Genomic DNA, 53,951 nt, shown 5'->3' with positions numbered 1-53,951 from the left:
TACGGGTCGGCGTCGAGGTCGAACAGCCGCCGCAGCCGCTGCACGGCGGTCGTGAGGTCGCGGGGGTCGGTGAGGTGCAGCCGGGCGTCGAGCCAGCCGCCCGGACGGGTGCCGGTGCCCGCCTTGGGCACCCGGGTGCGCTCGGCGACGGCGGCGATCCCGGTGCCGTAGGGCAGCCGCAGGGTGCGCCGGTAGGTGCGCTCGCCCGCGCCGCCGGTCACCTCCTCGACGCCCGGCACCGCCTCCCGGGCGAGCTGGTCGAAGACGGCGGCGGCCTGGTAGGGGCCCCGGTGGGCGAGCCGCAGCGGGATCCCCGCTCCCGGTGCGGCCCGGCGGGCGCCCCTGCCGCGCGGGGCGGCGGCCCGTACCTCGGTCGGGGTGGCGGCGTACACCTCCCGGACGGTGTCGTTGAACTGCCGCACGCTGGCGAACCCGGACGCGAACGCGATCTGCGTGACCGGCAGGTCCGTGGTCTGCAGCAGCACCCGCGCGGTGTGCGCCCGCTTGGCGCGGGCGAGCGCCACGGGCCCCGCGCCCAGCTCGGCGGTGAGCTGGCGCTGCACCTGCCTGGCGCTGTAGCCGAGCCGCGCGGCCAGCCCGGCCACGCCCTCGCGGTCCACGACGCCGTCGGCGATGAGCCGCATCGCCCGTCCGACGACGTCCGCCCGCACGTTCCACTCGGCGGATCCCGGCACGGCGTCCGGCCGGCACCGCCGGCAGGCACGGAACCCCGAGCGCTGCGCGGCGGCGGCCGTCGCGAAGAACCGCACGTTGCGCCGCCTGGGCGTCACCGCCGGGCAACTCGGCCGGCAGTAGATCCCGGTCGTCTCGACGGCGAAGAAGAACGCCCCGTCGAACCGCCCGTCCCTGCTCCGCACGGCCTCGTACCTGGTGTCGTCCGCATCCGTCACGGTTCCAGTGTCGGGCGCGCGCGGTGGGGCAGGCCAGCGGAAATCGGACATGGCGTTCACCGCGTCCGCCAGGTGCCCGGCGCCCCGATCAGCGCACCCACCGCCCCCCGCCGATGCCGGGGCACCCGGATCAGCGCACCCACCGCGCCCCGCACGCGCCAGGCACCGGATCAGCGCACCCACCGCGTCCGCCAGGTGCCCGGCGCCCCGATCAGCGCACCCACCGACCCCCGCCGATGCCGGGGCACCCGGATCAGCGCACCCACCGCCCCCGTTTCGCCTCCATCGCCGCCTTGCCCTCGGAGCCCCTGCGCTTCCACTCCCGGCGAAGCTCCGAGCGGACTCTGGCGTCGGTCTTGGCCACGATCCACTGGTTCTCGCGCACCAGCTTCCGGTAGCTCTCCAGCCGCCGCGCCGCCAGCTCCCCGCTCTCCACGGCGGAGAGCACCGCGCAGCCCGGCTCCCTCTCGTGGGCGCAGTCGTGGAAGCGGCAGCGCCCGGCCAGTTCCTCGATCTCGGTGAACACCTGCCCGACCCCGCTCTCGGCGTCGTACAGGCCGACCCCCCGCAGCCCGGGGGTGTCGATGAGGACGCCGCCGGCGGGCAGGGCGAGCAGGTTGCGGGTGGTCGTGGTGTGCCGCCCCTTGCCGTCGACGTCACGGGCGGCGCGCACGTCCATGACGTCCGCGCCGACGAGGGCGTTGGCCAGGGTGGACTTGCCCGCGCCCGACTGGCCGAGCAGCACGGAGGTGCCGGAGCCGACGAGCGCGACGAGGGCGTCCAGCCCGTCGCCGTGCAGGGCGCTGACGGTGAGCACGGGCACGCCGGGCGCGCTCGTCTCCACGTCCTGCACCAGGTGACCCAGGGTGACCGGGTCCGGCACCAGGTCGGCCTTGGTGAGGACGACGACCGGCTGGGCGCCGGACTCCCAGGCGAGGGCGAGGAACCGCTCCACGCGGCCGAGGTCGAGCTCGACGGCGAGGGACACGGCGACGACGGCGTGGTCGACGTTGGCGGCGAGGATCTGCCCCTCGGACCGCTTGGAGGAGGTGGAGCGCACGAAGGCGGTACGGCGCGGCAGATACGCGCGGACGTAGCGCGGGTTGCCGCCGGGTTCGACGGCGACCCAGTCGCCGGTGCACACGACCCGCATCGGGTCGTGCGGGGTGACGAAGGCGGTGTCGGCGCGGACGACCCCGTCGGCGGTGACGACGTCGCACTGCCCGCGGTCGACCCGGACGACCCGGCCGGGCAGCAGGCCCTGCTCGGCGTACGGAGCGAACTCCGCTTCCCACCCCTCGTCCCAGCCGTAGGGAGCCAGAGGGTGCGAAGCGGAAGAAGCCGGAAGAGAAGAGAGATTCAAGGGGAACCCTTCACAGGGCGGCCCCGGCCGCGCGCGCTCACAGGCGCGCAGAAGACAGGAGGATCAGCCGGAGGCCACGGAGGTGGAATGGACGAACGTCTGGTTGCGGGCAGCGCCCATCACAGAGACAGCCATCGGTCACACCTCCCGTTCCTCACATAGTCGCCAACGGCGATCACCGACCGCCGCGCGAAGCAGTCCTCACCCTAGAACAGCACGTACCCGAGTGCCATCGATTTTCCCCTCGGGCAGCGGTCGGGTCGGCGGCCTCCAGGACCAAGGCGACCTGCCGGACTCCCGCTCCTCAGCTCCCGTCCCCCCACACGGCGTGCAGATCCGCACACCGAACGGTGATCGACGCGTCGGTGAGAGAGGCAGTCGCCTCCATTGTCGCTGGTGATGTCCCCGGTCCCCTTCGGGTCGCTGCAGTCGCAGACGTGGATTTCCACGTTCCTTCCCTTTGTGTTGCCCAGTGGAGGCCAGCTACGTGTGCCGGACTCTCAGCTCAGGAGCGCCGAGGGTGTCGAGCGGGCCACGTAGGCCAGTCCGTCGTACTCCCGCATGAGCACCGTCGATGTCATGGAGAAGCGGTACGTCACGCGCGGCACACCGGCGCCGAAGGAGCGCATGAACTGGGGGTTCTCCAGCCACTGGGCAACGGCGGGCTCGGTCCGGCCGGCACGGAGGTCGATCAGGTGGTCGTCGGGGGTGGCCGAGCCCAGTTGAGCCTCGACGGAGCGCGGACCCGCCGCACTGATGGTGTGCTTCCTGGGCGGTCGTGTCGCGGAGTTTCCGGGGCGGGCCCGGAAGGCGCCTTCGCCGAACAGGAGGCCCAGGGCGTAGTACCGCTCACCGTAGTGATCTCTGAGGTGCCGTCCCATGGCGGGTATGTCCCGCGCGTAACGGTCGGTGCAGACATGGCCGTTGTGGGCCCAGACGGCCACCTTTCCGACGGTCCCCTCTTCCAGGGAGATCACCGCCTGGGCCATGTGGCGGTCCCGGGCGGCCAGAGCGCCCATCTCCTCGCCCTCGCCGCGCAGCGGCCGGGAGGCCACGTCGGCCGCGGCCACGACCAGGCGCGCATGCCCGAGTGCGCGATCGACCACCGCGTCCCCCAGGTGCGCGGCAAGCCGGGGACGCTCGTGCTGGAGGAATCGCTCCAGGTCCCTTGCCTCGGCGAGGAGTTGGGTGCGCTGGGTCACGAGGGATCCCGTCCTTGCCTCCGCCAGTGTGCCGAGCAGGCCATCGGTGATGTCCGCCCGTTCCGGTGCCGGCGTGCGCAGCACGGCGGCCAGCTCCCCGAGGGAGGGGCCGCAGCGCTGGGGGTCGATGCCCACGAAACGCACGGCCCGCTCCTGGGGAACCGTTCGGTTGTGGGCGCGCATCCACTCGACGACGTCGAGCATTTCGCGGGTCCGCCACGTCCAGAAGCCGAGGCCGGCCAGGGCCTCGGCGGCATCACCGGTTCTGTGCAGCACGTAGTCGTCGACCGCCTGGGCGGCCGAGGCGGAGGCCTCCATGGCCAGGGCGGTGTACCCCATCTCCTCGACGAGGAAGCGCAGTAACCGGTGTTTGAGCCGGAAGAACTCGGCGGTCCCGTGCGTCGCTTCCCCCATCCCCAACACACGTACGTCGCGCAGAACCTTGCGCAGTGGCTCCAGGTCACCGTGGCCCCGGTCCGATGCCTCGGCGTGCAGGCCTCGCAGCGGCAAGGCGTTTTCCTTCAGCCAGCGTCGGACTTCCTCGGTCATCGCCCTTTCCTTTTGCATCACCCTGGGCACGGTGCCCCAGCCGGTGCGATCACGCCTTTACGGACCGGACGCAGTCCGGCCGGACGTTTCGCCGGCGGGCTCGTCTGGCGAGGCGTTGTCCGCGCCGTGCCTCAGCCCGTCGTGCAGGGTGTTCCGTTGAGGGTGAAGGCGTACGGCGGGTCGTTCCTGCCCTGCCAGGTGCCGACGAAGCCGAAGGACAGGGTGCCGTGCGCGGTGACGGCCCTGTTGTAGTCGGCGGCGGTCGCGGTGACGCGGGAGCCGTTCTGGTGGGCGACGGCGTCCCACATCTGGTGGACGCGCTGGCCGTCGCGGAAGGACCAGGCGACCTGCCAGCCGGCGAGCGCGTGCTCGGTGGTGACCGTGACGGTGGCCTGGAAGCCGTCGGACCACTCGCCGTCCTGGTGGTAGGCGACCCGGCAGGTGGCCGCTTCCGTGGTGGCGGGGGCGGTGGTGGCGGGGGCCTTGTTGGGGCGAGGTCGGTGCGTGGCGGAGGAGGTGCCCTGGGGTTCGGGGTCGGGTGCCCTGCCGCCGGAGTCCTTCGTGCGGGTGCCGGTCACGGAGGGTGCGGCCGAGGGCGGCGCGGCGGGCGAGGTCGCCGGGGAGCGGCCGGCGGTGGTGTGCGTGACGCCGGGGTGGGCGGCGGCCCGTCGGGCGTCGCCGGCGGCAGCGGTGTCGTCGCCGCCGAACGGCATCATCGACGCGCCGAGGGCGAGCGCGGACAGCAGCACGGCGGCGCCGAGCAGCCCGCCGCGCAGGACCCGGCTGCGGCCGGGCTTCTCCTCAGGATCGCCGGGGTCGGGGGCGGCGGCGCCCGGGCGGCCCGCGCCTAGCCGGACCTCGGCGGCGCGGCGGCGCCGCTCCAGGTAGGCGAGTCCGCCCCAGCCGATCACCCCGCCGGCCAGGGCGGCGGGCAGTCCGCCGCCGTGCAGCCGCAGACAGGCGGCGGCCTCGGCGCACCGCTCGCAGGTCGCGAGGTGCCGGGAGAGGTCGTCCGGGGTGTCGGCGGAGGGCGAGCGGGTGACGGCGTCCAGCAGCCCGGCGTAGGAGCGGCACTGCGCGTCCATCGGCGTGTCGAGGTGGGCGCGGCGGCAGCGGTCCCGGAACAGGGTGCGGACCTGTTCGAGTTCCTCGCCCACGGCGGCCGGGTCGAGGCCGAGGCGGCGGGCGACCGTCGGCAGGGGCAGTGCCTCGACCTCGGCCAGCCACAGCAGCGAGGCGTCCGCCTCCTGCAGGTCCCTCAGCGCGCGCAGCGCCACCGGGCGCTCCAGCGGCGGGCCCGAGAAGCGGGCCGCCTTGCCGGAGTTGAGCCACAGCCTGAGGTCCGGGTCGAGCTTGTGCCCCTGCCCGCCGGCCTCCCAGGCGGCGGCGGTGGAGCGGACGGCGGTGAGCAGGGCCGGGATCGCGGGCAGCCGGGGGGTGCGCCGGCCAGCGCCGCGCACATGGGTGCTCGCGGCGGCACGCAGCTCGCGCATGCCGAGCGTGAACGCCTCGGTGGCCAGCTCATGGGCCGTCAGCGACCCGGAGGTGCACAGGTCGGCGTACGAGAGCACCGCGTCCCAGGCCTCCGAGAACAGCGCGGCCTCGGTGGCGTCCTGAGGGGTCGGCAGGTCGGGCATGGGACTCCTGCATCCACGAGCGAGGTCAACTCACCATAGGCACGGTGGAGTTGGCGGGAACCTCGCGGCAGGACACAGAGCCTTGCACGTCCTCGACACAACTGACAAGCGCCCTGTTCACATCCGGTTACGTACGGTGGTGACACGCATGTGCGCCGCGACTGGCCCGCAACTTCGGCCTCTGGTACGGATGCCGGAGCCGTTCGACTCACCGTCCCCGGGTGCGCCTCACACCTCCGCCGGTTCCTCCGCGGGCAGGCTGTCCATGAAGGAGCTGACGGAGAAGACCGCGCGGCCGGGTCCGGGCGGGCCGTAGCCGGGCGGGGAGGACAGCCCGAAGTCGTCCATCGTCCGGCGGTAGGCCTCCAGCAGCCTGATGTGGTACTCCAGCGGGGCGCCCTGCGGGTTGGCCTTGCCGAGCGGGGTCGTGGGCTCCGGGCACCAGGTGGTGAAGCGGGGCGTGATGCCGTGCGACATGAAGAAGCGCAGGCCCTCGGTGGTGGAGGCGATGGCCTCGTCCACGGTGGTGAAGCCGAACGGCTCGGCCATCTCCACGCCCGCGACGAAGTTCGGGATGACGTTGCGCGCGCCGAACACCTCGGCGGAGTCCAGGATCCGCCGGTGCCACTCGTCCCGGCCGACGTAGCGCTCCTTGCCGGGGCAGTACAGCTCGAACAGCCGGCGGTCCCACACCTCGAAGTTGGGGTGGTAGATCTGCACGCCGTAGTCCTTGAACCGCTGCACGTCCGCCTTGGGCAGCGCCTGCGCCACCACCTTGCCGATCCAGCGGCCCGGGAAGCGCTCCTCGATGGCCTTGGCGTAGTGGCCGTAGAAGTCGGCCTCGTCACGGCCCGCGACCGTCTTGGTGATGGCACCGCCGGTGAGGGTGTACGCGGTGGACGCCTTCTGGGTGTCGTACCGGTCGATGATCTCCAGGGCCTCGAGGACCTCCTCGACGTCCTTGACGCCGGTGTAGGGCCGCCCGGCCGCCTTGTGCTGTCGCCAGTTGTGGTTGATGTCGCAGTACTGGCACTCCTCCTTGGCGCCGAAGTACTGGCAGACCCGGAAGACGGTCAGGTAGATGAGGTAGCCCCACTGGATGGTGGGGGCGACCTCCATCACGGACTTCCCGTTGGACAGGGTGTGCCGGTAGTACTCGGGCATCGGCGGTACGCCGACGTCGGCGATGCGCCTGCCGTCGAGGTAGAGGCCGAGCAGGCCCTCGTCGTCGGCGGCGACGCGGTACGGCGAGGCCGGGTTCACCCGAACGGAGACGACCGTGCGGCGCAGGTCGTAGGGGCCGCCCGTGAGGATGATCTCCTCGGGCGGGCGCCGCAGGGCGGCCTCGCCCAGCTCGGGCAGGGTGCCGTGGTCGAAGGAGAAGATGAAGTACGACTTCGGCTTGACGTCGCCGTCCTCGTTGTCGCTGAGAGCGGATCGGTCGAAGGCGACGCCGCCCCTGAGCAGGTCCTCCTTGAAGACGGCCTCCCGCGGCACATGCGGGAACCGCTCCATCAGATCCTCGACCAGCACGGTGCGACTGCCCATCCGTATGTCTCCTCCCGGCTCAGGCGTTCGTCTCTCACCGTATGCCCCCGCCCGGCCGTCCACCGTGCCGGGTCCCCGCACGACGCGCGAGGCGGTCGGGTACGGCGATACCGGCGGGCCGGGCCGGGCACGGGCCCGCCCCGGACGCGGACCGGCGGCAGGGCCCCGCTCCAGGCCGGGGGCCACGCCGGGCCCATCGCCCTCCTCCCGGGCACCGGCGCGGCCGGTGACGGGCAGGCGGTCGCGCAACGGCTCGGACGTCAGCGCCGGGGACGCCGCCGACCGTCCCCGCACGGCCGTCGGCGTGACGGATGTCTCCGGCGCCGGGGTACCGGGCGACGCACTCCGCGGCGACGCGCGACGTGCCGTGTCAGGCCGTGTGCCCGAGCTCCGCCTCGTCGACGGCGTGCAGCAGGCCGGAGCCGGACGAGAGCCGCTCGGCCTCCTCGACCACGGTGCGGCCGAGGCGGGAGAGTTCGTTGCCCTGGGAGCCGGCGAGGTGCGGGGTGACGAAGGCGCCGGGCAGGTCGTAGAGGGGGGAGTCGGCGGGCAGCGGTTCGGGGTCGGTGACGTCCAGGACCGCGCCGAGGCGCCCGGTGCCTACCTCCCCGATCAGGGCCTCGTGGTCGACGAGGGCGCCGCGCGCGGTGTTGACGAGCACCGATCCGTCCGGCATCAGGGCGAGTTCGCGCGCGCCGATCAGGTGCTGTGTCTCGGGGGTGTGCGGGGCGTGCAGGGTGACGACGTCGCAGGTGCGCAGCAGCTCGTCCAGCGGCAGCAGGGTCACGCCGAGCCGGGCCGCCTCGGCCGCGTCGACGTACGGGTCGGTGAGGGCGACCGCCAGGTCGTGGGGGCGCAGCAGCTCGATCAGCCGACGGCCGACGCGGGAGGCGCCGACGACGCCCAACCGGCGGCCGTGGTTGCCGACGCCGGGGACGATGCCGCCGTGGGGAAAGGCGCGGCGGGCGCGCAGCCGGTCGCGGAGGGCGAAGACGTCCTTGCCGGTCAGCAGAATCATGGCCAGCGTGTACTCGGCGACGGGCAGCGCGTTGGCGGCGGCGGCCGAGGAGACGGCGATGCCCCGCCGCCAGACCTCGGGGGTGGTGAAGCCCTTGACGGAGCCGGCGGCGTGCAGCACGGCGCGCAGCTTCGGGGCCGCGTCCAGGGCGGCGGCGTCCAGGCGGGGGCAGCCCCAGCCGGTGATCAGGACCTCCGTGCGGGCCAGGGTCTCGCGCAGCCGCGGCTCGGTGAGGTCATGGGCCACGAGAGCGGGGTCGATGTCCACGCACGCCCGCAGCCGCGCGAGCAGCTCGGGCGGGAAGAGGTACGGCACGTTCCGGGCCGTCATGGCGAACAGCGCCTGGGGACGCTCGGGCAAGGCAGGGGCCTTCCGGCTCGGTGAGGCGACGGCAGCAAGCGGTCTCTACGGTAGGTGGCGGCGGATGAGAGGGTCAACGCATGACGCACACTGCGGAAGGGACGCACGGATGACAGGCACGGCCGGGACCGCTGGGGCGGTCACGAACTGGGCGAGAACCATCACCTACACGGCGAAGGAGTACCACCGCCCGGCGACGCTCGACGCGCTCAGGGCGCTGGTCGCGGGCAGCGCGCGGGTGCGCGTGCTGGGCAGCGGCCACTCCTTCAACCGGATCGCCGATCCGGGTGCGGACGGCGTGCTGCTGTCCACGGCGGCCCTGCCGCCGCTGATCGACGTCGACACGGCGGCCCGTACGGTACGGGTGTCCGGCGGGGTCCGGTACGCCGAGCTGGCCCGCGCGGTGCACGCGCACGGGCTCGCGCTGGCCAACATGGCCTCGCTGCCGCACATCTCGGTGGCCGGTTCGGTGGCGACCGGCACGCACGGTTCCGGGGTGGGCAACGGACCGCTGGCGTCCGCCGTGCGGGAGGTGGAGCTGCTCCTCGCGGACGGGTCGGCGGTGACGATCGCACGGGGTGACGCGCGCTTCGACGGCGCCGTGACCTCGCTCGGCGCGCTGGGCGTCGTCACCGCGCTCACCCTCGACCTGGAGCCGGCGTTCGAGGTCGCGCAGCATGTCTTCACCGAATTGCCGCTGGAAGGGCTGGACTTCGACGCGGTGGCGGCCGCCGGGTACAGCGTGAGCCTGTTCACCGACTGGCGGCGGCCGGGCTTCCGGCAGGTCTGGGTCAAGCGGCGCACCGACCGGCCCCTGGTGGACTTCCCGTGGGCGGCGCCCGCGACCGGGCCGCAGCACCCGGTGCCGGGGATGCCGGCGGCCAACTGCACCGAGCAGCTGGGCGTGCCGGGGCCGTGGCACGAGCGGCTGCCGCACTTCCGGGCGGAGTTCACGCCGAGCAGCGGGGAGGAGATCCAGTCGGAGTACCTGCTGCCGCGGCCGGCGGCCGTGGCGGCGCTGCGGGCGGTCGACGGTGTGCGGGAGACGGTCGCCGGCGTGCTGCAGACCTGCGAGGTGCGCACCATCGCCGCGGACGCGCAGTGGCTCAGCCCGGCGTACGCGCGGGACTCGGTGGCGCTGCACTTCACCTGGGTGCGGGACGGGGCGGCCGTGCTGCCGGTGGTGCGCCGGCTGGAGGAGGCCCTGGAGCCTTTCGATCCGCGCCCGCACTGGGGGAAGGCGTTCGCGGTCCCGTCGCCGGTCCTGCGCGAGCGGTACGAACGCCTCGCGGACTTCCGGACCCTGGTGAAGGCCCTGGATCCCGCCGGGAAGTTCACCAACCCGTTCGTCCGCGACCTCCTGGACGGCTGAGGCCGGGTGGGCTCGGCCGACTTCCTCCAACCCCTTTCCTAAGCCCTTGCCGAACACCGCCGGGAGCGCCTAGCCTGACGCCCGCACCGGTGCCGAGGTCGTCCGGGCCGTGAGGGGATGTGGAGGGGCAGCCGCGTGAAGCGCACATCGCGTGACATCCGCACCGGGAACCGCTACGAGGTGCTGCGCCAGATCATCGCCGAGTCGCCGACCTCCCGGCAGGAGCTCGCGACCGCCACCGGGCTGAGCCTGGCCACGGTCGCCACGCTCGTCGGCGAGCTGCTGGAGCTCGGCATGATCACCGAGGTCGGCTACGAGGACTCGGCCGGCGGCCGCCCGCGAGGGCTGGTCGCGGTCGACGCGTCGGGCGGCGCGCTGATCGGCGTGGACGTCGCGGAGACGTACGTCCACGCCGAGCTGTTCGACCTCGCGCTGAACGTGCTGGCCCGCGCCGACGAGGAGATGCACCCCGGCGAGGGCGGGCCCGAGCAGGTGGTCGGGCGGGTGGCCGCCGCCGTCGGCTCGGTGGTCGCGCAGGCCGGGGCCGGGGCGGCCCGGGTGCTCGGCGTCGGGGTGAGCGTGCCCGGCCAGATCGACCGGGACACCGGCGTCGCCGAGTACGCGGCCAACTGGGACTGGCACGACGTGCCGTTGCTCGATCTGCTCGCCGAACACGTTCCGTACCCGCTGTACCTGGACAATCCGCTGCGCGCCTGCACGGTCGCCGAGTTGTGGTTCGGGGCCGCGCGGGGACGCGGGGACGCGGTGGTGGTCAACCTCGGTACCGGCGTCGGCGCGGGTCTCGCGCTCGGCGGCGGGCTGCACCGGGGCGTGAGCAACAGCGCCGGCGAGTGGGGACACACCACGCTGGTCCTGGACGGCCGGCTGTGCCACTGCGGCAACCACGGCTGTGTGGAGACGTACGTCGGCGCTCCCGGCATCATGCAGAACCTGCGCGAACTGAGCCCGCGGTCCCCCCTGTTGCACCCCGGCGACCAGACGGCCACCGTCTCCGCGCTGGCCGCCGCGGCGGCGGGCGGCGATCCGGTCGCGCTCAAGGTCGTCCGGGAGACCGCCCGCTACCTCGGCGCCGGCATCTCGGACCTGGTCAACCTGCTCAACCCCGAGGTGGTCGTCCTCAGCAGCTGGGTCGCCTCCCGGCTGGGCGAGCCGCTGCTGGACGAGGTCCGCCGGGCCGTCGCCCGGCACGCCCTTCGCAGACCGCTGGCCGCCGTCGAGATCGTCCTGTCCCCGATCCCCACCGACCCGGTGTCCCTCGGCGCGGCCACCTTCGCGCTGGAGGGGGCGCTGCAGTCCGTCGGGCAGCGGGCGGCGAAGCGCGTCACCGCGGGGAGCCGCAGCGCACCGCCCTCATGACGACGGAAGGGATGCACGTGCCGCACCCCCGCGCCTCCCCCGGGCGAGCCGCGTTCCGCGCCTCGTCGCCGCCCCGCCCACGGCCACCGGTGACGCCGCACGGCGCCGGACGCTCGGCGCCGACGGACAGAGCGTGAACGAGGCGCCCGGACGCCGGCGGCCGGGTCACGGCCGTCGGCAGCTAGGCGATCCTCCCCCGCCGCGACGGCGGCCCGAACGAGTCCCGGACCCGGCAGTACCCCCTTCCCCGCTAGGAGACCGATGTCCGTCCCCACCCGCACCGCCACCGACTACGTCGAGGACGTCTCGCCGGGCTCCGGGGCGCTGCCGCCCCGCGCGTGGTACGCGTCCTCCGACGCCAGAACCCTTTCCCTCAACGGCAGCTGGCGGTTCCGGCTGTCGCCGACGGCCGACGCCGAGGACGACTCCTTCGCGCAGCCGGGATACGACGCCGACGGCTGGGCCGAGCTGGCGGTCCCCGGCCACTGGGTCCTCCAGGGGCACGGCTCCCCCGTCTACACCAACCACCTCTACCCGTTCCCGGTCGACCCGCCGCGGGTGCCCACCGAGAACCCGACCGGCGACCACCTGCGCGTCTTCGACCTGCCCGCACACTGGCCGGCCGACGGCGGCGCCGTGCTGCGCTTCGACGGAGTGGAGTCCTGTGCCCGGGTCTGGCTGAACGGCACGGACCTCGGCGAGTTCAAGGGCTCACGGCTGGCACACGAGTTCGCGGTCGGCCCGCTGCTGAAGGCCACGGGGAACGTGCTGGCGGTCCGGGTCCACCAGTGGTCGGCGGGCTCCTACCTGGAGGACCAGGACCAGTGGTGGCTGCCCGGCATCTTCCGGGACGTCACCCTGCTGCACCGCCCGGCCGGCGGCGTCCTGGACTTCTTCGTGCACGCCTCCTACGACCACGTCGCCGGCACCGGCACGCTGCGCGTCGACTCCGACGTGGACGGCCGGGTCACCGTGCCGGACCTGGGCATCGACGTCGCGACCGGCGAGGCGGTGACGGTGCCGGCCGAACCCTGGTCGGCGGAGGTGCCGCGGCTGTACGACGGCGTGCTGGCCACCGAGGGCGAGCGGGTGCCGCTGCGCATCGGCTTCCGCACGGTGGAGCTGTCGGACGGCCTCATCAAGGTCAACGGACGGCCCGTCCTCTTCAAGGGCGTCAACCGGCACGAGTGGCACCCGGAGCGGGGCCGCGCGCTGGACCTCGCCACCATGCGCGAGGACGTGCTGCTGATGAAGCGGCACAACGTCAACGCCGTCCGCACGTCCCACTACCCGCCGCACCCGGCCTTCCTCGACCTGTGCGACGAGTACGGCCTGTGGGTGATCGACGAGTGCGACCTGGAGACCCACGGCTTCGTCGAGCAGGGCTGGCGGGACAACCCCGTCGACGACGACCGCTGGACCCCGGCCCTGCTGGACCGGGCGGCCCGCATGGTCGAGCGCGACAAGAACCACCCGTCGGTGCTCCTGTGGTCCCTCGGCAACGAGGCCGGCACGGGCCGCGGCCTGACCGCCATGGCCGAGTGGATCCACGACCGCGACCCCTCGCGCCTCGTGCACTACGAGGGCGACATCACCTGCCGTGACACCGACGTCTACTCGCGGATGTACGCCGACCACGCCGAGGTCGAGCGGATCGGCCGCGGCCTGGACGGCGGCCCCGGCAGGCGGCGCCGGCTGCCCTTCATCCTGTGCGAGTACGCCCACGCCATGGGCAACGGCCCCGGCGGACTCGCCGACTACCAGCGGCTGTTCAAGTCGTACGACCGGCTCCAGGGCGCCTTCGTCTGGGAGTGGATCGACCACGGCATCGCCCACCCGGAGCTGGGCTACGCCTACGGCGGCGACTTCGGCGAGGAGCTGCACGACGGCAACTTCGTCTGCGACGGCCTGCTGTTCCCGGACCGGCGGCCCTCCCCCGGCCTGGTCGAGTTCAAGAAGGTGATCGAGCCGGTCGGGATCACCGGCGACGGCACGGACGGCACGGTCCGCGTGACCAACGCGTACGACATGGCGGACCTTTCGCCGCTCGCCTTCTCGTGGTCGTACCAGGTCGACGGCGAGACGGTCGGGTCCGGGCCGCTGTCGGTGCCCGCTCTGGCGCCCGGGGAGTCGGCCGACGTCAAGCTGCCCGAGCCGCCGCCCGGGGCACCGGCCGGCGAGGCCCACTGGACGGTCCGCGCGGCGCTCGCGGCCGACACCCGGTGGGCGCCGAAGGGCCACGTCGTGGCGTGGGGTCAGCTCCCGGCGTCCGAGCGCACCATCCCCCGGGTCCCGGCGACCGCCCGGCCGCTGACCGGGGCCGGGGACGGGGTGATCACGCTCGGCCCCGGCACCTTCGACGCGCGCACCGGCGCCCTCACGGCGGTCGGCGACATCGCCGTCACCGGTCTGCGCCTGGACGTGTGGCGGGCGACCACCGACAACGACGACGGCGCCCCCTGGCAGCCCGAGCTGCGCCACGGGCTGCTCTGGCGCGAACTGGGCCTGCACCGCGTGCGGCACCGCCTGGACGCGGTGGAGGCCGGCGAGGACGCGCTGACGGTCCGCACCCGGGTGGCGCCGGCCGCGCGGGAGGTGGGCCTGGCGGCGGTGTACCGCTGGACGTCCGACGGGGACCGGCTGCGGCTGACCGTGTCCGTGGCCCCGCAGGGCGAGTGGACGGTGCCGCTGCCCCGGCTCGGCATCCGGTTCGCTCTGTCCTCGGCCGACCGGGTCCGGTGGTTCGGCGGTGGTCCCGGCGAGGCGTACCCGGACACCAGGGCCGCCGCGATGGCCGGCCGCTGGGAGTCGACCGTGGACGAGCTGCAGACGCCGTACGTCCGCCCGCAGGAGAACGGCGCCCGCATCGACGTCCGGTGGGCCGAGCTGGGCGGCCTGCGCGTCGAGGGCGACCCGGAGTTCTTCCTGACCGCCCGCCGCTGGACGACCGAGCAGCTGGACGCCGCCGCGCACCGCAGCGACCTGGTGCCCGGCGACACCGTCTGGGTCAACCTCGACCACGGTCAGCACGGCATCGGCTCCCAGTCCTGCGGTCCCGGCCCGCTGCCGCAGTACCACCTGAAGGCCGAACCGGCCGAGTTCTCGTTCGTCTTCTCCGCGACCGAGGGGACGCGGGCCGTCTGACCGGCACGCTCCCGGCGGCTCCGCGACCTCGGCCGGCGTCGGTTCACCCGCCGGCCGGGGTCGCCTCGTGCGACCCGTCCGGTGTCCCTCCGGGCGAGCGGACCCGGTCCGCCGAACCCCGCCCCACTCGCCGGGCGGGCGGGACACCCGACGCGGTTCGGGCCGCCGACCGGGCGGGACGTTCGTGCGGTGTCCCGGCGGGCCCCTCGGCGCGCCGGATCACCCGGCGGAGTTCGCCGGCCCGCTCGCCGGGACGCCGCGCGCCAGTGTGCACACCTCGTCGTAGGAGGGTGTCGTGCCGACCGGGGTGCGCCCGCCGGCGATGTCGGCCACCGCGTCCAGCGCCGCGCCGAGCGCCCGCCGGTAGGGCAGCGAGCCGAGGCTGACCCGGGCCACACCGAGGTCGGCGAGCTGGGGGACGGTGGGCCCGGCGGTCGAGTACAGGATGTTCAGGGGGACTTCGAGACGCCGGACGAGGGCGGTGATCCGCTCCGGGTCGGTCAGCCCCGGCACGAACACGCCGTCGGCGCCCGCCTGCTGGTAGGCGTCGAGCCGCCGCAGGGTGTCCGTCTCGTCCCCGTCGCCCGACCAGTGGGTGTCGGTGCGGGCGTTGACGAACATTCCGGGTACGGCCGCCTTCACGGCGGCGATCTTCGCGGCGTGCCGCCCGGCCGGCCCGAGCCCGTCCTCCAGGTTGACCCCGACCGCCCCGGCCCGCCACAGCTCCCGCACCAGCTCGGCCACGTCCTGCGGGTCGTCGCTGAAGCCGCCCTCGGCGTCGACCGACAGGAAGTACGGCCCTGCGCCGAGAGAGGCGGCGAGGCGCTGGGTGTGCTCGCGGGTCACCCCCGCCCCGTCGGGCAGGCCGACGGCGGCGGCCACCGCGAGGCTCGACGTGGCGATCGCGGGGAAGCCGCGGGCGGCCAGGGCGGCGGCCGAGGCGTGGTCCCAGGCGTTGGGCAGCAACAGCGGCTCACCCGGACGGTGGTGGAGCCCGGCGAACGAGACCCCGTGGGGCTGTGCGGTCATACGCCCACGCTAGCCGCGGGACGTTTCGGCGCCCGCCGAAGCGTGCGCCGGTCCCGCACCGCCCGTCGCACGGTGCGGGGCCCTGGGCCCGCTCACACCCCCACGGCGACGTCTGCGCCGCGGCCGTCCAGCCGGACCCGGAACACGGGTCCCCCGCTCCAGCGGACCTCCAGCGCCCCCGGCCCGTCCCCCCGTACCGCCACCAGGTCCGCGAGCGGCGCCGGATCGGGCTCCCCGGTCAGCCGGGCCAGCGCGGCGAACAGCGTGGGGCCGGCGCCGGTCGTGCCGGTGAGCGCGTCGGACAGGCCGACGGCGGGCAGCAGTTCGGCCCGCTCGCCGCCCCTGCCCGCGGGCCAGCCGGTGACCCTGACCGGCGTGCCGGGGGCCGCGCCCGCCACCAGGTGGATGCGCACCTCCGCCGCGCCCCGGGCCAGCACCGCGCAGGTGACGGTGATCCCGTCGCGCACGGTGTGCCGGGACGCGGCCCAGCCCTCGCCCGTGCCGAGCGGCTCGATCCCGGTGCGAGCCGGATCGCCGCCCACGAAAACGCTGTTGTCGTACGAGGGTGCGGGCCCGGTGGCGGTGGAGTAGCCGAGCCGGGTGTAGTACGGGTCGTAGCGGACGTCCTCGCTGCCGTGGTTGTGCAGCCGGACCAGGCCGTCCGAACGGGTGGACTGCAGCAGCCAGTTGGGAGCCGGCAGGGGTCGCACCTCGTCGGCCCGCTCGACCGGGGCGGGCTCCTCCGGCGCGGTCCACACCTCGTGCTCGGGCGGCAGCAGCAGGCCGAGGAAGCCCTTGCTCGCCCAGTACGGGGAGGCGGGGCCCGAGTAGTCCTGCAGCACGGACTCGTCGGGGCCGAGCCAGCCGAGCGACAGCAGGCCCCGCTCGTCGAGCGCGCCGCCGTCGAGGAAGTACCGCAGGGCGCCGGAGGCCAGCCGGCGGGTCTCGCCCGGGGACAGCGGGGTGTGCCCGGTGAGCGCCCCGAGCCAGAGCGGGGCCGTGGTCGCGAAGCGGTAGGTCAGGGAACGGCCCTGGTGCACCGGGGCGCCGTCGCCGCCGAACAGGCGGGCGTAGCCGGCGAGGTGGCGGGACAGCCGCTCGCCGTACCGGGACAGCAGTTCCGCGTCGTCGGCCAGCCACGCGTGGAGCACCGGGTACAGGTGCATCGCCCAGCCGTTGTAGTAGTCGAACTTGCGGCCGTCGCCGTCGGTGTACCAGCCGTCGCCGGCGTACCAGCCCTCGATGCGCTCCAGCCCCCGGTCGATCGCCTTGCGGGCCGCTTCCTCCCGGTGACCGGTCTCCGCGAGGAAGCCGCCGACGGTGACCGGGAACAACTCCCAGTTGCACGGCCAGGGTTCGGCGGTGAGCGCGTCGGCCAGCCAGTCGGCCGTGCGCTCGCGCACGGAGTCGTCCAGGCGGTCCCACAGCAGCGGCCGGGTCAGCCGCAGGGCGAGGGCGACCGAGGCGGCCTCCACGAGGGGCTGACTGCGGTCCGCGACGCGCGGCCAGACACCGCCGGGGCCGGCCGCGAGGCCGTCGGCGTACCGGCCGAGCACGGTCTCGTCCCGGCGGAAGGCGGCCAGCAGGAGCGTGCGGGCGTACCCCTCCAGACCGTCCGAGAGGCGGCCGGAGCGGCTCTCGTGGTCACCGGGGAGGTGGTAGAGGGCGCGGTCCGGGGTGGCGCACGGCTCGACGGCGGCCAGCAGGGCGTCGGCCGTGGCCTCCCAGTGGGCGCGGGTGTAGCCGGTGTACGGGCTTCGGGCGCGGTCGTCGGCGGGCAGTCGCAGCACGGCGGTCGGTCCCCCTTCCTGGCGGGGCCTGGGACGCCCCGGCTTTGGTCGGGACGCCCCAGGAGTTCGTCCCTCCCCGTCGGCCCCCGGGGGACGGTATCGCGCCGGCACAAGCGCTTTCCAGAAGGGGGCGTCACATCGTCCGCAAACCGGCCGTGCAGACGCCGAAGCCGTTCCCCGTGCGTGCACGGGCGTTCCGGCGGGCCGCCGGTTCCCCCGCTCCACCAGCGTCGTGGCCTGAGCCCACGTCCCTTGGCGGGACGGCCGGTTCCCCGCCTCGACCAGGACCTGTCCGGCCGATCGTGCGAGCACTCGGCGTGCGGGTCGTTGCTGTGGAGGCGGGGCGACTTCAGTGCTGCCGCGTGAGAACGACTGCGGCCGTCTCTGCTTGATACGGCTGACCCTTCCGTGCCGGCGCCGGGTCCCCGGACATCCCCGGGGGCCCGGCGCCGCATCCGCCATCCTGCGGTGAGCTGCCATCAGCGCATACCGGGAGCGTCGAGTGCCGCGCGCCGGTCCGGGCCGATGACCGTGAGGCTACTTCTGCAGGAAGGATTCCAGCATGGCCGTCAGTTCCTGCGGCTTCTCCTCGGTCACGAAGTGTCCTGAATTCTTCAGCACGCGTCCGGTGACGTTCACGGCGTATTCACGCGCTTGGTCGGCGATCACATTGCCGAAGGAGTCCTGCCCGCCGATGGCGAGGACGGGCATCTTCAGTTTGCCCTGTGCCCGGAACTCGTTGTCCTGCTGAACGTTCGCGCGGATCTGACGGTAGATACTCATCCACGCCTTCGTGCGGCCGGGTTCCTTCAGGAAGTGGGCGTAGTAGTCATAGTCCGATGGCGTGAACGCCGACTTGTTGGCCGGTGCCATGTACTCAGCGATCAGAGCATGGACGAGGTCACGCTCGTGACCGGCGATGAGCTGTTCGGCGACAGGCAGCTGAAACATGCCCCAGTGCCACGGCGTGGGCTTCTTGGGGTCGGCGTTCAGAGCGGGGTAGGTGAAGTAGCTGTCGTCCGCGATGGGGGCTTCCATCACGGCCATGCGGCGTACCTCCGACGGCCACTGCGCCGCGTAGGCGTAGGCGACCCACACACCGACATCGTGGCCGACCACCTGGACGCCCTTGTTGAGTCCCAGCTGCTTCAGCATCTGGTGGACGTCCTTGGCCAGTTGTGCGGCCTGGTAGCCACTCTTGGTGACCTGCGAGTCGCCTGTGCCGCGCAGGTCGACGGCGATCACGGTGTGAGTCCTGGAGAGCGGGCCCATCTGGTGCCGCCACTCGGCCCACGTCTGAGGGAACCCGTGGATCAGCACGACAGGCGAGCCCTTGCCGCCCCGCACATAGTGCATGCGGAAGCCATCCACCTCCGCGTACTGGGACCGAAAACCAGCGGGTGGCCTTGCCTGCGGATAGCTCGACGGCGACGGCGCAGCCGTCGAGCCAGGCCGGTGACTTGCGCCCCATGCTCCGGAGCCCGAGGTGAAGGAGATCGCCAGGACAGCCATCAACGTCGCGATGAGCGCGATGATCCTTTTGGTCTTTCCGATTCCGATGGTCATTGGTGCACCTACTTGGAGTCGGTATCTCGTCATCCGTCATCAGACGTGTGAGATACGATTTCTCCCCCCTCGGTGCGGTACTGCACTTACCGAAGATTTCGTACCGCAGGTCTTCTGTTGTCCCCCGGAGTCACTGCCCGGCGGGTGCAACCGTCAGGAGGGGTGCGGCATCCAGCAGGACGGCCGCGGCGGCGCGCGCGGTCGTGGCCGCGGTGGGGTCACGGTCCATGCGTGCGGACTGTTCCGCGCCGTCGTACAGCTGGTGGAGTTGACGGGCCAGCGTGTCGGGGTCGGCGTACCCGGATGCGGTGGCCAGTTCGGTGAACAGGCCGCGCAGCCACGCGCGGTAGGTGTCGGCCACCTTGCGGACGGCGCTGTCCTCGGCCATTTCGGCGGAAGCCCGCGCAAAGGGGCAGCCATTGAACCGAGGGTCTGTGAGTACCTCGCCCAGCGCGTCGAAGACGCCGAGCAGCCGCTCGCGCGGAGTGCGGAAACGCCTCAGGGTGCGGGCGATGTGGTCCTTCCTGCGCTCGAAGCGGAGTTCGAGGTAGGCGCAGACAAGGCCTTCCTTGTTTTTGAAGGTGTTGTACAGCGACGCCTTGGCCACCCCGGCGTGTTCGATCACGCGGTCGATGCCGACGGTCTGCACGCCTTCACTGTAGAAGAGCTCATTGGCCGCCTCGAGCAGCCGCTCGCGTGTGGACGCCCTGCCTGGGATCTTGGTAGCCATGGCCATCTCCTTACGCGTAGACCGTCCTGTCTAACGTAACACGGAATCACCCCACAGTAGACAAATCTGTTCAAGATTTCGCCGAGGAGGGAAGGCACCCCTCTGAGGCCTGCGCCGCGGGCACCGCCTCCGCGATGGGGGCCTCCTGCTGGACCCCCGGTACCCGGTGCGAGCGACGACTGCTGCGCACGAGTCCCGCCAGGGCCGCGAGGGCCAGCACGATGACGGCGATGCCGTACTCCCGGGAGGTCTGCACCAGGCCCCCGCCGTGCACGACCAGCACGCCGGCGATCACGGCCGGAACACCCAGGCCGACGTAGCACACCACGTACAGGAGGGAGAGGATGCCGGCGCGTTCATGCGGCTTGACCTGCGGCACGACGAGCCTGATGCCGCCCTGGAACCCGCTGCCGAAACCGAGGCCGGCTATTGCGGCGCCCGCGAGGAACCCGGCCACGGACGAGGTGCCGCCGCTGCCCGAAGCGATGGACACCAAGGTGATCGCGACACCGGCGATCAGTGCGCCGACGCTGATCAGCATCACGGTCCGCGTTCCGGCGCCGCGCAGTGTCAACGCGGCCAGGCCGGCGAAGCCCGCGACGATGAACAGGGGCATGCTTCCCCACACCGCGGAGGAGGAGTGCACCAGGCTCCGTGTGATGGCCGGCCCCAGTGCCCCGTACAGGCCATTCAGCGCCCACGCCGCGAACATGACGGGCGCGGCGATCGCCACCGAGGCCCGCGCCGACCTGGGCAGCTTGAACTCGGGGACCATGCCGGCCAGCGCGCCCGGCTGGCGGCTCACCGTCTCCTTCAGGGCGAGAACGGCCAGCGCCTGCAGAACGAAGACACCGAGCAGCACCGCGTAGACGAGGCGGGTGGGGGCCGGCAGGTACTGCACGATCAAGCCGGAGGCAAGGGCGCCCGACATCGTTCCCAGCAAGGGCGTGAGGGAGTTCAGGAATCCGCCCTTGCGCACGTCGATGTCGAGCATCCCGGCACCGAGCGCACCCACCCCGGCACCCGTGCTCAGCCCCTGCAGGACGCGGGCAGTCATCAAAGCGCCCACATCGCCGGCCGTGATGAACACGATCATGGCCAGCGCCTGCACGATCAGGGCCGCCACGAGGACCGGGCGTCGTCCGACATGGTCGGAGACCTTCCCGAAGAAAAGGAGTGAGGAGAGCACGGCTATCGCGTACACGCCGAAGACGACCGTGATGGTGATGGGCGAGAAGCCCCAGTGCTGCTGGTAGATCGCGTAGACAAGGGTCGGTGCGCTGGAGGAGGCCAGAAGAGAAGTGGTGATGGAGGCCAGCACACCCAGCGAGGCTTTGGGCCCCAGACCCGGGACCCGGCGTCGTGGAGCCGCGTGGATGGGGGGCCGCTTGACCGGAACGTCCGGGGGGGTAGGGCGAGACATGCCCCCATAGTAGACAGACCTGTCTGTTGAGACCAACGGCGCAACCTCGCAAGTTGCGTCCACCGGACCCACCACACCCCGGCCGCCGCGTCCACCACCCGACCGAGACCACCATGGCGACGCCCGCGCCGCGGGCGAGACCGCTGCCGGGCGAGGTCGCGAGCGCGATGGCCGGGGCGACGCCCGCGCAGGAGCCGATGCACCGGAAGGCCTGCTGGGGCACCGGAGCCCATGGCTGCTCGCTGGGCCGGTACGGAATGAGACCCTCCCTCACCCCTCACGGAACGGGCACTAAGACCGATCTGTCTAGCGTGAGAGGGCCCGCTCACCCGACCAGGGAAAGTGATCCAAGATTCGCACATCCCGTTTCGAGCCGTCGCCAAATATGCAGCTCAGGCCGTGCGGACGGCCGTACAGACGCCTCACGGGCCCAAAAATTCACGTTGCCGCTGATTGCGTAGCGTGACATTACGAGTTCGACAAGTAGCGAGCGACGTCCTTCACCATTTCACACCTTGCCCCTGGAAGACAGATCTGTCTAACATGAGGAAGTCCGATTCGCCCTATTGAGGAAGTGACCTATGGGCCGCATCGTGCCGGATTCGACGCATGACGAGAAACAGCTTCAGGAGGGACTCGTGGGTTCCCGAACGTTCCGGAATACAAAGATCAGCAGGATCATCGCGCTCATCGCGGCGCTGGCAGCCGTCCTGACGGGCGCCACGATCGCAAGCACCACAGCATGGAGCCAGAGTCGGGAGCATGGCGCCGGGGCCGGGCACGCGACGTGGCGACAAGCGGAACCGCCCCCCGGTTTCCAGTCCAAGTACGCGGAAGTCAACGGGTTCCGCATGCATTATGTGCGAGGCGGCAAGGGTTCGCCGGTGGTGCTGATCCACGGTTTCCCTCAGACGTGGACCGAGTGGCGGCAGCAAATGGGCCCACTGTCGAAGAAGCACACCGTGATCGCCGTCGACCTGCGTGGCACGGGCAACTCGCAGGTCACCAAGAGCGGTTACTCGATGGCGCAACTGGCCGGGGACGTGCATCAACTGCTGAAGCAGCTGAAGCTGAACAACGGAGTCGAGGTCGTTGGTCATGACGTCGGTTCGTCGGTCAGCTACTTCTACGCGGTCCAGTGGCCGTCGGAGGTGCGCCGCATGGCCGTGATGGAAGCCCCTGTCCCGGACAAGAGCTTCTACAGCATCCCCGCTCTGGAAGCCGACCCGAACAAGCCCTCGGCGTGGCACTTCGGCCTGTTCCAGCTGCCTCTCGCCGAGCAGCTCATCGCCGGCCACGAGCGCGCCTTCGTCAAGGGAATAGTCGGCGAGTACCTGGGGCAGAACAAGTCCGCGTTCACACCGTCCGACTACGACTTCTACGCCCACTACCTGAAGCAGCCGGGGCGTACGACGGCCTGGATGAGCGTGTACCGCCAGTTCCGCGAAGACATCCGCCAGAACGCGAAGTTCGCGGCCAAAGGCAAGCTGAAGATGCCCATCCTGGCGATCGGCGGCTCGCAGTCGTTCGGTGAAGCCATTCCTGCCCAGTGGCGCAAGTACGCGGTGAACGTCGACGGCCGGGTCCTTGAGGGCTCGGGGCACTGGGTGACGGAGGAGAAGCCGCAGGAACTGACAGCCCTGCTGCAGTCCTTCCTGAACAAGTAGGCCGGGACACACCCGTCCCGGGCAGCCACAGGCTCCCACGAGACTCCGGCGGTGCCCAGCGGTGTCGCCGGAGTCGTGTTGTCGTGCGGAGCTGATGTCGGTAACTCAGCCGGAGAATCCCCTCCTTGAGGCTGTGCCCACAGGCAGGTCTCAGGGGTCTGATGGATCTCTCCGGAGTTGGCCTGAACAGGTCTGTCTCAAGGACAGGTGATAAACCATGGCGGCCAAGGTGTCTGCGCGTGAGCGACTGCTTGAAGCGGCTGACGATCGGCCGGACAGGTCCTAGCGTCGTGGTATGAGCAGCGCCACCTCCTTCCCCAGTTCACCCAGCTTCCCCACCCTGGCCGCGGCCCTCGCCGCCGGGACGGTCGTGCTCGACGGCGGCATGTCCAACCAGCTGGAGTCCGCGGGGCACGACCTGAGCGACGAGCTGTGGTCGGCGCGGCTGCTCGCCGAGCGGCCGGACGCGGTCATCGAGGCGCACCTCGCCTACTTCCTCGCGGGTGCGAGCGTGGCGATCACCGCCAGCTACCAGGCCACGTTCGAGGGCTTCGCACGGCGCGGCATCGGTCACGAGGAGGCCGCGCGGCTGCTCGCGCTGAGCGTCGAACTGGCCCGCGAGGGCGCCGGGCGGGCCGCCGCGGCGGGCGTCGGGCGCCCGCTGTGGGTGGCGGCTTCGGCGGGGCCGTACGGGGCGATGCTCGCGGACGGCTCCGAGTACCGGGGCCGGTACGGGCTGAGCGTGGCCGAGCTGGAGCGGTTCCACCGCCCGCGGCTCGAGGTGCTGGCCGCCGCCGCGCCGGACGTCCTCGCGCTGGAGACCGTCCCGGACACCGACGAGGCGACCGCGCTGCTCCGGGCAGTGCGCGGGCTCGGTGTCCCGGCCTGGCTGTCGTACACGGTCGACGGTCGGCGCACCCGCGCCGGTCAGCCGCTGGAGGAGGCCTTCGCCCTGGCCGCCGGCGTCGACGAGGTGATCGCGGTGGGCGTGAACTGCTGCTCCCCCCGCGACGTGGCACCGGCCGTGGAGATCGCCGCGCGGGTCACCGGCAAGCCGGTCGTGGTCTACCCCAACAGCGGAGAGGCCTGGAACGCCGAAACCCGCGCCTGGGACGGGCGCACCTCCTTCGACACCGGACAGGTCGAGGCGTGGCGCGCGAAGGGGGCCCGGCTGATCGGCGGCTGCTGCCGCGTGGGGCCGGAGACGATCGCCTCCATCGCGAGGACGCTGGACGCGGCCTGAGCCGTTCGCCGCGCTCCCTCACCGAACGGAACCAGGGTGCCGGGGCCGGGCAACGTCCCTCCAGGGAAGCACCGTCCATGACGCGGGGCACGCACCGACGGCCGCTCACTTCCGCGCTGTCCTGACGAGGCCGGACGCGGCGACCCCGCCCGGTCGGCCCAGGCCCTCACCCGGGGAGGCGGGGACACGCCCGGCCCCAGCCTCGGACTGGCGTGGCGCCATGGAGGGGCGTGCGGGCCCAGCCTTGCACCGGCATGCCGCCGGGGAAGGGCGTGCGCCTGCTGGTTCAAGAGGCGCGCATCACCGGCCGGTCCGCCGTACCCGCGCCCTGTCAGCGGCGCAGTGTGCCGACCGAGCGACGCAGGCGGCGCATGGCGGAGGCCAGTTCCGCGCCGGGGGCGCGGGGGACGGAGGCCGGGCGCGGTTGCGGCGGGGTGGGCGCGGCCGACCAGAGGGCGATCTCCGCGTCCCGGGGGCCGTATGCGGTGTACGGGGCACCGTCGCCGAAGATCCGTACGGGGTGCGTGGCGTCCCAGGCCGGCCAGCCGGGGTCGCCGGTCGTCGCGAACCGGACCCAGGCCGAGTGCATCGCGTCGCACAGCTCCTGCGGGGCGCCCACGCCGGCCAGCTTCTGCGACTCCGGGCTGTCGCCGCTGTCGAACACGAAGCCCAGCTCCAGGGCGTGGCATGCGCCGAGCCCGGGCAGGAGCGACGGCCAGGCGAACTCGTAGAGGTAGGAGTTGCCGGCGCGCGCGTCGGCGAGGCGGTGCAGCGGGATGCGCAGCAGGTGGTCGGTGACCATCTGGCCGACGATCTCGGCGGCGCCGGCGTCGGGGCGCAGGGCGCGGTAGCCGCGCGGTACCTCGTGACCGGTGTGGCAGCGGGCCATGGCCCCGGCGAGCGCGACGGCGCCGAGCCGGTCGACGCGCTCGACCAGTCCGCCGGGCACCAGCCAGAGCCGGTACTCGTCCCGGGTCCAGCCCATGAGCAGTTCCACGCCCGGGGCGGCCTCGCCGTCGATCAGGGCCTTGAGCGGGTCCCGGGGCACCAGGTCACCGTCCACGACGATGCCGAACGCGGGGCCGCCCAGCACCGGGCTGCTCAGCCGGCCGACCTCGGCCTGGGTGCGCAGCAGCTGGTCGCGGTCGACGTCGGCGAACGCCGTCGCGGTGGCCGGGATCTTCAGCCGGGCCGCCATGCGGCGCACCATGCGGCGCACCTTGTCCCGCTCCGAGACCTCCGGCGGGCCGCTCTGCAGCACCCCCCGCCGGACCAGGCCCCGGGTGTGGGGCGAGGCGAGCAGGGCGCCGGCGCTGATCGCGCCGGCCGACTGGCCGCACAGGGTGACGCGGTCCGGGTCGCCGCCGAAGGCCCCGATCGCCTCGTGCACCCAGCGGAGCGCGGCGAGCTGGTCGCGCAGGCCGGGGTTGGGCGGCGCGTCCGGGAACAGGCCGAACCCCTCGACGCCCAGCCGGTAGTTGACCGAGACGCAGACGACGCCGTCGCGGGCGAAGGAGCTGCCGTCGTACACGGGCACCGCCGAGGAGCCCCGGGTCAGCGCGCCGCCGTGCAGCCACACCAGGACCGGCAGCCGGGCCCCGGGGTCGGGCGAGGGCGTCCATACGTTGAGGTTGAGACAGTCGTCGCCGGGGATCTCCGGGTCGGACAGGTACTGGGCGAAGGCCTCGGAGTACGGCGGCTTCGGCGCGGTCGGCCCGAAGACGGCCGCGTCGCGCACCCCGTCCCAGGGCTCGGGCGGCTCGGGCGGGCGGAACCGCCGGGGGCCGAACGGCGGGGCGGCGTACGGGACGCCGCGGAACACCGCGATGCCGTGCTCGTACCGGCCGCGTACGGACCCGTGGGGCGTTGCGACCACGGGGCTCGTCCGGTCTGCCGTCATCCGCCCACCAGCCCTTCGCCGCGCACGTGCACTGTTCTCATCAGAGCACCACACCGCCCGGATGTATTCCGGTGCACAGACCCGGGAGTGGGCTGTTCGGTGTAACGGGGTGCCAGGGAAGGCATACCCAGCGTGCGGGACGCATCCCGCGCCGGGCTCTCCGGGACCGGCCGAGGGCCGACGGGCCGGGCCGACCGGGGGCCGACGGGCACTCCCGGACCGACCGGGACCGAGTCCGGGTCCGCCCGGACCGACCAAGGACCGACGGGCACTCCCGGACCGACCGGGACCGAGTCCGGGTCCGCCCGGGCCGATCGGGGGCCGCGTCCGCCCGGCCCCCACAGTCACCGGGGACCGGGCGCGGTGACGGCGGGGTGCCTCCCCCAAGGAGGCGTCCGGTCGTCGCCGCGCCGGGCCGTCTCAGTCCTGCGCGTGCCGGCCGGCGGCCCCGACGATGGCCTCGACCACGTCCACGGCGCTGCCGTCGTGGTCGCTGCCCGCGGTGCCGCTGCCGGTCTGCAGGTTGGCGGCGCGGTCCACCTCCAGCCAGGAGTCGGCGTGCGAGTTGTCGATCACGGTGACCAGGCCGCCGGACGCTGCCGCCGGGCCGGCACCCGCGCCGAGGACCGCCGCGGCGACCGCGGTCGCCCGTGCGAGCTGGGGTACGAGTCCCCCGCCGGTGCGGGTCATACGCCCGCGCCCTCGGGGACGAGCCGCTCGCGGGCGATGTTGCGCTCCAGCAGGCTGGTGGACGCCTTCACGCCGACCCCGCTCGCCGGGTCGACCTCCGGCAGCCGGCCGTCGGCGGCCTTCAGCCGGGCGAGCGCGGAGTCCATCGCCTCGTGGGCGGCGAACAGGCAGGGCGTGCTGTAGATCGCCACGTCGACGCCGAGCGCGGACAGCTCGCCGAGGGAGAGGCGGGGCGACCTGCCGCCGGCGATCTGGTTGAAGAGCAGCGGCTTGTCCTCGACGACCTTGCGGATCCGCTCGATCCACTCGACGCTGCGCACCCCGTCGACGAGCACCACGTCCGCGTCGGTCGCGGCCAGCCGCTCGGCCCGGTGCAGGATGTCGTGCTCGTCGGTGGCGTCCGTACGGGCGACGACCACCAGGTCCTTCCGGGTCTCGAGGATCTGGTGCAGCTTGTCGAGGTACTCCTCCAGCGGCAGCACCTGCTTGCCGTCGGCGTGTCCGCAGCGGCGGGGCCGCTTCTGGTCCTCCAGGATCACGCCGGAGGCGCCGATGCGCTCCAGCCCCTCGACGACGTGGCAGGCGACCTCGGGGTCGACGTACCCGTCGTCGATGTCGACCAGCAGGTGGTGGTGCGGGAACGCGCCCCGCAGCCGCTGGACGAAGGCCACCATGTCGGGCCAGGCGATGAATCCGATGTCCGGCAGCCCGTAGTACGAGGCCGCGAAACCGAAGCCGGAGACGAACATCCCGTCGTAGTGCTGGGCCGCGATCGACGCCGAGTACATGTCGTACACGCCGATCAGCGGTGTGGTCCCGGGCCCGGCGATGCGCTCACGCAGCTTCTTCCCGTAAGTCAAGGTCCGGCTCCTCCTGTGGGTGGGTGACGCGGGACGGGGGCCGCCGCGTCTCGACGCCCTTTGCCAAGACAAGAGCATTCATAGATATGTCCATGGCTGGGAACTTACGCGACCTTTACTCACCCGGACGGCGCAACCGGTTCACCGCAGAAACGTCACTCGACGAGCCGTCCCGCCCAGGCGAACCCGCCGTCCAGGTGGGCCAGGAACGCGGGGTCGCGGTAGGCGTCCGCGGCGTGGCCGAAGGCCGTGTAGAACACCCGTCCGCCCCCTGGTCCCTGTTCGCGGCACCAGGCCAGCGGGTGGTCCGCTCCCATCCCGCCGCCGTCGTACGACGCTTCGTCGGCGCGCAGCAGCACGCGCACCCGGCCGCGCGGGTTCTCGTCGAAGTCGTACCACTCGTCGGTCACGTCCCAGGCGGCGGGCAGGTGCCGGGTCGCCGGGTGGCCCGCGTCCTCGACGAGGGCCCGGCCCGGCTGGTGCGCGGGATGCCGCACGAACCGGGCGCCGAGGAGGGTCCCGAAGTACGGCCAGCCGTACTCGGTGCAGGCGGCCGCGTGCACCCCGGCGAAGCCGCCGCCGGCGTCGACGTACCGCGCGAGCCGGGACCGGCCGGCCGGGGTCAGCACGTCACCGCTGGTGGAGAGGAAGACGACGGCCGCGTAGCCGTCCAGCGGCCGTTCGAGTACCGCAGGGTCCTCGGTGTGCTCGACGGCGAACCGGCCGAGCCCGCGCACGGCGGCGACGGCGGCCGGCAGGGAGTCGTGGCGGTAGTCGGTGGTGCGGGTGTAGAGCAGCAGTCGCGCGGCCATGCGGAGACCCTATGCCGGGCGGCGCCCTTCCTTCCGCGACGTTCGTTCCTTTCCGCGACGTTCTCCCGGCCGGCGGCGGCCTTGAACTCCCGGGTGCGCACGAGGGACCGGCACAAGGTGTCCGATTCCTTCAAGACCGGCCCGGCGCGGCTGCCTACGGTGGCCGCATGACTGCACGATTCGCCCTGATCGGCGTGGTGGTCTCCGACATGGCCGCCTCGCTCGCCTTCTACCGTCGCCTCGGGCTCGTCTTCCCGGAGGGTGCCGAGTCGCAGCCGCACGTCGATGCGGAGCTGCCCGGTGGGGCGACCTTCGCCCTCGACACCGAGGACACCATCCGCTCCTTCCATCCCGCCTGGCGGCCACCGGCCGACGGGGGCCGGGTCTCGCTCGCCTTCCGGTGCGAGGCGCCGGCCGAGGTCGACGCGCTGTACGCGGGCCTGGTGGACGCCGGGTACCACGGGGAGCTGAAGCCGTGGGACGCGTTCTGGGGGCAGCGGTACGCCACCGTGCACGACCCCGACGGCAACGGCGTCGACCTGTTCGCCCCGCTACCCACCGCCGAGTAGCTCTCCGAGCGGCATGCCCGCCAGCTCCCGGACCTCCCGGGCGAGGTGCGGCTGGTCCGCGTACCCGGCGCGGACGGCCGTCTCGGCGTACGGCACGCCGGAGCGGGCCAGGGCCAGCGCCCGCTGCAGGCGCAGGATGCGCGCCAGGGTCTTGGGGCCGTAGCCGAACGCGGCCAGGCACCGGCGGTGCAAGGTGCGGGCGCCGACGCCGAGTTCGCTCGCCGTGACCGCGACCGGGCGGCCCTCGTCCAGGCGGGCCACCAGCCGGTGCAGCAGCGGGTCGGGGGGCGCGGTGTGCGCGGCGCGGTCCAGGGCGATGTCCTCCAGTGCCGTCGCCGGGTCCGGCGCGGCCTCGACGCGGCCGGACAGCCGCCGGACCCGGGCGGCGGGCCACAGGTCCGCCAAGTCCACGCGCCGGTCGCGCAGTTCGTGCGCCGGGACGCCGAGCAGGGCGGGCGCGGTGCCGGGGAAGAAGCGGACGCCCGCCCAGGAGCGGGCCGGGCCCTCGGGCACGTACGGGCGGGTGTCGGGGCCCGCGACCAGCAGCCGGCCCTCGCTCCACAGCAGGTCCATGCAGCCGTCCGGCAGCACGGGCCCGGCGGCGCCGACCGGGGTGTTCGTCCACACCACGGCGCCGGTCAGCCGGGATGCCCGCTCCGCGTACACGGGGGTCAGCGTACGCGGTGCTCCCGAGGCCGGGGAGGGCGTCGACCTCCAGGGGTGGAGCCGCGTGCGGTCGGCGTCCGGTCGGCAGGGCGTCGGCGACCCGTCCGCGTGGGTCGGTGGAGCGGTCGGCCGGGGTCGCGCGGTACACCCCGGACCCGGTGGCGCGCGCCCACGACGCTCATCGGCGCCGACGTGGAGCGCGGCGGGACCAGGGGCCGCCCGCGCGACGCCCTGCCGACCCTCCCCGCCGAGACGTGGCTGCGCCGCTCACCGACCCGCAGGCGCAAGGGGCAAAGACGTGACTCAGCCCGCTCACCGACCCACAGGTCCGAGGGGAAAAGACCTGGCCACATCACCGTCCACCCGCGTCTGCAGCCGCAGCTGCAGCGCCGCGCGGCCGCCCGCCCACCGACCCCCAGGTCCAAGGGGCAAAGACCTGGCTCCGCCCGCCCACCGACCCGCAGGCGCGGGTGGCGGAACCATGCTTGATCGCCGGGTCACCGGGACCGCCGTCACCTCTGCGGCGCCGTCACCCCTGCGGCGGCGGCGTGCCCCCGTCGCCGTGCTCGGGCAGGTGCGGTCCGCTCCCGTTGTCGCAGGGGCGGCCACCGCTCGCCCGGTCCTGCGGCTGCTGCCCCCTGCCCGTGTCCCGCGCCTGCTGTCCGCCCGCCTTGTGCGCGTGCTGCGGGTGTTTCACGTGCGAGCGCAGGCGGGCCGTCACGTCCTCGGGCGGCAGGAACCGGGACCAGCGCTCGGGGAACTCCGAGGGCATGTCGGGGTCGTCCGGGTCGCTCTCGCGGGCCGCCGCGGCCCGGGCGACGTACTCGGCGACCTGGGCCTCGCGCACCCGCTCGTTGGCCGCGCGCGCGGCGGCCGTGGCGGCGGCCGGCCAGACCCGGTCGATCGCGGCGTTGACCGCGGCCCCCACGAGCACGGCGAAGGCCGACACGCCGATCCACAGCAGCACGGCGACGGACGCGGCGAGGGAGCCGTAGATGGTGGCGCCCTCGACGGTGTGCACGAGGTAGATCCGCAGCAGGAAGCTGCCCAGCACCCACATGGCCAGGGCGACGAGGGCGCCGGGTACGTCCTCGATCCACGGGGAGCGGACCGGCACGGAGACGTGGTAGAGGGTCGTCAGGAAGACGATGGACAGGACCATCACGACCGGCCAGTACAGGACCTGCACGACCGTCTCCGACCACGGCACCACCCGCACGACCGCGTCCGGCCCGGCCACCATCAGCGGCAGCGCCACCGAGCCGATCAGCAGGGCCACGATGAACAGCAGGAAGGACATCACCCGCGTCTTGACGATGCCCCGGACGCCGTCGAGGCCGTACATGACGGTGATCGTGTCGATGAACACGTTCACCGCGCGCGAGCCCGACCACAGGGCGAACACGAAGCCGATGGAGATGACGTCGGGCCGGCCGCCCTTCATCACGTCGTGCAGGATCGGCTCGGTGATCTCCTTCACGCCCTTGTCGGACAGCACGGTCCGGGAGGCCTCGAGGATGTTGGTCTCCAGGCTCGTGATGGTGTGGGCGCCGGTCCAGGTGTCGACGTAGGCGAGCAGCCCGATGAGGCACAGCAGCAGCGGGGGCACGGACAGCAGCGTGAAGAACGCCGCCTCGGCCGCGAGGCCCAGGATGCGGTACTCCATGCACGAATTGACGGTGTCCTTGAGCAACAGCCAGGCGGTCCTGCGCTTGGAGACGTTCCGGTAGAGGGCTCGGGCCCGGTGGAGCCGGCCGGCCGGCCGCTCGGGGGTTTCACTTCCTGGCTGCACGACCCAAAGGTATCCGCAGCGGCCGAGGACGCTCACCTCGCGGTGGGCAGGGCGGCCTCTTCGGCTCAGGTGAGCGGGACCGGGGCCGGGCCCGGTGACGTCGTGCCACTCCGGAGGCCATCACCGCCGCCGTCCCGGGTAGGTTCGCAGTCATGGCAGGCACCTCCACCCACACCGTGACGAACCAGCCGCCCCCGCTGGTCGGCTACGACGTCTTCACCGCCGACCGCGCCCTGGTGGAGGCGGTCGAGCGGCACACCCCCGCCGACGTGCTGGACGAGGTGCGCAGCGAGCTGTCCGCGCTCGGCCGGACCTCGGGTTCGGCTCAGGTGCAGGAGTGGGGTGTGCAGGCGAACGAGCATCCGCCCCGGCTGCGCACCCACGACCGGTACGGCCACCGCGTCGACGAGGTCGAGTTCCACCCGGCCTGGCACCGGCTGCTCGGCAAGGGCGTCTCGGCCGGGCTGACCGGGGCCTGGACGCGCCCGGCCGGGCATGTGCGCCGGGCCGCCGGGTTCCTCGTGTGGACCCAGGTCGAGGCGGGCAACTGCTGCCCGCTGTCCATGACCCACGCGGCCGTGCCCGCGCTGCGCACCGACCCGGCGCTCGCCGCCGTGTGGGAGCCGCGGCTCACCTCCACGGTCTACGACCGGGACCTGCGGCCCGCCGGCCGCAAGGCCGGAGCACTCTTCGGCATGGGCATGACCGAGAAGCAGGGCGGCAGCGACGTACGGGCGAACACCACCGCCGCCCGTCCGCTGGCGGAGGACGGCACCTACGCCCTGACCGGGCACAAGTGGTTCTGCTCGGCGCCGATGTCCGACGCGTTCCTGGTGCTGGCCCAGGCCCCCGGCGGCCTGACCTGCTTCCTGGTGCCGCGGGTGCTCGACGACGGCAGCCGCAACGTCTTCCGGATCCAGCGGCTGAAGGACAAACTGGGCAACCGCTCCAACGCCTCCGCCGAGGTCGAGTTCGACGGCACCTGGGCGCGCCGGGTGGGGGAGGAGGGGCGCGGGGTGCGCACCATCATCGGGATGGTCGCAGCGACCCGGCTGGACTGCGCGCTCGGCTCGGCGGGCCTGATGCGGCAGGCGGTGGCGCAGGCGATCCACCACTGCACCCACCGCGAGGCGTTCGGCGGCAGGCTGATCGACAAGCCGCTGATGCGCAACGTCCTCGCCGACCTCGCACTGGAGTCGGAGGCCGCGACCGCGCTCGCGCTGCGGCTGGCGGCGGCCCACGACGACGGGAGCGAGCAGGAGCTCGCCTTCCTGCGGCTGGCCGTGCCCGCCGCCAAGTACTGGATCACCAAGCGGTGCGCACCGGTGGCGGTCGAGGCCGCCGAGTGCCTGGGCGGCAACGGCTACGTCGAGGAGTCCGGCCTGCCCCGGCTGGTGCGCGAGTCGCCCCTGAACTCCGTCTGGGAGGGCGCCGGCAACGTCCAGGCGCTCGACGTGCTGCGCGCGCTGCAACGGGAGCCGGGTGCGCTCGACGCCTGCCTCACCGAGATCGGCCGGGCCCACGGCGCCGACCACCGGCTCGACCGCGCGGTCAAGGGCCTCTTCACCGAACTCGCCGACCTGGAGGGCATGGAGGGCCGCGCCCGTCGCCTGGTCGAACGCCTCGCCCTGGCCCTCCAGGGCTCCCTGCTGGTCCGCCACGCCCCGGCGGAGGTCGCCGACGCCTTCTGCGCCTCCCGCCTGGGCGGCGACCACGGCTCTTCCTTCGGCACCTTGCCGGCGGGCCTGGACCTGACCTACGTGGTGAACCGGGCGAGTCCGGCTTCCTGACAGGCGTGCGCGGACCCGCGCAGGGGCGCGGGGCCGGCGAACCCCAGTAGGGGTGGTGCTGCGCCGACACGGCACCACCCCCACCTCATGGGCCCCTTGAAGCCCCGGACGCGTAACGCGTCGCCGTCAAGTCTCAGCCGTCCGCCGGTGGTTCACCAGGGTTGCAGAGGGTTGCAACTTGTTGGCGCATGTGCGCGGAGTGTGTGCCTCCGGCCTGCCCGTACCGGCAGTATGAGGGGCACAGCCGGACCGGAATCCGCCGCCCGGACGGCTTGACAAGCATGTTCGATGCCCTTCTCCGGGAGGAACCCAGTGGGGAACCCGCCGATGAACGTGGCGCGACTGGCCGCCGTGGATGCGGCGCAGGCGGCGCGGGTGCTGAGCGAGGTACGCGAGGCCACGCTGTCCGGTCAACGTGCGCGGATCGCGCCGCGGCCGGTGATCGAGCAGTCCTGGGGGCGGATGCTGCGCAGCGGCGTCGACCCCGACCGGGACTTCAGGTCCGGGCTGCTGGCCTCCGAGGAAGTGCTGCGCCGGCGCGAGGAGTCGCCGCTCCGGCACGTCCTGCCGGTGCTGCGCGAAGGTCTGCTTTCGGTCGCGGACGTCGCCCAGCACATCATGGTCGTCGCGGACGCCGACGGGCGCGTGCTGTGGCGCGAGGGGTCCCCTTCCGTGCTGCGCAAGGCGGACGGCCTCGGATTTGAACTCGGCGCCGACTGGCGGGAAGACGTCGTCGGCACCAACGGGGTGGGCACCCCGGCGGTCGTACGACGGCCGGTGCAGGTGTTCGCAGGCGAGCACTTCGTGCGCTCGCACACCTCCTGGACGTGCACCGGCGCCCCGATCACCGACCCCAGAGACGGCAGACTGATCGGCGTCGTCGACGTCAGCGGCCCGCTGGAGACCATGCACCCGGCGACCCTCGCCTGGGTGGACGCGGTGGCCAAGCTCGCCGAGGCGCGGCTGCGGGAGCTGCATGTGACCGCGCTCGAGCGCCTGCGCACGGTGGCGGCGCCGGTGCTGGCCCGGCTGGACGGGCGGGCGCTGGTGGTGGACGAGGACGGCTGGGCGGCGGCCGTGACCGGGATGCCGTACCTGCGCCGGGTCACGCTGCCCAAGTCGCTCGCGCCGGGCCGCCGGTGGCTGCCCGCGCTCGGTTCGTGCGCGGTGGAGCCGCTGGCCGGGGGCTGGCTGCTGCGGGCGGACGACGAACCGCCCCCCGCCTGCGCCACCCGCCTGGTGCTGGACCTCGCGCGGCCCGGCCGCTGCAAGGTGACGGTGTCGGCCTCGGCCGGCTCCTGGTCGCGAGAACTCAGCAACCGGCACGCCGAGTTGCTGTTCCTGCTGGCCGAACAGCCCGGCGGGCGCGGGGCGGCGGACCTGGCCGAGGACCTGTTCGGCGACCCCTCACGCACGGTGACGGTACGGGCCGAGATGTCGCGCATCCGGCGCTACCTGGGCGGACTTCTGGAGCACCGGCCGTATCGCATCTCCCAGGCCGCGGAGGTCGAGGTACTGCTGCCCGGCGACCCACGTGACCTGCTGCCCCGGTCGACGGCGCCGGCGGTGGAGCGCAGGCGGGCCGCCATGGCCGGCGCGCGGCCCACGCCGGGCACGCCGGCTCCCTGAGCGTGTCTTCCGCGTATTTGCGGGGTCTTGGCCCTGCGCGGATCGTAACTGCCGTAGCATCCCCTACGGGCCTTCCCAGCTGCTCCTCGGATCAACGTACGGATCAGCAGGCGCAGTTGGCAGGCCCGCGGGAGGAGAGATGAAGCATCGCGGCAGACACCGCAGGCGCAGGCGGGGCGCGGCGCTGCGGGGCGTCCTGACCGGGACCGCGCTGGCGCTCACCGCGGCCGCCACGCTGATCAGCGCTTCCCAGGCCCAGGTCACCGAGAACCCCGGTGCGCTCAAGCCGCTCACCTCCCCCGCGGACACCGCCCGGCTCCGGCTCCAGGAGCGGCTGGTCCCCGCTCGCACCCTGAACCGGCTCGCCGCCTCGATGGGCCGCCCGGTCGGCGTGGACGCCGTGCTGCGGAGCGCCGACCACGGCATGCGCGAGTCCGCCGGCTGCTCCTCCGCGGACCGGGCGACCCTGCCCGTCGCCCCGGCGGCCACCCGCGCCTACTGCTGGGACCGGGCCGACACGGCCGGCACCGGCTGGCGGCCGGCCTCGGTGACCACCTCCGGGGACGCCGACGACGACGGCGTCTGGGGCAGCCATCGCGTCGTCCTCTCCGGCTGGACCCACAGCACCACCGTCGGCCGCCCCGCCGAACGGGGTCTCGCCCGGGTCGCGTTCGTGAACGCCGACGACCCCGCCCGGCTCGCCTACCGCTGGGTTCTGCTGGTCGTCCCGGTGCAGGGCGGCCGGAACTACCGGGGCCTGACCGCCCAGGTCTCCGGAATGGTCTGGTACGAGAACAAGCTGCTGGTCACCACCTCGGCCGGCAGCGCCGACGCGCTGTACGTCTACGACCTCGACCGCATCCAGCGCACCACGGTCGACGGTCCCGGGATCGGCCGGGTGCGCGGCGGCTGGTCCGCCGACGGCTACCAGTACGTGATGCCGACGGTCGGCTCCTACCGCTTCACCGCCGGCCGCTGCGCCTCCGCCGGGCCGCCCTGTCCCGGCGCGCTCGCCCTGGACCGGGGCACGGTGCCCGACAGCCTGGTCGCCGCGGAGTGGACCGCGCCCGACGGCGCGCGCAACGCGCGGCTGTGGCGGTACAGGTTCAGCACGGACCCGGCGCGCGAGGGTCTGCTCGCCACGGACGCCGCGGGGCGGGTGGACGCGACCGAGGCGTACCGGAGCCGGACGGCCGGGATCCGGGGCGTGCTGTCGTACCGGCGCCCCGGGGCGGACGGCACGTCCTGGTATGTGGGACACCTGCCCGGCTCGCGGGACGGACACGGCGGGCTGTGGCGGCAGGACACCGACGGCGCGGACGGGACCCGGTGCGGCGCCGACGCCTCCCACCGCTGCTGGGCCGAGTCCGCGAGCTCGCTGTCGTACTGGCAGGAGACCGGCGAGGTCTGGTCGCTGTCGGACCGCATGCTCTTCGCACTGCCGCTCGCCGAACTCGACCGCTCGATGGGGTGACCGGGCCGGCCGGCGGCAGGCGAACCGCCCGGCGACCGCACCCCCCTGCGACCGGACCGACCGGCGAACCACCCGGCAACCGCACCCCCGTACGACCGGGCCCACCGCCGAACCGGAGGACGTGCGCCTCGCCACGGGGTGACCCGTTCGATCGACAGACCGGGGGGCGGGATGGTTCCCTGGCCCGCATGAGCAGCGTGCCTGTCACCACGTGGTCCCTGGAGCAGACCTCCCCGGCCGACCTCCTGCCCGCCGCGGCGCCGGAGGGTGACGTGCGGATCGTCCGCGCCGAGGTGCCGTCCCCCGAGTTCAGCCGTTTCCTGTACGCCTCGGTCGGCGGCGACATCCGCTGGACCGACCGGCTCGGCTGGACGTACGCGCGGTGGCAGGAGCACCTGGACCGGCCGGGCGTGGAGACGTGGGTGGCCTACGACCGGGGCACCCCGGCCGGCTACGTGGAGCTGGACCCGCAGGACGAGGGCGTGGTCGAGATCGCCTACTTCGGCCTGATCCCCGCCTTCCGGGGCCGCCGCATCGGCGGGCACCTGCTGGCCTACGGCACGGCCCGCGCCTGGGACCTGGCCGAGCGGTGGCCGGGGCGGACGCCGACGAAGCGGGTGTGGCTGCACACGTGCAGCAAGGACGGCGAGTACGCCATGGCCAACTACCAGCGGCGCGGCTTCACGCTGTTCGACACCAAGGTGGAGCTGGAGCCGGAGCTGGCGACGCCGGGGCCGTGGCCCGGCGCGTACCCCGCCTGACCTGGTGGGACAAGCCTTCGCGCACGGTATGTGAGCGACGACACGCCTGTCTCTGATAACGAGACAAGCATGTCCGCATGACGGACGAAGCTGGACTCTGTCCAGATCGCCATGACACGCTTCCGTCATGCCTGGAACTGGAATTGCCTTGGTGAGTCGGCGGCACGTCGACCTCGGCCGCATGTCCAGCGCCATCTGTCCGGCGAGCTGACCGCTCCAGCACCGCCGCGAACCCTCTTTCCCGATCCTCCTTGCGCAACGACGCGCACGCCTGCCCGCGTGCGCGCGTCTGTGCAGGTCAGAGCTGACTCCCCTCGGTCCCGAAGGACGTAGAACCATGGCCGCCACCCCGCAGAACCCTGCCGCCTCAGCGCCCCGCCGCAAGGTGAGCCGTCACCGCGGTGAGGGTCAGTGGGCCGTAGGCCACTTCACCCCGCTCAACGGCAACGAGCAGGTCAAGAAGGACGACGACGGTCTCAATGTGCGGACACGCATTGAGACGATCTACTCCAAGCGCGGCTTCGACTCGATCGACCCGAGCGACCTGCGCGGCCGGATGCGCTGGTGGGGCCTGTACACCCAGCGCAAGCCCGGGATCGACGGCGGCAAGACCGCCGTGCTGGAGCCGGAGGAGCTGGACGACCGCTACTTCATGATGCGGGTGCGCATCGACGGCGGCGCGCTGACAACCGGGCAGCTGCGGGTCATCGGCGAGATCTCCCAGGAGTTCGCGCGCGGCACCGCGGACATCACCGACCGGCAGAACGTCCAGTACCACTGGATCCGGATCGAGGACGTGCCCGAGATCTGGGAGCGACTGGAGGCCGTGGGCCTGTCCACGGTCACCGCCTGCGGTGACACCCCGCGCGTGATGATCGGCTCCCCGGTGGCGGGCATCGCCGAGGACGAGATCATCGACCCCACCCCGGCGCTGGAGGAGATGAAGCGCCGCGTCCTGAACAACAAGGCGTACTCGAACCTCCCCCGCAAGTTCAAGACGGCCATCTCGGGCTCGCCGCTGCTGGACGTGGTGCACGAGATCAACGACGTCGCGTTCGTCGGCGTACGGCACCCCGAGCACGGCCCGGGCTTCGACCTCTGGGTCGGCGGCGGCCTGTCCACCAACCCGAAGCTGGGCGTGCGGCTCGGCGCGTGGGTACCGCTGGAGGAGGTCGCCGACGTCTACGAGGGCGTCGTCTCCATCTTCCGCGACTACGGCTACCGGCGGCTGCGCAACCGCGCCCGCCTGAAGTTCCTGGTCGCCGACTGGGGCCCGGAGAAGTTCCGTCAGGTGCTGGAGGACGAGTACCTGGGAGGGCGCAGGCTGATCGACGGGCCCGCCCCCGAGCAGCCGGTCCAGCAGTGGCGCGACCACATCGGTGTGCACCGGCAGCGGGACGGCCGGTTCTACGTCGGCTTCGCCCCCCGCGTCGGCCGCGTCGACGGCGCCACGCTGACGAAGATCGCCGATCTGGCGGAGGCGCACGGCTCGGGCCGGGTCCGCACCACCGTCGAGCAGAAGATGATCATCCTCGACGTCGCGCAGGACAAGGTGGACTCGCTGGTCGAGGGTCTGGAGGCGCTGGACCTCACCGCCCGGCCGTCCTCCTTCCGGCGCGGCACCATGGCCTGCACCGGCATCGAGTTCTGCAAGCTCGCGATCGTCGAGACCAAGCAGCGCGGTTCCCAGCTGATCGACGAACTCGAGCGCCGGCTGCCGGAGTTCGACGAACCGATCACCATCAACCTCAACGGCTGCCCGAACGCCTGCGCCCGCATCCAGGTCGCGGACATCGGTCTCAAGGGCCAGCTGGTCCTGAACGACCGGGGCGAGCAGGTCGAGGGCTACCAGGTGCACCTGGGCGGCGCGCTCGGCCTGGAGCCGGCCTTCGGCCGCAAGGTGCGGGGCCTGAAGGTCACGGCGGAGGAACTGCCCGACTACATCGAGCGGCTCCTCACGCGCTTCCAGGCCGAACGCGAGGACGGCGAGCGGTTCGCCACCTGGGCGTCCCGCGCCTCCGAGGAGGCGCTGTCGTGAGCGAGCGCGCCGCGCCCTTCTACTGCCCCTACTGCGGCGACGAGGACCTGCGTCCGAACGAGCAGGGTCACGGCGCCTGGGAATGCGCGGCGTGCAACCGCGCCTTCCAGCTGAAGTTCCTCGGACTGCTCGCCCGGGGCCTTCAGCGAGCCGACAACGGAGGGGAAGACGGAATATGACGACGACTCAGCAAGACCGTACGGCCGAGGAGTTGAAGGCACTCGCCGAGCAGGCGGGCCGTGACCTGGAGGACGCCCCGGCGCTGGAGATCCTCCAGTGGGCGGTGGACACCTTCGGCGCGTCGTTCTGCGTCACCTCCTCCATGGAGGACGCCGTGGTCGCCCATCTCGCCTCGCGCGTGCTGAAGGGCGTGGACGTCGTCTTCCTCGACACCGGCTACCACTTCCCGGAGACCATCGGCACCCGCGACGCCGTCGAGGCCGTGATGGACGTCAACGTCATCACCCTCACGCCGAAGCAGACGGTCGCCGAGCAGGACGCCGAGTACGGCACAAGGCTGCACGACCGCGACCCGGACCTGTGCTGCGCGCTGCGCAAGGTCGAGCCGCTCGAAGAGGGCCTGAAGAACTACCAGGCGTGGGCGACCGGCCTGCGCCGCGACGAGTCCCCGACCCGGGCGAACACCCCGGTCGTCGGCTGGGACGAGAAGCGGCAGAAGGTCAAGGTCTCCCCGATCGCCCGCTGGACCCAGGACGACGTGGACGCCTACGTCGCCGAGCACGGAGTGCTCACCAACCCGCTGCTGACGGACGGCTACGCCTCCATCGGCTGCGCCCCCTGCACCCGCAGGGTCCTGGAGGGCGAGGACGCGCGCGCCGGCCGCTGGGCGGGCCGCGCAAAAACCGAGTGCGGGCTGCACGGATGAGCGCGCACACAGCGACTCACACCTCGTCCACAGCTGACGTTGCCACTGCTGGGACGGACACGACCACGGCGATCCAGGAGAACCACGTGACCACCGGAGCCACCGTCTGGCTCACGGGTCTGCCGAGTGCCGGCAAGACCACCATCGCGCACGAGCTGGCCGGCCGGCTGCGCGCCGAGGGCCACCGCGTCGAGGTGCTCGACGGCGACGAGATCCGCGAGTTCATCTCGGCGGGCCTCGGCTTCTCCCGCGAGGACCGGCACACCAACGTGCAGCGCATCGGCTTCGTCGCCGAACTGCTGGCGCGCAACGGCGTCAAGGCGCTGGTCCCGGTGATCGCGCCCTACGCGGACAGCCGGGAGGCGGTGCGCGGGCGGCACGAGGAGAACGGCACGCCGTACCTGGAGATCCATGTGGCGACCCCGGTGGAGGTGTGCAGCGTGCGCGACGTGAAGGGGCTGTACGCCAAGCAGGCCGCGGGCGAGCTGCGCGGGCTCACCGGGGTCGACGACCCGTACGAGGAGCCCAAGGCGCCGGACCTGCGGATCGAGTCGCAGCACCAGACGGTGCAGGAGTCCGCGGCGTCGGTGTACGCCCTGCTGAGCGAGAAGGGACTGGCATGACCACGGTCGCCAAGGTCGAGGAGGGCACGGACAGCCCGTACGCGCTCTCGCACCTGGACGCGCTGGAGTCCGAGGCGGTGCACATCTTCCGCGAGGTGGCGGGCGAGTTCGAGAACCCGGTGATCCTGTTCTCCGGCGGCAAGGACTCGATCGTCATGCTGCACCTGGCGCTGAAGGCGTTCGCCCCGGCGCCGGTGCCGTTCTCGCTGCTGCACGTCGACACCGGGCACAACTTCCCGGAGGTGCTGGAGTACCGCGACCGCACGGTCGCCCGGCACGGGCTGCGGCTGCACGTGGCCTCGGTGCAGGACTACATCGACCGCGGTGTGCTGAAGGAGCGTCCCGACGGCACCCGCAACCCGCTGCAGACCCTCCCGCTGACCGAGAAGATCCAGAGCGAGAGGTTCGACGCCGTGTTCGGCGGCGGCCGCCGGGACGAGGAGAAGGCCCGAGCCAAGGAGCGGGTGTTCTCCCTGCGCGACGAGTTCTCCCAGTGGGATCCGCGCCGCCAGCGGCCCGAGCTGTGGAACCTGTACAACGGCCGGCACGCCCCCGGTGAGCACGTCCGGGTCTTCCCGCTGTCCAACTGGACCGAGCTGGACGTCTGGCAGTACATCGCCCGCGAGGGCATCGAGCTGCCCCAGATCTACTTCGCGCACGAGCGCGAGGTGTTCAAGCGGTCCGGCATGTGGCTGACCGCCGGCGAATGGGGCGGCCCGAAGGACGGCGAGAGCGTCGAGAAGCGCCTGGTGCGCTACCGGACCGTCGGCGACATGTCCTGCACGGGCGCCGTCGACTCCGACGCCACCACGCTGGACGCCGTGATCGCCGAGATCGCCGCCTCCCGGCTCACCGAGCGGGGCGCGACCCGCGCCGACGACAAGCTCTCCGAGGCCGCGATGGAAGACCGCAAGCGCGAGGGGTACTTCTAAGGATGAGCACGACCACGACCGAGGCGCTCTCGGCCACCACCCTGCTGCGGTTCGCCACCGCCGGCTCCGTCGACGACGGCAAGTCCACGCTCGTCGGGCGGCTGCTGCACGACTCCAAGTCGGTCCTCGCCGACCAGCTGGAGGCCGTGGAGCGCGCCTCCGCGAGCCGCGGCCAGGACGGCCCGGACCTCGCCCTGCTCACCGACGGCCTGCGCGCCGAGCGCGAGCAGGGCATCACCATCGACGTCGCCTACCGCTACTTCGCGACCCCGCGGCGCCGGTTCATCCTGGCCGACACGCCGGGACACGTGCAGTACACGCGGAACATGGTCACCGGCGCCTCCACCGCCGAGCTGACCGTGATCCTCGTCGACGCCCGCAACGGCGTGGTCGAGCAGACCCGCCGGCACGCCGCGATCGCCGCCCTGCTCCGGGTCCCGCACGTCGTCCTCGCCGTCAACAAGATGGACCTCGTCGCGTACCGGGAGCCCGTGTTCGCCGCGATCGCCGAGGAGTTCACGGCCTACGCGACCGAGCTGGGCGTCCCCGAGGTCACCGCGATCCCGATCTCGGCGCTCGCCGGGGACAACGTGGTGGAACCGTCCGCGAACATGGACTGGTACGGCGGCCCGACCGTGCTCGAGCACCTGGAGACCGTGCCGGTCAGCCACGACCTGGCGCACTGCCACGCCCGGCTGCCCGTGCAGTACGTGATCCGGCCGCAGACCGCCGACCACCCCGACTACCGGGGCTACGCGGGCCAGATCGCGGCCGGCACCTTCCGGGTCGGCGACGACGTCACCGTCCTGCCGTCCGGCCTGAGGACGAGGATCTCCGGGATCGACCTGCTCGGCACGCCGGTCGACACGGCCTGGACGACGCAGTCGGTGACGGTGCTGCTCGAGGACGACATCGACGTCTCGCGCGGCGACCTGATCGTGCCGACGAAGGACGCGCCGGCCACCACCCAGGACGTGGAGGCGACCGTCTGCCACGTCGCCGACCAGCCGCTGACCGTCGGCCACCGGGTGCTGCTCAAGCACGGCACCCGCACGGTGAAGGCGATCGTGAAGGACATCCCGTCCCGGCTCACGCTGGACGACCTGTCGCTGCACCCGCACCCGGGTCAGCTCGTCGCCAACGACATCGGCCGGGTGAAGATCCGTACCGCCGAGCCGCTGCCCCTCGACTCCTACGCCGATTCGCGGCGCACGGGCTCGTTCATCCTGATCGACCCGAGCGACGGCACCACGCTCACCGCGGGCATGGTCGGCGAGTCGTTCGCCTCCCCCGACCCGGTCAAGGACCAGGCCGACCAGGACGGCTGGGACTTCTGACATGAACTCCACGGATTTCTTCTCGACGTTCGCGAAGGAGGGCGGCCGTGTCGGCAGCGGCGCCCTCGGCAGCGGGCAGGGCGGAGTGGCGCGATGTGCGCGCTGACGTACGCGCACCGCATGCGCGCCCTCACCCCCCACCGCAGTGAACGAAGACCTGCCGACCCCCCGGCCACGACCTGAGAGACCGTGACCGCCGGGCCAACGAGAGGAAACCCTCCCGTGCCTGCCAACCGATCGACGTACCTGCGCCGCGGCATGGCCGCGCTCGCCGCCCTTCCCCTCCTCACGCTCGCCGCCTGCGGTTACGGCTCCGAGTCCAAGAACGACGACACCACCAAGGTCGCCGCCGGCGCCAGGAAGATCGACGGACTCGACTCCGTGAAGATCGGCTACTTCGGCAACCTGACCCACGCCACCGCGCTGGTCGGCCGTGAGCAGGGCCTCTTCCAGAAGGAGCTGGGCGCCACCAAGGCGGACTACGCGACCTTCAACGCGGGTCCCTCCGAGATCGAGGCGCTGAACTCGGGCTCCATCGACATCGGCTGGATCGGCCCGTCCCCGGCGATCAACGGCTACACCAAGTCCGACGGCAAGAGCCTGAGGATCATCGGCGGTTCGGCGTCCGGCGGGGTGAAGCTGGTCGTGAACCCGAAGAAGATCACGTCCCTGAAGGACGTCGAGGGCAAGAAGATCGCCACCCCTCAGCTCGGCAACACCCAGGACGTGGCGTTCCTCAACTGGGCCGCGCAGCAGGGCTGGAAGGTCGACGCGCAGAGCGGCAAGGGTGACGTCACGGTCGTCCGCAGCGACAACAAGGTGACCCCGGACGCGTTCAGGGCCGGGTCGGTCGACGGCGCCTGGGTGCCGGAGCCGACCGCGTCCAAGCTGGTCGCCGAGGGCGGCAAGGTGCTGCTGGACGAGTCGGCGCTGTGGCCGGACAAGAAGTTCGTGATCACCAACATCATCGTGCGCCAGGCCTTCCTCGAGGAGCACCCGAAGGCCGTCGAGGCCGTGCTGAGGGCCTCGGTCGAGGCCAACAAGTGGATCAACGCCAACCCGGACCGGGCCAAGGCTGCCGCGAACAAGCAGCTGGGCATCGACTCCGGCAAGGAGCTGCCCGCCGACGTCCTCGACCCGGCCTGGAAGTCCATCCAGTTCACCGACGACCCGCTGGCCTCCACCCTCGGCACCGAGGCGGCGCACGCGGTCAAGGCCGGCCTGCTGGACAAGCCGGACCTGAAGGGGATCTACGACCTGACGATCCTCAACAAGGTCCTCGAGGCCGCGGGCGAGAGCCCGGTCGACGCCGCCGGTCTCGGCACCAGCTGACACCCGTCCGGAAGAGTTCCCAGGAGGTGACGACCATGGCCACGACCCTCGCCAAGGCCGCTGAGTCGGTCGACTACGCCGCACGGCTCGAGCACGTCTCGAAGTCCTTCGCGGGACCGGGCGGGCAGCAGCTCGTCCTGGACGACATCAGCCTCGATGTCGCGCCCGGCGAGTTCGTCACCCTCCTGGGGGCCTCGGGCTGCGGCAAGTCCACGCTGCTGAACCTGGTGGCGGGCCTGGACCGGCCCACCGCCGGATCCATCACCACGGACGGCCGCCCCGCGCTGATGTTCCAGGAGCACGCGCTGTTCCCGTGGCTGACCGCGGGCAAGAACATCGAACTCGCCCTGAAGCTCAGGGGGGTCGCCAAGTCCGAGCGGCGCGGCAGGGCCGAGGAGCTGCTCGCGCTCGTGAGGCTGAAGGGCGCGTACGGCAAGCGGGTGCACGAGCTGTCGGGCGGCATGCGCCAGCGCGTGGCGCTGGCCCGCGCGCTGGCGCAGGAGAGCAACCTGCTGCTGATGGACGAGCCGTTCGCGGCCCTGGACGCCATCACCCGGGACGTGCTGCACGACGAGCTGACCCGGATCTGGTCGGAGACCGGGCTGTCCGTGCTGTTCGTGACGCACAACGTGCGGGAGGCGGTGCGCCTCGCACAGCGCGTCGTCCTGCTGTCCTCCCGTCCGGGCCGGGTGGCCCGCGAGTGGAGCGTCGGCATTCCGCAGCCGCGCCGCATCGAGGACGCCCCCGTGGCGGAACTGTCCCTCGAGATCACCGAAGTCCTGCGTGGGGAGATCCGCCGCCATGGCCAGCACTGAGACGACGACCGCCCCCGAGACGGGGAGCGTGGAGGCGGGCCTCGACGCGCTGGAGACCGCGCAGTCGGGCCGTACGCCGTTCCGCCGGACCCTCGTCGACAAGATAGTGCCGCCGATCACGGCGATCGCGGTGGTGCTGGTGGTCTGGCAGGGCCTGATCACCCTCAAGATCGTCGACGACCCGACCAGGCTGCCCACGCCGGGCGCGGTCTGGCGCGCCTTTCGCGAGGACTGGCTGCAGGGCAATCTGCTCGGCTACATCTGGACCAGTGTCTCGCGCGGTCTGCTCGGCTTCTGCTTCGCGCTGCTGATCGGCACCCCGCTGGGCCTGCTGGTGGCGCGGGTGAAGTTCGTGCGCGCGGCCATCGGCCCGATCCTGTCGGGCCTGCAGTCGCTGCCGTCGGTGGCCTGGGTGCCGCCGGCCGTGATCTGGCTGGGCCTGAACAACTCGATGATGTACGCGGTGATCCTGCTCGGCGCCGTGCCGTCCATCGCCAACGGCCTAATGTCCGGCGTGGACCAGGTGCCGCCGCTGTTCCTGCGCGCGGGCCGCACGCTGGGCGCGACCGGGGTGAAGGGCACCTGGCACGTCACTCTGCCGGCGGCGCTGCCCGGCTATGTGGCCGGCATGAAGCAGGGCTGGGCCTTCTCCTGGCGCTCCCTGATGGCCGCGGAGATCATCGCGAACTTCCCCGACCTGGGCACGGGCCTCGGCCAGCTGCTGGAGAACGCCCGCACGGCCAGCGACATGGCCATGGTGTTCGAGGCCATCCTGCTGATCCTGTTCGTCGGCATCGCCATCGACCTGCTGATCTTCAGCCCGCTGGAGCGGTGGGTGCTGCGCAGCCGCGGCCTGCTGGTGAAGGGCTGACATGAGTACGCCGGTTCTCCTCGTCATCGCCCACGGCAGCCGCGACCCGCGGCACGCCGCGACCGTGCACGCCCTCGTGGAGCGGGTGCGGTCGCAGCGGCCGGGGCTGCGCGTGGAGACCGGCTTCCTGGACTTCAACGTGCCCTCGGTGCAGGGCGTGCTGGAGTCCCTCGCGGCGCAGGGGGTGCGGGACGTGGTGGCCCTGCCGCTGCTGCTGACCCGGGCCTTCCACGCCAAGGCGGACATCCCGGCGGTGCTGCGGGAGGCGCCGACGCGGCTGCGGATCCGGCAGGCGGAGGTGCTCGGCCCGTCGCCGCTGCTGCTGTCGGCGCTGGAACGGCGCCTGTACGAGGCGGGGCTGGCGCCCGCCGACAAGTCCTCGACCGGGGTCGTGCTGGCCTCGGCGGGGTCCTCCGACCCGGAGGCGATCGCAGTGATCGCCGACATCGCGCGGGAGTGGTGGCACACCGGTTGGTGCGCCGTGCGGCCTGCGTTCGCCTCCGCATCCCTGCCCCGTACGGAGGACGCCGTACGGGAGTTGCGCGCCCTCGGCTGCGAGCGGGTCGCCGTCGCGCCGTACGTCCTGGCCCCCGGCTTTCTGCCGGACCGCATCGCGCGCGGCGCGGCCGGCGCCGATGTCCTGGCGGATGTGCTGGGACCGGCGCCGGAGGTGGCACGGCTGCTGCTGCGGCGCTACGACGCGGCACGCCGGCCTTCGCTGCAGGCGCTCGGCGCCTGAGCACCGCCGGGCCCGGGCCGGCCGGGCGCCGGGGTCACAGGCCGAGGGCGTGGGTGAGATGCCGGGTGAAGGTGAGGCTGCCGGTGCCGGCCGACGCGGTGATGGCGATGTTCTCGAGGGCGGAGCGGATGCGGCCGCGGTTGGGCGGCAGGCCGTCCTCGGCGGACTGGGCCAGCTCACCCTGGATGATCTCGCCCTGGCCGACGAGGCCGGGGTACTCCGTGTGCAGCGACTCGGTGAGCCGGTCGGCGACGCTCATGAGGGTCGCGAGGTCCGGCGTGCCGTGGGTCATGTCGAGATGGCCTCCGAAGGGGCCGTTGACGTTTCCGAAGTCGTAGCTGCTCATGTCCTGTCCTCGCTCGTGGTCGGGAGGGTGCGTTACCGATGGTGCGGGCGGCCGCCGCCGCCGTGGACGTGGCATCCGGGCCCTGCGGCGGCTGACACGCCGAGAAGGCCGAAAATCGCCACTCGTTCGGGTGATCGGTGTCCGTTGACCGGCTCCCGGACCCGGAAGCGGAGCGGCACGAACGCGCTCTCGCTTCACCCTAGGGACAACTCGCCGTGTTTGTCGCGTTGTTCGGCGAGCGGGACCCTCTGAGGACGGGGACGTGATAAAAGGCCGACGTGGTCCGGCGCTCCCCTGTGACGTCGGACCACGTCGGCACTCCGTTCTGCGCCGATCGCGGCCCGCGTGTCACTGGCGTGGGGAAGCGGGCGCCGGCGAGCGGCGGTTATCGGCCAGCCGCCTCCGGTTCAGTCGAAGCGGAGGGAGCCGGTTCGGGTGCGCTTGAGCTCGAAGAAGTCGGGCTGGCGGGCCAGCACCCGGAAACTGTCGAAGAGTTCGGCCGCCTCGGCGCCGCGGGGAATGGCGCGCAGCACGGGTCCGAACCACACCGTGCCGTCGACGTGGATGGTCGGTGTGCCCACGTATCCGCCCGAGTCGGGCTCGGCGCCGGCCGCGTGGCTGCGGCGCACGGCGTCGTCGTACGACGGGTCGTGCGCGGCGGCCGACAGCCCGGCGGGCAGCCCGAGTTCGGCCAGCGACTCGGTCACCACCAGGTCGAAGTCCTTGATCCCGCGCTCGTGGATCCGGGTCCCGAAGGCGGTGTACAGCTCGCGCAGCACCTGTTCGCCGTGACCCTCGGCGGCGGCCACCGCGACCCGCACCGGGCCGATCGAGCGGTCCACCAAATCCCGGTACCAGTCCGGGAGTTCGTTGCCGATGTTGTGCAGGTACAGGCTCATCGCGCGGAATCGCAGGTCGAGCGGGCGCAGGCGCTCGACCTCCAGCAGCCAGCGGGAGGTGATCCAGGCGAAGGGGCAGGCCGGGTCGAAGAAGAAGTCGACGCGGGTCGGCTCGGACTCGGTGGTGGCGATGGCCGTGGCGGTGTCGGATTCGCTGGTTGTCATGCTAGGAACGCTAGTCCGCCAATGGCACAGTGTCCCGGACCATTCCTCGCTTGTTTTCCTGGTCCATTTGCCGGCGGGCGGACGCTCGCCCAGTGCCCGGAAGTTGCGACCGGATCTTTGTCGCCCGCACTCCTGGAGGGCGTCGTCGATCGGTGCCGTGCGGGAGGCGGCCCAGGTGAAGGATGCCGGTGAGCGGGGCGCCGAAGGAGCGGACCACGCCGGGCTCCAGGAAGGTGGAGGGCAGCCAGACGCAGACGGCGTACACCTGCCGGAAGCGGCGCAGCGCGAGCCGGCCGCCCTCGACGCCGTTCTGCAGGCAGACGAGCGGCAGCCGTTCGGCCGCCGTGCCCCCGCCGGCCACCGGCACGTCGGCCCAGGCCTCCAGGGCGGCCACGGTGTTCTGGGTCTTCACCGCGAGCACGAGGACATCGTCGGACCGCAGCTCGCCGAGCGGGCCCGGCCCCTCCAGGGCCGGCAGCCGGTGCAGCGACTCCCCCTCGGGGACGCGCAGTCGCAGCCCGTGCTCGCCGAGTGCCGCCAGGTGGCGGCCGCGCGCGACGAGGACGACCTCGCGTCCGGCCTGGGCCAGCCGCCCGCCGACGGCGCCGCCGACCGCTCCGGCTCCGGCTCCGGCTCCGGCTCCGGCTCCGGCTCCGATCACGATGTGGCGCATGCGGCCGAGCCTCGTACACGCGTGTGCCGTCACGGCGCCGGGGCGGTCAGCTCGACCAGCTTCAGCACGGTGTGCCAGTTCCGGCTGGTGGCGATCAGGTCCCTGAGGATCCGGCGCCGGGACAGGGCCTCGGCGAGCTTGGAGCGGCCGAGCCCGTCGGGGACGTACAGGTACAGACAGCGGTCGCCGAGGCGGAACTCCTCGGGGAGGTGGGCGGCCGCGTCGATGTCCGCGTAGCGGTCCGCGGCGACGGGTGCGGAGAAGTAGGTGACGTGCAGCTGCCTCGCCTCGAGGTCGGCGGCCGGGAAGGGACAGGCCCCGGCCACCGCGGCGAGATAGGCGTGGTCGCGCACGATCACGTCCACCGGGAAACCGAAGCGCTCCTCGACGGCCCGGCTCAACTCCCCGGCCAGCGTGTCCTCGTCACCGTGATCGGTGGTGAACACGGCCTGCCCGCTCTGCAGATAGGTACGTACGCCGGTGTGGCCCAAACCGGTCAGAAGCGCGCGCAGGTCGGCCATGGGGAGCTTACGGCCGCCGACGTTGATCCCGCGCAACAGCGCCGCGTAGGTCGTCATCCGGCCACCATAGAGCGGCCGTCGTGCCCCGTGGGGGCGGGCACGACGGCCGCACCCGCACACCGGGCGGGCTGCGCGAAACTCTGGCGGATGAGCGGGGGCCGGATCAACCTCTACACGCAGCTGTGACTTGTTCAACAAGGTTTCGTAATCACAAAGCGGATCGCCGACGGCGGAACGGACATCCCGCCGGGCTCCGCCCGCACCCCGAGGCCCGCCCCCGAGAAGTGCCGATAGGTGTAAGGGGCCGCCGTCCTCCCCAGTGCGGAGACAGGGCTCGGCCACTTCACCGGGCAGCACGAGGAGACGGACGGGTCCGGCCCCTACCGTCGAAGCGGAGGTGCCGAGGACGTGACGGCAGGGGGCCGTCACCGCACACGAGGAGGGGAAGACCCGCGATGGGGAACAGGGATGTGCGGGTGCGGGGGCTGGCGGCCCGCGCCGGCGGCTGGAGCGCCCGGCACCGCTGGGCGGCCGTCGGCATATGGGTGCTGTTCGTCGTGCTGGCGATGGGGCTCGGCTCGGCCGCGGGCCGCGTCGACGTGGACGAGGGCGACCAGCTCAAGGGCGAGACCCATACGGCCGCGCAGATCATCGACGACGCGGGGATCAAGGAGCCGGCCGCCGAGACCGTCCTGATCCAGTCGCGGGACGGTGCGGTGCGGGCGACCAGCGGCGAGTTCCGCGCCGCCGTCGCCGACGTCGTCAAGGCGGTCGGGGCGACCGGCCGGGTCACCGGCGTGACCTCGCCGTACGACACGCACACCATCTCCCGCGACGGCCGCAGCGCGCTGGTGCAGTTCGACCTGCGCGGGGACGCCAAGACGGCCGCCGACCGGGTGGAGCCGGTGCTGGACGCCGTCGCCGGGGTGCAGAAGGAGCACGGTGGGCTGCGGATCGAGGAGATCGGCGCGGCCAGCATGCAGAAGCAGTACAAGGACGCCTTCGGCGACGACTTCAAGCAGGCCGAGTACTCGGCCGTGCCGGTGGCCCTCGGCATCCTGCTGATCGCGTTCGGCGCGCTGGTGGCCGCGCTGCTGCCGGTGGGCCTGGCGATCACCGCGATCATGGCGACGATGGGTCTGATGGGCATCGTCAGCCATCTGCAGCCGATGAGCGACACCGCCAACTCCGTGATGCTGCTGGTCGGTATGGCCGTAGGGGTCGACTACTGCCTGTTCTACCTGCGCCGCGAACGCGAGGAACGGGCCGCGGGCCGCGACGCGGGCACCGCGCTGAGGATCGCCGCGGCCACCAGCGGCCGGGCGGTCATCGTCTCCGGTGTCACGGTGTGCGTGGCGATGGCGGGCATGCTCTTCACCGGCCTCGCCGAGTTCGAGGCGATGGGCCTGGCCTCGCTCATGGTCGTGGCGGTCGCCATGGTCGGGTCGGTCACCGTGCTGCCCGCGCTGCTCTCGCTGCTCGGCGAGCGGGTGGAGAAGGGGCGGATCCCGTTCCTGCGCCGTCGGCGCCGGACCACCCGGGCCGCGGACGAGGGGAGCCGGTTCTGGACGGCCGTGCTGCGGGGCGTGCTGGCCCGGCCGCTGGTCTCCGTCGTCGTGGCGGTCGGCGCGCTGCTGGCGATCGCCGCGCCCGCGCTCGGCATGAAGACGCAGCAGCTCACCCTGGACCAGGAGTTCGGGAACTCGCTGCCCATCGTGCAGACGTACCAGCGCGTCAACGAGGCCTTCCCGGGCGGCAGCGAGCCGGCCCAGGTCGTCGTCAGGGCCAGGGACATCAACGCGCCCGAGGTGCGGCAGGCACTCGCCGACTTCAAGCAGCGGGCGATCGCCTCGGGCGCCTCGCGCGGCCCGGTCGACATCAGGCTGCACGACGCGCAGAACGTGGCCGTGGTCTCCGTGCCGCTGGTCGGCGGCTCCGACATGGACCAGGCCGTCAAGAGCCTGGACAAGCTGCGGGACGAGGTGCGGCCCGCCACGCTCGGCCGGGTGTCCGGCGTGCAGGCGCCGATCACCGGTCAGGTGGCCGGCAACCACGACTTCAACGACCAGTTGCTCGGCTCCGTCGTGCCGGTCTTCGCGTTCGTGGTCGTCTTCGCCTTCCTGCTGATGCTGCTGTCCTTCCGCTCGCTCACCGTCGCGATCACGTCGATCCTGCTCAACCTGCTGTCGGTGGGCGCCGCCTACGGCATCCTCGTGGCCGTCTTCCAGCATGGCTGGGGCGCCTCGCTGGTGGGCGCGGAGGGTGTCGGCGCGATCGTGACCTGGCTGCCCCTGTTCCTGTTCGTGATCCTGTTCGGGCTGTCCATGGACTACCACGTGTTCGTGGTCTCCCGGATCCGCGAGGCCCGGATGCGCGGCCGCGACACGAAGGACGCGATCCGGCACGGCGTGGTCACCACGGCCGGGGTCGTCACCAGTGCCGCGGTCATCATGGTCGCCGTGTTCGCGATCTTCGGCACGCTGTCCATGCAGTCCATGAAGCAGATGGGCGTGGGCCTGGCCGCCGCGGTGCTCATCGACGCCACGGTCATCCGCGGGGTGCTGCTGCCGGCGGTGATGGCACTCCTCGGCGAGCGCAACTGGTACCTGCCGAAGTGGCTCCACCGGCTGCCCGACCTCACCCACGACGAGTCCCCCGAGCCGGTCCCGGCCCCGGCCCGCGGCGAGGACGAACCCCTGCCCGTCTGACCCCGCCCCGCCGCTCACCACAGGACCCGTTGCCCTCCCGGGGCGACGGGTCCTGTGCGTGCCCCTGTCCGCTGCCGTGCCCCTGTCCGCTGCCGTGCCCGCGTCGCGCCGCTGTGTCTGCGCGTCCCCCGCCGCGCCCGCGTGTCGCCGCCGTGCTCGCGTCGCGCCGCCGTGCCCGCGTTGCGCCAACGAGCCGTCCACGGGTCGTCGACGGCCCGCTCACCGCCTCCCACCTGTGCGAATGGGAGACTGGCCGGAGACGGCGGACGCCGGGCGCGGGACGACGGCAGCTTGGAGGATCGACGATGGACGAGGCGCGGGCGCGGGACGTACTGGTCGCGGCGCAGGTGGTGCCGGGCCCGGCACGGGACGCGGAGTTGCTCGCCCTCGGGGAGAACGCGGTGTTCGCCGCCGGCGACCTGGTGGTCAAGGTGGGGCGGGACGCCGAACTGCTGGAGCGGGCCCGGCGCGAGCTGGACATCGCCGGGTGGCTCGCGCGGGCCGGTGTGCCGGCGGTGCGGGCGGCCGAGCCGACGCCGCGCCTGGTGGAGGGACACCCGGTGACGGTGTGGCACCGGCTGTCCGCGCCGGTGCGGGCAGCCGAGCCGCGGGACCTCGCCGGGCTGCTGCGCATCGTGCACGCACTGCCCGCTCCCCCCTTCGCGTTGCCGCCGCGCGACCTGCTGGGCGGTGTGGAGCGCTGGCTGCGCCTGGCGGGCGACGCGATCGACCCGGCGGACGCGGGCTATCTCCGCGAGCGCCGGGACGGCTTCGCGGCGGCCGCGGCCGCGCTGACGCCCCGCCTGACCCCGGGTCCGATCCACGGTGACGCGCTGCCCCGCAACGTCCACGTCGGACCCGACGGACCGGTCCTGGTCGACCTGGAGACCTTCTCCGCCGACCTGCGCGAGCACGACCTGGTGGTCATGGCCCTCTCCCGCGACCGGTACGGGCTGCCGGCCGAGGCGTACGACGCCTTCACCGGGGCCTACGGCTGGGACGTGCGGGAGTGGGAGGGGTGCTCGGTGCTGCGGGGCGCCCGGGAGACCGCGAGCTGCGCGTGGGTGGCCCAGCACGCGCCGAGCAACCCCAGGGCGCTGGCGGAGTTCCGCCGCCGGGTGGCGTCACTGCGGGACGGGGACGAGACCGTGCGCTGGTACCCCTTCTGAGCCGGTGTCCCTGAGCCACTGCCCCGAGCGGGTGGTGGCCCTGAACCGCTGCCGCTGGGCCGGTCCCTCAGAGCCGGTACCGCCCCGCTCAGACCGCCTCGGCCGCCAACTCCCGCAGCGGCCACGTCCCGTCCACCACCGCCGTCGCGTCGCCCTTGCGGCGCAGGAACGCCTGGAAGTCCGCCGCCCACTGCGCGTACCACTCGATCTGCCTGCGGTGCAGTTCCGCCGGGCTCAGACCGGCGATCTTGGGGTGGCGGTCGGCTATCGCGGTGGCGAGGCGCGCGGCCGCGAGGGCGTCCGCCGAGGCGTTGTGCGCCGCGGCGAGGACGACGCCGTACTCGGCGCACACCGCCTCCAGGTTCCGCTTGCCACGGCGGTAGCGGTCCACCCAGCGGTCGATGGTGTAGGGATCGACGACCGGGGCCGGGGCGAGGCCGCCGAGGCGGTCGGCGAGGGACGGCAGGCCGTGCCGCCGCAGTTCGGCGGAGAGCAGGGTGAGGTCGAAGGCCGCGTTGTAGGCGACGACCGGGACGCCCGTTCTCCAGTAGGACACCAGCACCTCCGCGATGGCGTCGGCCACCTGGTCGGCCGGCCTGCCCTCGGCCGCCGCGCGCGCGTTGCTGATGCCGTGCACCGCGACCGCGTCGGCCGGGATCTCCACACCCGGATCGGCCAGCCACTCCCTGTGGCCCATGGGCTCACCGGCCCTGACCTCGATCACGGCGCCGGTGACAATGCGCGCCTCGCGCGGATCGGTTCCGGTCGTCTCCAGGTCGAAGCCGATCAGCAGCTCCCGGTGCCAGCCCATCGGCGGCCCCCCTTCTCGGTGGTGCTTTCCCCCAGTGGTGTCCACCCTCGCATGCGCCACTGACAATCAGAGGGCCGCGTTCCGCTTGCCGCCTCGGACAGTTCAGGACACCGGGCGCGAATCCGCCCACGCGGTCTCGAATTCCTCGCGATATGTCGGGAAGAGGCCCGATTCGCCCACGTCGTCCGACTTGACCAGCCGACTGCCGTTGCGC

At 72.7% G+C, this 53,951-nt stretch carries 45 protein-coding genes and 2 pseudogenes (1 of these 47 running past the window's edge); 23 read left to right on the top strand and 24 right to left on the bottom strand.

Going from position 1 to position 53,951, the window contains the following annotated elements; translation table 11 throughout:
- The 6 genes from ACLU3S_RS04255 to ACLU3S_RS04230 all read right to left on the bottom strand — a co-directional run.
- A partial coding sequence (locus ACLU3S_RS04255; protein ID WP_413950357.1) for a bifunctional transcriptional activator/DNA repair enzyme AdaA occupies positions 1–962 on the bottom strand: 962 nt, incomplete at its 3' end.
- Positions 963–1,164: 202 nt separating this feature from the next.
- Entirely contained in the window at positions 1,165–2,274 is a 1,110-nt protein-coding gene (rsgA, locus tag ACLU3S_RS04250) for a ribosome small subunit-dependent GTPase A (RefSeq protein ID WP_413950356.1), read from the bottom strand.
- Positions 2,275–2,774: 500 nt separating this feature from the next.
- Positions 2,775–4,025, bottom strand: coding sequence for an erythromycin esterase family protein (locus tag ACLU3S_RS04245; protein WP_413950355.1), 1,251 nt, complete (start codon positions 4,023–4,025; stop codon positions 2,775–2,777).
- 131 nt (positions 4,026–4,156) lie between these two features.
- Positions 4,157–5,662 carry a cellulose binding domain-containing protein gene (locus tag ACLU3S_RS04240; protein WP_413950354.1) on the bottom strand — a complete coding sequence of 502 codons (1,506 nt, stop codon included), beginning with the start codon at positions 5,660–5,662 and terminating at the stop codon, positions 4,157–4,159.
- 228 nt (positions 5,663–5,890) lie between these two features.
- Entirely contained in the window at positions 5,891–7,210 is a 1,320-nt protein-coding gene (locus tag ACLU3S_RS04235) for a radical SAM protein (RefSeq protein WP_413950353.1), read from the bottom strand.
- Between the two features lie 370 nt (positions 7,211–7,580).
- A complete protein-coding gene (locus tag ACLU3S_RS04230; protein ID WP_413950352.1) occupies positions 7,581–8,588 on the bottom strand; it encodes a hydroxyacid dehydrogenase in 1,008 nt (335 codons plus the stop codon).
- A gap of 109 nt (positions 8,589–8,697) precedes the next feature.
- On the opposite strand from ACLU3S_RS04230, the gene ACLU3S_RS04225 reads away from it, so the two are divergent.
- From ACLU3S_RS04225 to ACLU3S_RS04215, 3 genes are all read left to right on the top strand, one after another.
- Complete coding sequence (locus tag ACLU3S_RS04225) at positions 8,698–9,960, top strand: FAD-binding protein (RefSeq protein WP_413950351.1); 1,263 nt, start codon at positions 8,698–8,700, stop codon at positions 9,958–9,960.
- A gap of 135 nt (positions 9,961–10,095) precedes the next feature.
- Positions 10,096–11,337, top strand: coding sequence for an ROK family transcriptional regulator (locus ACLU3S_RS04220; protein ID WP_413950350.1), 1,242 nt, complete (start codon positions 10,096–10,098; stop codon positions 11,335–11,337).
- Between the two features lie 261 nt (positions 11,338–11,598).
- Positions 11,599–14,481: a glycoside hydrolase family 2 TIM barrel-domain containing protein gene (locus ACLU3S_RS04215; RefSeq protein ID WP_413950349.1), complete on the top strand. Its 2,883-nt coding sequence runs from the start codon at positions 11,599–11,601 to the stop codon at positions 14,479–14,481.
- Positions 14,482–14,700: 219 nt separating this feature from the next.
- Here the strand turns inward: ACLU3S_RS04215 and ACLU3S_RS04210 are convergent, their stop codons facing one another.
- The 6 genes and pseudogenes from ACLU3S_RS04210 to ACLU3S_RS04185 all read right to left on the bottom strand — a co-directional run.
- Positions 14,701–15,510, bottom strand: a complete 810-nt coding sequence (locus ACLU3S_RS04210; protein ID WP_413950348.1) for an isocitrate lyase/PEP mutase family protein — start codon at positions 15,508–15,510, stop codon at positions 14,701–14,703.
- Positions 15,511–15,602: 92 nt separating this feature from the next.
- Positions 15,603–17,297: a DUF2264 domain-containing protein gene (locus ACLU3S_RS04205; protein WP_413950359.1), complete on the bottom strand. Its 1,695-nt coding sequence runs from the start codon at positions 17,295–17,297 to the stop codon at positions 15,603–15,605.
- A gap of 540 nt (positions 17,298–17,837) precedes the next feature.
- Positions 17,838–18,866 (bottom strand): alpha/beta fold hydrolase, encoded by a 1,029-nt coding sequence (locus tag ACLU3S_RS04200; RefSeq protein ID WP_413950347.1) that lies wholly within the window; start codon positions 18,864–18,866, stop codon positions 17,838–17,840.
- 130 nt (positions 18,867–18,996) lie between these two features.
- Positions 18,997–19,596 carry a TetR/AcrR family transcriptional regulator gene (locus tag ACLU3S_RS04195; protein ID WP_413950346.1) on the bottom strand — a complete coding sequence of 200 codons (600 nt, stop codon included), beginning with the start codon at positions 19,594–19,596 and terminating at the stop codon, positions 18,997–18,999.
- Positions 19,597–19,666: 70 nt separating this feature from the next.
- A complete protein-coding gene (locus ACLU3S_RS04190) occupies positions 19,667–21,019 on the bottom strand; it encodes an MFS transporter (protein WP_413950345.1) in 1,353 nt (450 codons plus the stop codon).
- A 97-nt stretch (positions 21,020–21,116) separates the two neighbouring features.
- Positions 21,117–21,276 (bottom strand): annotated as a pseudogene (locus ACLU3S_RS04185) (MFS transporter); the annotation flags it as partial.
- A gap of 324 nt (positions 21,277–21,600) precedes the next feature.
- Between ACLU3S_RS04185 and ACLU3S_RS04180 the strand changes: the two are divergent.
- Positions 21,601–22,686, top strand: coding sequence for an alpha/beta fold hydrolase (locus tag ACLU3S_RS04180; protein ID WP_413950344.1), 1,086 nt, complete (start codon positions 21,601–21,603; stop codon positions 22,684–22,686).
- 295 nt (positions 22,687–22,981) lie between these two features.
- Positions 22,982–23,929: a homocysteine S-methyltransferase gene (gene mmuM / locus ACLU3S_RS04175; RefSeq protein WP_413950343.1), complete on the top strand. Its 948-nt coding sequence runs from the start codon at positions 22,982–22,984 to the stop codon at positions 23,927–23,929.
- Positions 23,930–24,260: 331 nt separating this feature from the next.
- On the opposite strand, the gene ACLU3S_RS04170 is transcribed toward mmuM, so the two are convergent.
- The 4 genes from ACLU3S_RS04170 to ACLU3S_RS04155 form a co-directional block, all read right to left on the bottom strand.
- Positions 24,261–25,829: a carboxylesterase/lipase family protein gene (locus ACLU3S_RS04170; protein ID WP_413950342.1), complete on the bottom strand. Its 1,569-nt coding sequence runs from the start codon at positions 25,827–25,829 to the stop codon at positions 24,261–24,263.
- 420 nt (positions 25,830–26,249) lie between these two features.
- On the bottom strand, positions 26,250–26,519 hold the full coding sequence (locus ACLU3S_RS04165) for a hypothetical protein (RefSeq protein ID WP_413950341.1): 270 nt from the start codon (positions 26,517–26,519) through the stop codon (positions 26,250–26,252).
- Positions 26,516–27,379 (bottom strand): isocitrate lyase/PEP mutase family protein, encoded by an 864-nt coding sequence (locus ACLU3S_RS04160; protein WP_413950340.1) that lies wholly within the window; start codon positions 27,377–27,379, stop codon positions 26,516–26,518. Before ACLU3S_RS04160 ends, ACLU3S_RS04165 begins: the two co-directional genes overlap by 4 nt.
- Before the next feature lie 155 nt (positions 27,380–27,534).
- Positions 27,535–28,191 (bottom strand): ThuA domain-containing protein, encoded by a 657-nt coding sequence (locus tag ACLU3S_RS04155; protein ID WP_413950339.1) that lies wholly within the window; start codon positions 28,189–28,191, stop codon positions 27,535–27,537.
- Between the two features lie 167 nt (positions 28,192–28,358).
- On the opposite strand from ACLU3S_RS04155, the gene ACLU3S_RS04150 reads away from it, so the two are divergent.
- Positions 28,359–28,760, top strand: coding sequence for a VOC family protein (locus ACLU3S_RS04150; protein ID WP_413950338.1), 402 nt, complete (start codon positions 28,359–28,361; stop codon positions 28,758–28,760).
- On the opposite strand, the gene ACLU3S_RS04145 is transcribed toward ACLU3S_RS04150, so the two are convergent.
- Both ACLU3S_RS04145 and ACLU3S_RS04140 read right to left on the bottom strand, forming a co-directional pair.
- Positions 28,743–29,426, bottom strand: a complete 684-nt coding sequence (locus ACLU3S_RS04145) for a helix-turn-helix domain-containing protein (protein ID WP_413950337.1) — start codon at positions 29,424–29,426, stop codon at positions 28,743–28,745. The genes ACLU3S_RS04150 and ACLU3S_RS04145 overlap by 18 nt on opposite strands.
- A gap of 529 nt (positions 29,427–29,955) precedes the next feature.
- On the bottom strand, positions 29,956–31,218 hold the full coding sequence (locus tag ACLU3S_RS04140) for a YihY/virulence factor BrkB family protein (protein ID WP_413950336.1): 1,263 nt from the start codon (positions 31,216–31,218) through the stop codon (positions 29,956–29,958).
- A 152-nt stretch (positions 31,219–31,370) separates the two neighbouring features.
- On the opposite strand from ACLU3S_RS04140, the gene ACLU3S_RS04135 reads away from it, so the two are divergent.
- The 15 genes from ACLU3S_RS04135 (at position 31,371) to ACLU3S_RS04065 (ending at position 46,445) form a co-directional block, all read left to right on the top strand.
- Positions 31,371–33,008 (top strand): acyl-CoA dehydrogenase family protein, encoded by a 1,638-nt coding sequence (locus tag ACLU3S_RS04135; RefSeq protein ID WP_413950335.1) that lies wholly within the window; start codon positions 31,371–31,373, stop codon positions 33,006–33,008.
- A 327-nt stretch (positions 33,009–33,335) separates the two neighbouring features.
- A complete protein-coding gene (locus ACLU3S_RS04130; protein ID WP_413950334.1) occupies positions 33,336–34,637 on the top strand; it encodes a GAF domain-containing protein in 1,302 nt (433 codons plus the stop codon).
- A gap of 139 nt (positions 34,638–34,776) precedes the next feature.
- Positions 34,777–36,111 carry a hypothetical protein gene (locus ACLU3S_RS04125; protein WP_413950333.1) on the top strand — a complete coding sequence of 445 codons (1,335 nt, stop codon included), beginning with the start codon at positions 34,777–34,779 and terminating at the stop codon, positions 36,109–36,111.
- Between the two features lie 188 nt (positions 36,112–36,299).
- The gene (locus tag ACLU3S_RS04120) at positions 36,300–36,872 is read left to right on the top strand and encodes a GNAT family N-acetyltransferase (protein WP_413950332.1); all 573 of its coding nucleotides are present in this window, start codon (positions 36,300–36,302) and stop codon (positions 36,870–36,872) included.
- 127 nt (positions 36,873–36,999) lie between these two features.
- On the top strand, positions 37,000–37,083 hold the full coding sequence (locus tag ACLU3S_RS04115; RefSeq protein WP_310739661.1) for a putative leader peptide: 84 nt from the start codon (positions 37,000–37,002) through the stop codon (positions 37,081–37,083).
- 126 nt (positions 37,084–37,209) lie between these two features.
- Positions 37,210–38,910, top strand: a complete 1,701-nt coding sequence (locus ACLU3S_RS04110; protein WP_413950331.1) for a nitrite/sulfite reductase — start codon at positions 37,210–37,212, stop codon at positions 38,908–38,910.
- Complete coding sequence (locus tag ACLU3S_RS04105; protein WP_413950330.1) at positions 38,907–39,089, top strand: hypothetical protein; 183 nt, start codon at positions 38,907–38,909, stop codon at positions 39,087–39,089. Before ACLU3S_RS04110 ends, ACLU3S_RS04105 begins: the two co-directional genes overlap by 4 nt.
- Complete coding sequence (locus ACLU3S_RS04100) at positions 39,086–39,796, top strand: phosphoadenylyl-sulfate reductase (protein ID WP_413950329.1); 711 nt, start codon at positions 39,086–39,088, stop codon at positions 39,794–39,796. Before ACLU3S_RS04105 ends, ACLU3S_RS04100 begins: the two co-directional genes overlap by 4 nt.
- An 86-nt stretch (positions 39,797–39,882) precedes the next feature.
- The gene (cysC, locus tag ACLU3S_RS04095) at positions 39,883–40,419 is read left to right on the top strand and encodes an adenylyl-sulfate kinase (RefSeq protein ID WP_413950328.1); all 537 of its coding nucleotides are present in this window, start codon (positions 39,883–39,885) and stop codon (positions 40,417–40,419) included.
- On the top strand, positions 40,416–41,351 hold the full coding sequence (gene cysD, locus ACLU3S_RS04090) for a sulfate adenylyltransferase subunit CysD (RefSeq protein WP_413950327.1): 936 nt from the start codon (positions 40,416–40,418) through the stop codon (positions 41,349–41,351). The genes cysC and cysD overlap by 4 nt, the downstream gene beginning before the upstream one ends.
- 2 nt (positions 41,352–41,353) lie before the next feature.
- Entirely contained in the window at positions 41,354–42,688 is a 1,335-nt protein-coding gene (locus ACLU3S_RS04085; RefSeq protein ID WP_413950326.1) for a sulfate adenylyltransferase subunit 1, read from the top strand.
- A gap of 222 nt (positions 42,689–42,910) precedes the next feature.
- A complete protein-coding gene (locus ACLU3S_RS04080) occupies positions 42,911–44,020 on the top strand; it encodes an aliphatic sulfonate ABC transporter substrate-binding protein (protein ID WP_413950325.1) in 1,110 nt (369 codons plus the stop codon).
- 35 nt (positions 44,021–44,055) lie between these two features.
- Complete coding sequence (locus ACLU3S_RS04075; protein ID WP_413950324.1) at positions 44,056–44,835, top strand: ABC transporter ATP-binding protein; 780 nt, start codon at positions 44,056–44,058, stop codon at positions 44,833–44,835.
- Positions 44,822–45,706, top strand: a complete 885-nt coding sequence (locus ACLU3S_RS04070) for an ABC transporter permease (RefSeq protein WP_413950323.1) — start codon at positions 44,822–44,824, stop codon at positions 45,704–45,706. The genes ACLU3S_RS04075 and ACLU3S_RS04070 overlap by 14 nt, the downstream gene beginning before the upstream one ends.
- A 1-nt stretch (position 45,707) precedes the next feature.
- Positions 45,708–46,445 carry a sirohydrochlorin chelatase gene (locus ACLU3S_RS04065; protein ID WP_413950322.1) on the top strand — a complete coding sequence of 246 codons (738 nt, stop codon included), beginning with the start codon at positions 45,708–45,710 and terminating at the stop codon, positions 46,443–46,445.
- A gap of 34 nt (positions 46,446–46,479) precedes the next feature.
- On the opposite strand, the gene ACLU3S_RS04060 is transcribed toward ACLU3S_RS04065, so the two are convergent.
- The 4 genes and pseudogenes from ACLU3S_RS04060 to ACLU3S_RS04045 form a co-directional block, all read right to left on the bottom strand.
- On the bottom strand, positions 46,480–46,791 hold the full coding sequence (locus ACLU3S_RS04060) for a hypothetical protein (RefSeq protein WP_413950321.1): 312 nt from the start codon (positions 46,789–46,791) through the stop codon (positions 46,480–46,482).
- Between the two features lie 407 nt (positions 46,792–47,198).
- Positions 47,199–47,855: a DsbA family protein gene (locus tag ACLU3S_RS04055; RefSeq protein ID WP_413950320.1), complete on the bottom strand. Its 657-nt coding sequence runs from the start codon at positions 47,853–47,855 to the stop codon at positions 47,199–47,201.
- A gap of 148 nt (positions 47,856–48,003) precedes the next feature.
- Positions 48,004–48,528, bottom strand: a pseudogene (locus ACLU3S_RS04050) (ketopantoate reductase family protein); the annotation flags it as partial.
- 29 nt (positions 48,529–48,557) lie between these two features.
- A complete protein-coding gene (locus tag ACLU3S_RS04045; RefSeq protein WP_413950319.1) occupies positions 48,558–49,106 on the bottom strand; it encodes a DUF1697 domain-containing protein in 549 nt (182 codons plus the stop codon).
- A 398-nt stretch (positions 49,107–49,504) separates the two neighbouring features.
- On the opposite strand from ACLU3S_RS04045, the gene ACLU3S_RS04040 reads away from it, so the two are divergent.
- Positions 49,505–51,757, top strand: coding sequence for an MMPL family transporter (locus ACLU3S_RS04040; protein ID WP_413950318.1), 2,253 nt, complete (start codon positions 49,505–49,507; stop codon positions 51,755–51,757).
- Positions 51,758–52,062: 305 nt separating this feature from the next.
- Positions 52,063–52,926, top strand: coding sequence for a phosphotransferase enzyme family protein (locus tag ACLU3S_RS04035; RefSeq protein ID WP_413950317.1), 864 nt, complete (start codon positions 52,063–52,065; stop codon positions 52,924–52,926).
- Positions 52,927–53,014: 88 nt separating this feature from the next.
- Here ACLU3S_RS04035 and ACLU3S_RS04030 read toward each other — a convergent pair whose 3' ends face one another.
- Together ACLU3S_RS04030 and ACLU3S_RS04025 are read right to left on the bottom strand one after the other, a co-directional pair.
- Entirely contained in the window at positions 53,015–53,737 is a 723-nt protein-coding gene (locus ACLU3S_RS04030) for a 3'-5' exonuclease (RefSeq protein WP_413950316.1), read from the bottom strand.
- A 102-nt stretch (positions 53,738–53,839) separates the two neighbouring features.
- On the bottom strand, positions 53,840–53,951 hold the 3' portion of the coding sequence (locus ACLU3S_RS04025) for an SAV2148 family HEPN domain-containing protein (protein WP_413950315.1). It continues 1,127 nt past the right edge of the window; 112 of the gene's 1,239 nt are visible here — the last part of the coding sequence; its start codon lies beyond the right edge, outside the window; the stop codon is at positions 53,840–53,842.

It is taken from the genome of Streptomyces sp. AF1A (genome assembly GCF_047340315.1).
Classification (GTDB): domain Bacteria; phylum Actinomycetota; class Actinomycetes; order Streptomycetales; family Streptomycetaceae; genus Streptomyces.
The sequence above is the reverse complement of the archived record's forward strand: the minus strand, read 5'-3'. Positions and strand labels throughout refer to the sequence as shown.

Bases quoted from the DNA above. Each gene is read 5' to 3' on its own strand.
- ACLU3S_RS04085 (WP_413950326.1), top strand. From the start codon at position 41,354: ATGAGCACGACCACGACCGAGGCGCTCTCGGCCACCACCCTGCTGCGG.
- ACLU3S_RS04190 (WP_413950345.1), bottom strand. From the start codon at position 21,019: ATGTCTCGCCCTACCCCCCCGGACGTTCCGGTCAAGCGGCCCCCCATC.
- mmuM (WP_413950343.1), top strand. From the start codon at position 22,982: ATGAGCAGCGCCACCTCCTTCCCCAGTTCACCCAGCTTCCCCACCCTG.
- ACLU3S_RS04120 (WP_413950332.1), top strand. From the start codon at position 36,300: ATGAGCAGCGTGCCTGTCACCACGTGGTCCCTGGAGCAGACCTCCCCG.
- ACLU3S_RS04055 (WP_413950320.1), bottom strand. From the start codon at position 47,855: ATGACAACCAGCGAATCCGACACCGCCACGGCCATCGCCACCACCGAG.
- ACLU3S_RS04125 (WP_413950333.1), top strand. From the start codon at position 34,777: ATGAAGCATCGCGGCAGACACCGCAGGCGCAGGCGGGGCGCGGCGCTG.
- ACLU3S_RS04210 (WP_413950348.1), bottom strand. From the start codon at position 15,510: ATGACCGCACAGCCCCACGGGGTCTCGTTCGCCGGGCTCCACCACCGT.
- ACLU3S_RS04040 (WP_413950318.1), top strand. From the start codon at position 49,505: ATGGGGAACAGGGATGTGCGGGTGCGGGGGCTGGCGGCCCGCGCCGGC.
- ACLU3S_RS04215 (WP_413950349.1), top strand. From the start codon at position 11,599: ATGTCCGTCCCCACCCGCACCGCCACCGACTACGTCGAGGACGTCTCG.
- ACLU3S_RS04115 (WP_310739661.1), top strand. From the start codon at position 37,000: ATGCCTGGAACTGGAATTGCCTTGGTGAGTCGGCGGCACGTCGACCTC.
- ACLU3S_RS04110 (WP_413950331.1), top strand. From the start codon at position 37,210: ATGGCCGCCACCCCGCAGAACCCTGCCGCCTCAGCGCCCCGCCGCAAG.
- ACLU3S_RS04240 (WP_413950354.1), bottom strand. From the start codon at position 5,662: ATGCCCGACCTGCCGACCCCTCAGGACGCCACCGAGGCCGCGCTGTTC.
- ACLU3S_RS04135 (WP_413950335.1), top strand. From the start codon at position 31,371: ATGGCAGGCACCTCCACCCACACCGTGACGAACCAGCCGCCCCCGCTG.
- ACLU3S_RS04065 (WP_413950322.1), top strand. From the start codon at position 45,708: ATGAGTACGCCGGTTCTCCTCGTCATCGCCCACGGCAGCCGCGACCCG.
- ACLU3S_RS04150 (WP_413950338.1), top strand. From the start codon at position 28,359: ATGACTGCACGATTCGCCCTGATCGGCGTGGTGGTCTCCGACATGGCC.
- ACLU3S_RS04070 (WP_413950323.1), top strand. From the start codon at position 44,822: ATGGCCAGCACTGAGACGACGACCGCCCCCGAGACGGGGAGCGTGGAG.
- ACLU3S_RS04075 (WP_413950324.1), top strand. From the start codon at position 44,056: ATGGCCACGACCCTCGCCAAGGCCGCTGAGTCGGTCGACTACGCCGCA.
- ACLU3S_RS04060 (WP_413950321.1), bottom strand. From the start codon at position 46,791: ATGAGCAGCTACGACTTCGGAAACGTCAACGGCCCCTTCGGAGGCCAT.
- ACLU3S_RS04225 (WP_413950351.1), top strand. From the start codon at position 8,698: ATGACAGGCACGGCCGGGACCGCTGGGGCGGTCACGAACTGGGCGAGA.
- ACLU3S_RS04245 (WP_413950355.1), bottom strand. From the start codon at position 4,025: ATGACCGAGGAAGTCCGACGCTGGCTGAAGGAAAACGCCTTGCCGCTG.
- ACLU3S_RS04130 (WP_413950334.1), top strand. From the start codon at position 33,336: ATGAACGTGGCGCGACTGGCCGCCGTGGATGCGGCGCAGGCGGCGCGG.
- ACLU3S_RS04045 (WP_413950319.1), bottom strand. From the start codon at position 49,106: ATGACGACCTACGCGGCGCTGTTGCGCGGGATCAACGTCGGCGGCCGT.
- ACLU3S_RS04170 (WP_413950342.1), bottom strand. From the start codon at position 25,829: ATGACGGCAGACCGGACGAGCCCCGTGGTCGCAACGCCCCACGGGTCC.
- ACLU3S_RS04100 (WP_413950329.1), top strand. From the start codon at position 39,086: ATGACGACGACTCAGCAAGACCGTACGGCCGAGGAGTTGAAGGCACTC.
- ACLU3S_RS04155 (WP_413950339.1), bottom strand. From the start codon at position 28,191: ATGGCCGCGCGACTGCTGCTCTACACCCGCACCACCGACTACCGCCAC.
- ACLU3S_RS04035 (WP_413950317.1), top strand. From the start codon at position 52,063: ATGGACGAGGCGCGGGCGCGGGACGTACTGGTCGCGGCGCAGGTGGTG.
- ACLU3S_RS04165 (WP_413950341.1), bottom strand. From the start codon at position 26,519: ATGACCCGCACCGGCGGGGGACTCGTACCCCAGCTCGCACGGGCGACC.
- ACLU3S_RS04195 (WP_413950346.1), bottom strand. From the start codon at position 19,596: ATGGCTACCAAGATCCCAGGCAGGGCGTCCACACGCGAGCGGCTGCTC.
- ACLU3S_RS04030 (WP_413950316.1), bottom strand. From the start codon at position 53,737: ATGGGCTGGCACCGGGAGCTGCTGATCGGCTTCGACCTGGAGACGACC.
- cysD (WP_413950327.1), top strand. From the start codon at position 40,416: ATGACCACGGTCGCCAAGGTCGAGGAGGGCACGGACAGCCCGTACGCG.
- ACLU3S_RS04180 (WP_413950344.1), top strand. From the start codon at position 21,601: ATGGGCCGCATCGTGCCGGATTCGACGCATGACGAGAAACAGCTTCAG.
- ACLU3S_RS04200 (WP_413950347.1), bottom strand. From the start codon at position 18,866: ATGACCATCGGAATCGGAAAGACCAAAAGGATCATCGCGCTCATCGCG.
- ACLU3S_RS04235 (WP_413950353.1), bottom strand. From the start codon at position 7,210: ATGGGCAGTCGCACCGTGCTGGTCGAGGATCTGATGGAGCGGTTCCCG.